This window comes from Protofrankia coriariae (genome assembly GCF_001017755.1).
Lineage (GTDB): Bacteria > Actinomycetota > Actinomycetes > Frankiales > Frankiaceae > Protofrankia > Protofrankia coriariae.
Genome location: NZ_JWIO01000042.1, coordinates 22,596 through 64,145, shown reverse-complemented (window position 1 = coordinate 64,145; position 41,550 = coordinate 22,596). Strand labels below are relative to the sequence as shown.

Annotated in this window: 32 protein-coding genes and 5 pseudogenes; 25 read left to right on the top strand and 12 right to left on the bottom strand. The window is 70.6% G+C overall.

Annotation, left to right across the window (positions count from 1 at the left end; all coding sequences use genetic code 11):
* Positions 1 to 1,969: SDR family oxidoreductase (locus FrCorBMG51_RS20160; RefSeq protein ID WP_047224607.1), on the bottom strand; the 1,969-nt coding region annotated here is incomplete at its 3' end.
* 284 nt (positions 1,970 to 2,253) lie between these two features.
* Positions 2,254 to 3,177 (bottom strand): 5'-3' exonuclease, encoded by a 924-nt coding sequence (locus FrCorBMG51_RS20155; protein ID WP_052914867.1) that lies wholly within the window; start codon positions 3,175 to 3,177, stop codon positions 2,254 to 2,256.
* A gap of 39 nt (positions 3,178 to 3,216) precedes the next feature.
* Here FrCorBMG51_RS20155 and FrCorBMG51_RS20150 point away from each other — a divergent pair, with 39 nt between their 5' ends.
* From FrCorBMG51_RS20150 to lnt, 5 genes and pseudogenes are all read left to right on the top strand, one after another.
* On the top strand, positions 3,217 to 3,768 hold the full coding sequence (locus FrCorBMG51_RS20150; protein ID WP_476742213.1) for an Lrp/AsnC family transcriptional regulator: 552 nt from the start codon (positions 3,217 to 3,219) through the stop codon (positions 3,766 to 3,768).
* 168 nt (positions 3,769 to 3,936) lie between these two features.
* Positions 3,937 to 4,515: pseudogene (locus tag FrCorBMG51_RS35065) on the top strand (amidohydrolase family protein); the annotation flags it as partial.
* A gap of 218 nt (positions 4,516 to 4,733) precedes the next feature.
* Positions 4,734 to 5,741: an amidohydrolase family protein gene (locus FrCorBMG51_RS35060; RefSeq protein ID WP_476742215.1), complete on the top strand. Its 1,008-nt coding sequence runs from the start codon at positions 4,734 to 4,736 to the stop codon at positions 5,739 to 5,741.
* Positions 5,742 to 6,701: 960 nt separating this feature from the next.
* Positions 6,702 to 7,157 carry a DMT family transporter gene (locus FrCorBMG51_RS20140; protein WP_052914866.1) on the top strand — a complete coding sequence of 152 codons (456 nt, stop codon included), beginning with the start codon at positions 6,702 to 6,704 and terminating at the stop codon, positions 7,155 to 7,157.
* Positions 7,158 to 7,439: 282 nt separating this feature from the next.
* Positions 7,440 to 10,187 (top strand): apolipoprotein N-acyltransferase, encoded by a 2,748-nt coding sequence (gene lnt, locus FrCorBMG51_RS20135; RefSeq protein WP_047224604.1) that lies wholly within the window; start codon positions 7,440 to 7,442, stop codon positions 10,185 to 10,187.
* A gap of 77 nt (positions 10,188 to 10,264) precedes the next feature.
* On the opposite strand, the gene FrCorBMG51_RS20130 is transcribed toward lnt, so the two are convergent.
* Positions 10,265 to 10,615, bottom strand: a complete 351-nt coding sequence (locus FrCorBMG51_RS20130; protein ID WP_013873689.1) for an RNA polymerase-binding protein RbpA — start codon at positions 10,613 to 10,615, stop codon at positions 10,265 to 10,267.
* Positions 10,616 to 10,735: 120 nt separating this feature from the next.
* On the opposite strand from FrCorBMG51_RS20130, the gene FrCorBMG51_RS33225 reads away from it, so the two are divergent.
* The 6 genes from FrCorBMG51_RS33225 (at position 10,736) to FrCorBMG51_RS20090 (ending at position 15,886) form a co-directional block, all read left to right on the top strand.
* Entirely contained in the window at positions 10,736 to 11,092 is a 357-nt protein-coding gene (locus tag FrCorBMG51_RS33225) for a DUF4267 domain-containing protein (protein ID WP_476742212.1), read from the top strand.
* A gap of 229 nt (positions 11,093 to 11,321) precedes the next feature.
* Positions 11,322 to 11,759, top strand: a complete 438-nt coding sequence (gene msrB, locus FrCorBMG51_RS20115) for a peptide-methionine (R)-S-oxide reductase MsrB (RefSeq protein WP_047224592.1) — start codon at positions 11,322 to 11,324, stop codon at positions 11,757 to 11,759.
* A gap of 748 nt (positions 11,760 to 12,507) precedes the next feature.
* Positions 12,508 to 13,641: an AMP-binding protein gene (locus FrCorBMG51_RS20110; protein ID WP_086055586.1), complete on the top strand. Its 1,134-nt coding sequence runs from the start codon at positions 12,508 to 12,510 to the stop codon at positions 13,639 to 13,641.
* A gap of 349 nt (positions 13,642 to 13,990) precedes the next feature.
* Positions 13,991 to 14,191 carry an AMP-binding enzyme gene (locus FrCorBMG51_RS20100; RefSeq protein WP_047224589.1) on the top strand — a complete coding sequence of 67 codons (201 nt, stop codon included), beginning with the start codon at positions 13,991 to 13,993 and terminating at the stop codon, positions 14,189 to 14,191.
* Positions 14,192 to 14,438: 247 nt separating this feature from the next.
* A complete protein-coding gene (locus FrCorBMG51_RS20095; protein WP_047224588.1) occupies positions 14,439 to 15,062 on the top strand; it encodes a cyclodeaminase/cyclohydrolase family protein in 624 nt (207 codons plus the stop codon).
* A complete protein-coding gene (locus tag FrCorBMG51_RS20090; RefSeq protein ID WP_047224587.1) occupies positions 15,059 to 15,886 on the top strand; it encodes a bifunctional 5,10-methylenetetrahydrofolate dehydrogenase/5,10-methenyltetrahydrofolate cyclohydrolase in 828 nt (275 codons plus the stop codon). Before FrCorBMG51_RS20095 ends, FrCorBMG51_RS20090 begins: the two co-directional genes overlap by 4 nt.
* A 180-nt stretch (positions 15,887 to 16,066) precedes the next feature.
* On the opposite strand, the gene FrCorBMG51_RS20085 is transcribed toward FrCorBMG51_RS20090, so the two are convergent.
* The 3 genes and pseudogenes from FrCorBMG51_RS20085 to bioA all read right to left on the bottom strand — a co-directional run.
* On the bottom strand, positions 16,067 to 17,425 hold the full coding sequence (locus tag FrCorBMG51_RS20085; protein WP_235433754.1) for a GGDEF domain-containing protein: 1,359 nt from the start codon (positions 17,423 to 17,425) through the stop codon (positions 16,067 to 16,069).
* Positions 17,426 to 17,988: 563 nt separating this feature from the next.
* Positions 17,989 to 18,192: a hypothetical protein gene (locus FrCorBMG51_RS35055; protein WP_476742214.1), complete on the bottom strand. Its 204-nt coding sequence runs from the start codon at positions 18,190 to 18,192 to the stop codon at positions 17,989 to 17,991.
* Positions 18,193 to 18,304: 112 nt separating this feature from the next.
* Positions 18,305 to 19,345 (bottom strand): annotated as a pseudogene (bioA, locus tag FrCorBMG51_RS20080) (adenosylmethionine--8-amino-7-oxononanoate transaminase); the annotation flags it as partial.
* Between the two features lie 305 nt (positions 19,346 to 19,650).
* Between bioA and FrCorBMG51_RS20075 the strand changes: the two are divergent.
* From FrCorBMG51_RS20075 to FrCorBMG51_RS20065, 3 genes are all read left to right on the top strand, one after another.
* Positions 19,651 to 19,944 (top strand): GlsB/YeaQ/YmgE family stress response membrane protein, encoded by a 294-nt coding sequence (locus FrCorBMG51_RS20075; RefSeq protein WP_047224586.1) that lies wholly within the window; start codon positions 19,651 to 19,653, stop codon positions 19,942 to 19,944.
* A gap of 64 nt (positions 19,945 to 20,008) precedes the next feature.
* Complete coding sequence (locus tag FrCorBMG51_RS20070; RefSeq protein ID WP_047224585.1) at positions 20,009 to 20,794, top strand: phytanoyl-CoA dioxygenase family protein; 786 nt, start codon at positions 20,009 to 20,011, stop codon at positions 20,792 to 20,794.
* 166 nt (positions 20,795 to 20,960) lie between these two features.
* Positions 20,961 to 21,803 (top strand): rhomboid family intramembrane serine protease, encoded by an 843-nt coding sequence (locus FrCorBMG51_RS20065; protein WP_047224584.1) that lies wholly within the window; start codon positions 20,961 to 20,963, stop codon positions 21,801 to 21,803.
* A gap of 269 nt (positions 21,804 to 22,072) precedes the next feature.
* Here the strand turns inward: FrCorBMG51_RS20065 and FrCorBMG51_RS20060 are convergent, their stop codons facing one another.
* Positions 22,073 to 22,642: a hypothetical protein gene (locus FrCorBMG51_RS20060; RefSeq protein ID WP_047224583.1), complete on the bottom strand. Its 570-nt coding sequence runs from the start codon at positions 22,640 to 22,642 to the stop codon at positions 22,073 to 22,075.
* A 344-nt stretch (positions 22,643 to 22,986) separates the two neighbouring features.
* Here FrCorBMG51_RS20060 and FrCorBMG51_RS28590 point away from each other — a divergent pair, with 344 nt between their 5' ends.
* From FrCorBMG51_RS28590 to FrCorBMG51_RS31805, 9 genes and pseudogenes are all read left to right on the top strand, one after another.
* Positions 22,987 to 23,163, top strand: coding sequence for a hypothetical protein (locus tag FrCorBMG51_RS28590; protein WP_013873700.1), 177 nt, complete (start codon positions 22,987 to 22,989; stop codon positions 23,161 to 23,163).
* 520 nt (positions 23,164 to 23,683) lie between these two features.
* Positions 23,684 to 24,321: pseudogene (locus FrCorBMG51_RS20055) on the top strand (response regulator).
* Positions 24,322 to 24,713: 392 nt separating this feature from the next.
* A pseudogene (locus tag FrCorBMG51_RS20050) lies at positions 24,714 to 28,126 on the top strand (pyruvate carboxylase).
* Positions 28,127 to 28,474: 348 nt separating this feature from the next.
* Positions 28,475 to 29,158, top strand: coding sequence for an AfsR/SARP family transcriptional regulator (locus FrCorBMG51_RS20045; RefSeq protein WP_235433753.1), 684 nt, complete (start codon positions 28,475 to 28,477; stop codon positions 29,156 to 29,158).
* A 194-nt stretch (positions 29,159 to 29,352) separates the two neighbouring features.
* Positions 29,353 to 29,508, top strand: coding sequence for a lasso RiPP family leader peptide-containing protein (locus tag FrCorBMG51_RS20040; RefSeq protein ID WP_157180597.1), 156 nt, complete (start codon positions 29,353 to 29,355; stop codon positions 29,506 to 29,508).
* Between the two features lie 394 nt (positions 29,509 to 29,902).
* Entirely contained in the window at positions 29,903 to 31,837 is a 1,935-nt protein-coding gene (locus FrCorBMG51_RS20035; protein WP_047224581.1) for a lasso peptide isopeptide bond-forming cyclase, read from the top strand.
* Positions 31,834 to 32,103 (top strand): lasso peptide biosynthesis PqqD family chaperone, encoded by a 270-nt coding sequence (locus FrCorBMG51_RS20030; protein WP_013873706.1) that lies wholly within the window; start codon positions 31,834 to 31,836, stop codon positions 32,101 to 32,103. The genes FrCorBMG51_RS20035 and FrCorBMG51_RS20030 overlap by 4 nt, the downstream gene beginning before the upstream one ends.
* 35 nt (positions 32,104 to 32,138) lie before the next feature.
* A pseudogene (locus FrCorBMG51_RS35050) lies at positions 32,139 to 32,489 on the top strand (lasso peptide biosynthesis B2 protein); the annotation flags it as partial.
* 127 nt (positions 32,490 to 32,616) lie between these two features.
* Complete coding sequence (locus FrCorBMG51_RS31805) at positions 32,617 to 34,617, top strand: ABC transporter ATP-binding protein (RefSeq protein ID WP_052914863.1); 2,001 nt, start codon at positions 32,617 to 32,619, stop codon at positions 34,615 to 34,617.
* 166 nt (positions 34,618 to 34,783) lie between these two features.
* On the opposite strand, the gene FrCorBMG51_RS20020 is transcribed toward FrCorBMG51_RS31805, so the two are convergent.
* Together FrCorBMG51_RS20020 and FrCorBMG51_RS20015 are read right to left on the bottom strand one after the other, a co-directional pair.
* Entirely contained in the window at positions 34,784 to 35,380 is a 597-nt protein-coding gene (locus tag FrCorBMG51_RS20020) for an LppP/LprE family lipoprotein (protein WP_047224580.1), read from the bottom strand.
* A 549-nt stretch (positions 35,381 to 35,929) separates the two neighbouring features.
* A complete protein-coding gene (locus FrCorBMG51_RS20015) occupies positions 35,930 to 37,315 on the bottom strand; it encodes a M20/M25/M40 family metallo-hydrolase (RefSeq protein WP_047224579.1) in 1,386 nt (461 codons plus the stop codon).
* A gap of 203 nt (positions 37,316 to 37,518) precedes the next feature.
* Between FrCorBMG51_RS20015 and FrCorBMG51_RS20010 the strand changes: the two genes are divergently transcribed.
* Entirely contained in the window at positions 37,519 to 38,373 is an 855-nt protein-coding gene (locus tag FrCorBMG51_RS20010) for a hypothetical protein (protein ID WP_047224578.1), read from the top strand.
* On the opposite strand, the gene FrCorBMG51_RS27305 is transcribed toward FrCorBMG51_RS20010, so the two are convergent.
* The 3 genes from FrCorBMG51_RS27305 to soxR all read right to left on the bottom strand — a co-directional run bounded on the left by FrCorBMG51_RS27305 (position 38,312) and on the right by soxR (position 40,784).
* On the bottom strand, positions 38,312 to 39,061 hold the full coding sequence (locus FrCorBMG51_RS27305) for an RCC1 domain-containing protein (RefSeq protein ID WP_076843394.1): 750 nt from the start codon (positions 39,059 to 39,061) through the stop codon (positions 38,312 to 38,314). The genes FrCorBMG51_RS20010 and FrCorBMG51_RS27305 overlap by 62 nt on opposite strands.
* Positions 39,062 to 39,636: 575 nt before the next feature.
* Positions 39,637 to 40,086 (bottom strand): I66 family serine proteinase inhibitor, encoded by a 450-nt coding sequence (locus FrCorBMG51_RS20000; protein ID WP_047224576.1) that lies wholly within the window; start codon positions 40,084 to 40,086, stop codon positions 39,637 to 39,639.
* Between the two features lie 242 nt (positions 40,087 to 40,328).
* Positions 40,329 to 40,784 carry a redox-sensitive transcriptional activator SoxR gene (gene soxR, locus FrCorBMG51_RS19995; RefSeq protein WP_047224575.1) on the bottom strand — a complete coding sequence of 152 codons (456 nt, stop codon included), beginning with the start codon at positions 40,782 to 40,784 and terminating at the stop codon, positions 40,329 to 40,331.
* A 129-nt stretch (positions 40,785 to 40,913) separates the two neighbouring features.
* Here soxR and FrCorBMG51_RS19990 point away from each other — a divergent pair, with 129 nt between their 5' ends.
* A complete protein-coding gene (locus FrCorBMG51_RS19990; RefSeq protein WP_047224574.1) occupies positions 40,914 to 41,486 on the top strand; it encodes an NADPH-dependent FMN reductase in 573 nt (190 codons plus the stop codon).
* The last annotated feature ends 64 nt before the right edge of the window (positions 41,487 to 41,550 follow it).

Genomic DNA, 41,550 nt, shown 5'->3' with positions numbered 1-41,550 from the left:
CGAGCGCGAGACCGGTCGCGACGATCTCGTCGAACAGCGGCGTCAGCGGACGGGTGAGCACCTCGACCGCGCCGGTGAGCAGGACCGTCCGGTGCCCGGCCTCCCGGTGCTCGCGGACCCGGCGGATCGCCGCCGGCTTGACCCGGCGCAGCAGGATGTCCCCGGCGACCTCGTCGACGAGGCGGGCGAGCTCGTCGGGGTCGGCGCCGGCGTAACGGGTGTACACCGCCCGGATGAGATGGCCCCGGTCCCGCCGTTCGGCGCGGATGTACCCGGGCAGCGCACGGGCCAACGAGGCCAGCTCCCGGCCGCGGGCCACGGCGTTCTGGTCAGCCAGCCGCAGCCACAGGTAGGACTCGATCACGGTCGAGGACACCAGCGTGCCGTCCAGGTCGAACACCGCCAGCGTGTCCGGCCCACTGGCCGAGGCCGGGGCCACCCGGCGGGCTGCCGGCGGTGACGGATCCGGCCCGCGGATCGTCGCCGTCACGCTCGGGATGTGGATGTCCTGCAGATAGGTGTGCCAGTCGTAGCAGGCCGGGTCGAAACCGAACCGCTGCGCGTCCGCGGGCTCCAGCCCCTGGTGCAGGGCCCGGGTCGCGTCGTCGACGTAGACCAGTTCGGCCCGGGTGTAGGAGCGGTACAGGTCCTGGTAGCGGCGCAGGAACGACAGCCGCTCGTCGAGCTGCTCCAGGTCGCGGGCGGCCTGGCGGACCCGGTCGGAGCGGGGCGCGTACCCCAGCGCCCGGCCGGCGAGCTCGGTGAACCGCTCCCCGCGGCGCAGCCTGCTCTCGACCGTCGCGGCCCCGGCGAACCGCCACTCGGCCGCGGCGACGGTGCCGCGGTTGCGGGCGACCAGCGGGTGGCGCTGGAAGTACTCCTGGACGTGCTCGTAGAGGTCCCGGAACAGCAGCGGGTTACGGAAGCCCGAACAGACCGTGTAGTAGGCCGGGGTGTCCGCCGGCGGGGTGGTCGCCGCCGCGGCGATGATCGCGTTGACCACCAGGTCGACCGGGATGATGTCGATGATGCCGTCGGGGGAGGCCGGGAAGTCCGGCAGCTCCCCGCGTGCGTAGGCGATGATCAGCGGCTCGGCCATCTTGAAGCCCTCGATCCACCCCGGGAACGGGCGGGCCAGCGCGCTTTCGATGATGGACGGGCGCACCACGGTCAGCGGCAGGCCGTCGCGGGAGTTCTCCAGGTAGCGCTCGGCGAGCGCCTTGGTGAAGGTGTAGCAGTCGGTCCAGCCCAGCACCCGGGCCCGTTCCCCGCCGATCTCGACGAGCCGGCGCTCCACCCACCTGCGGCGGTGGCGTTCGGCCTCCCTGGAGACCGTCTGGGCGCCGGCGCGCACGTGCTCGGCCTCGGCCCGCTCCCGGAAGCCGCGCAGCGCCTCGGGGGTACGGGAGGCGTCCTCGGCCGCCGGCCGTGCCCGCTGCGCGGCGGCCTGCTCCACCCGCCAGTCGACGGTGTGCGCCAGCCGGCCCTCGGCCACGTGCCCGGAGCGCAGACCCGCCACGTACGCCGTGGAGATGTGCACGAGGTGGGGGCGGGCACCGCTGTCCTGCACGGCCCGCAGCAGTTCCTGGACCCCGCCGAGGTTGGTGGCGAAACCCGTGTCGATCGGCGGGTCGAAGGACACCTCACCAGCGCAGTGGATCACGATGTCGAGGTCCGCCGGTAACGTCGGCATCCGCTCCAGGTCACCTTCGAGCACGGTGACCCGTTCGCGCAGCGTCCGCTCGACCTCGTCCGCGCCGACCCGCTCGCGCCAGGCCGCGAATGCCGGTTTGGTCACCAGGGCGGCGAACCGGGCCTGTCCGCTGCGGCCGGCGCGGGGGCGGACGAGGACGACCACCTCGGTGTCGGGCAGATCGGACAGCAGCCGTTCGAGCAGTGCCTCGCCCACGAAGCCGGTCACTCCCGTGACAAGGACACGCTTGCCCGCGAGCCGCTCGGGCAGCCCCACCGCCTCACCTCGTTCCGTCATCGGTTCCGTCATCGGGATTGCGTTGTCGGGACGCCGGTGGTCACACGGTGAGGGACACCGGTGCGCGGGGCCGCGACCGGCTCACGCCGGTGAGGCTGCGTCCCCTTTCGCCCAGGTCTGCCTCGTTCGGCGCCGACCGGCCATGGAGCGGGTACGGGTGGACATTACAAGCACAGCCGCGACAAGTGACACAACCGACGTGGCCGACACCGCCGCCAGGGCGTGTCCGACGGCAGCCAGCTGATCATCTGGTCGATCGTCCGTCAGACACGCCCGATGGCCGCGACGAGCCGGTCGCAGGCATTCTCCACACCCCACCGCCGGGCCAGCGCGGCCAGCCCCGCGCGGTCGGCGGGCTGGGCGGGCAGCTGGTCCGCCACCGGCGACAGGGCGACGTCGGTGACGACCCTGACCACCGGCACGGCCGCGTCCAGATAGGCTGCGGCCTCGACGATCCGCTGCCTGCTCCCGCCCGGGAAGCCTGCGATCTCCCCACGCGCGGCCGCGGCCCGGACCGCCGCCAGCGACCCGAAGGCGCGCAGCAGCGCCGCCGCGGTCTTCACGCCGATGCCCGGCACGCCCGGCAGCCCGTCGCTGGGGTCGCCGCGCAGCACCGCGAAGTCGGCGTAGGCCCGGCCGGGGATGCCGAAACGGCTGGTCACGGCAGCCTCGTCGATCACGGCGAACCGCTCGACCGCGTAGCGCACCCGCACCGGCCGGGAGTCGTCGACCAGCTGGAACAGGTCCCGGTCCCCGGTGAGCACGTCCACCTCCGCCCGGCCGCGGGCGGCCAGCGTGCCGATGACGTCGTCCGCCTCGTAGCCGGCGGCCGAGACCCGGGGGATGCCGACGGCGTCCAGGACCGCGTCGATGATCGGTAGCTGGGCGGTGAGCTCCGCCGGGACGTCCTCGATCCACCTGGCCCCGGCGGCCCCGCCGACCCCTTCGGCCCCGCCGGCGGCCACCCGGTGGGCCTTGTACGACGCCAGCAGCGCGACCCGGAACTGTGGGCGCCAGTCCGCGTCGAAGCAGGCGACCAGCCGGGTGGGGCGGATCTCGGCGATCTGCCGGGTCAGGGTGTCCAGCAGGCCGCGCACGGCGTTGACGGGCGTCCCGCCCCCGGCGCGCACCGACCGCGGCACCCCGTAGTAGGCCCGGAAATACAGCGACGGAGTATCCAACAGCATCAGCCGATCGGCGGTAGCGGATGTACGCACTCGGACAGGGTGGCATCCCCTGCCGTGCACCGACACCCGCCTCCGCGCGTATCAACCCGCGTATCAACCTCTGCCCAGCACACGACCACGGTGCGTGATCTGCGTACGCTCCGGATCGTGCTGGAAGACCTTGACCGTGAGATCGTCCGTCTGCTGTGCCGGGACGGCCGGATGAGCTACACCGACCTGGGCCGGGCCACCGGCCTGTCCGTGTCCGCGGTCCATCAGCGAGTGCGCCGCCTGGAACAGCGGGGCGTGATCACCGCGTACGCGGCCATCGTCGACGCCGCCGAGATCGGCCTCCCGCTCACCGCGTTCGTGTCGATCAAGCCGATCGACCCGAGTCAGCCGGACGACGCCCCGGAGCGGCTACGGGACCTGACCGCCATCGAGGCCTGTCACAGCGTCGCCGGCGAGGAGAGCTACCTGCTCAAGGTCCGCGTCGGCACCCCGGGCGACCTGGAAAGCCTGCTGCAGCAGATCCGGGCCGCGGCGAACGTGTCGACCCGCACCATGGTCGTCCTGTCCACCCCGTACGAGGCACGGCCACCAGCCATCTGACAACACAGACTATCCGACACCGCCCGCGGCGGACGTCACGTCGGCCGGTGTGTGATTCTCGCGACCGTGCAGCCCCGACGGCCGTGATTCCCGACGACACGGCCGGCCCGCCATGGGTCACGGCGTCCGGCCCGGCCGCGGGCAGGCACACTTTCAGGTGTGACGGACATGTCGTCGAACCCAGGAGCAGCCGGCTCAGCCGACCCGCTGAACGAACAGGACGGACAACCGGTGGGTATCAGAGCGGCGCGTGCCAGAGCAGCGTCCGCCGCCGCGGCGGCGGACACCCGGAGAGCGGCCGCCGGGACGGGGCGAGNNNCCGGGACGGGGCGAGCCGGGCGCAACGGCACCCGGCGCATCCTCTACCGCGGCGGGCGGATCCACAGCCCGGCGTCCCCGTTCGCGACGGCGATGCTGGTCGAGGACGGCCGGATCGCCTGGCTCGGCTCGGACCCGGCCGCCGACGCCCTGGCCGCCGAGGAGACCGTGAACCTCGACGACGCCCTGGTCGCCCCCGCGTTCGTGGACGCCCACGTGCACGTGACCGCCACCGGGCTTGCCCTCGACGGGCTCGACCTGTCCGGGGCGCCGTCCCTGGCCCACGCCCTTGACCAGCTCGCCGAGCACGTCCGGCGCCGCCCCTCCGACGTGGTGCTCGGCACCAACTGGGACGAGACGGCCTGGCCCGAGGGCCGCCCGCCCACGGCCGCCGAACTCGACCGGGCGGCCGGCGGCGTGGCCGTCTACCTCTCCCGCGTCGACGGCCACGGCGCGGTCGTGTCGTCCGCGCTCGCGGCCCGCTGCGGCGCCCCGGGCAGGCCGGGCTGGCTCGGGGACGGCCGTTGCCGGGGCGAGGCCCACCACGCGGCCCGCGCCGCCGCCTACGACAGCGTGTCCGCCGGCCAGCGGCGGGCNGGCAGGTCCGGGCCCACGCCGCCGCTCTCGGCATCGCCGCCCTGCACGAGATGGCCGGGCCGGAGGTCTCCAGCGCGGACGACCTCAGCGACCTGCTCGCGCTCGCCGCCGCCGAACCGGGCCCCGTCGTCCACGGCTACTGGGCCGGGGAGATCGACACCGCCGTCGCTCTCGGTGCCGGCATCGGTGGAGACCTGTTCGTCGACGGCTCGCTGGGATCGCGCACCGCCGCGTTGCGCGCCCCCTACGCGGACGCCGCCGGCGGCGACGCGGGCCTCGCCGGCGGGGGCGCCGGGGCCGGCAGCCCGGCCGCCGGCAACCGGGGCCTGCTGCACCTGGACGCCGACGCCGTGTCCGCGACGGTCGTGCAGGCCGCCGAGGCCGGTCTGCAGACCGGCTTCCACGCGATCGGGGACGCCGCCCTCGACACCGTCCTCGACGGCTTCGAACGGGCAGCCGACAAGATCGGCCTGCCGCGGATCCTGGCCGGCCGGCACCGCGTCGAGCACTGCGAGATGGCTGACGCCGCCCAGATCGCGCGGATGGCCCGCCTTGGTCTGACCGCCGTCGTCCAGCCAGCCTTCGACGCCTGCTGGGGCGGCCGGGACGGCATGTACGCCCAGCGGCTGGGCGCCGACCGGGCGGGCGCGATGAACCCGTTCGCCGCGATGGCCGCCGCGGGTGTCGTCCTCGCGTTGTCCTCGGACGCCCCGGTGACCCCGCTGGACCCGTGGGGCGGGGTACGTGCCGCGGTCGCGCACCACACACCGTCGGCGGCGCTGAGCGCCCGGGCGGCGTTCGCCGCCGCGACCAGGGGCGGGTGGCGGGCGGCCCGGGCCGACGGCGACGGCAGCGGGCTGCTCGCCCCCGGGGCCCCGGCGACGTTCGCGGTCTGGCAGGTGGCGGGGGAGCTGGTGGTCCAGGTGCCGGACTCCCGCGTCGCGGCATGGTCCACCGACCCGCGCGCCGCCGTCGCCGGCCTGCCCGATCTCGACGGGCCCACACCGACCTGCGTACGCACGGTCGTGCGCGGCACGGTCATCCACGACCTGCTGTAGGGGCCCGGGGCAGGGCCGCGAGGAGCGCTCGTGGCTGGCCTGCCCGGGACGGACGGGGCGGGCAGGCCAGNNNNGGGCAGGCCAGCCGGTGGGCAGCCCCCTGCCCGCCCCGTCCGTCCCTACTACCCGTCCATGGGCACGAACGCGCCCGTCGGCGCGGAAGCGAATACGAGAAAGGGTCCCGGACCGCCCTTCGGACCGACGCCGTGCCCGCCGGATGCGGACGCGGACACCGTTGTCTAGGGGACGATCTGGGACCCTCCGGGCTGTCTCGCAGCCCCCCTTTGCCAGCGACGGGAAACTTCCTGTCCGAACCCCGCCGCTGACCGGGCCTGGTAGCAGGCGATCAGGGACGTGTAAGCGTCCGCTGGCCGCCGGCCGGTCCAGTTGTCAGGGAAGGCACTCCCGCAGCCGTCTGATGAGTGGACAGGATGAACGGTACCGGTCGTTACTCGGTCGCTGTCAACCACACGTTCCCTCCGGGTCTTCCTCCCGTTCTCCCTGATTCCCCCCGGACGCGGCGCGGTTCGCCGCCATGCCAGCGCGCCAGCCAGGCATGACGTGTGCGTGGTCGCGCCGCGGCCGCGCATGACTGCACAGAGCAAATTGTGTGTTAATTGTTATTTCTGGGTGCCGCGGGTCGCAAATGCCGGCCTTCCTCCGGATTTTGCGAACTTCATTCTCAAGAAGAAGATCGCACGATGGATATATCAACCAACAGACAATCAGCGAACAAAAAATATCCACAGACCCCGTGGTCGCGCCGACGGTAGGGGCATACCGACATTGGGAGCATAGAGTGCTTGCTCGAGTGCGGCGTGTAGTACTGTCGGCTGCGGTTCCGAACGAGACCTGACCGCGGCCGGGGCCGCGAGCCGGCCACGCCACCGGGAAGCCGCCAGGATGCCGCCGAGAGGCCAGACCAAGAGGTCCACAGGCCAAGAGCTCCAGGAAGAAGCGATGACCGCCACCGACGCCGCCCACCGCCCTGCCGCCAGGCGCAGGCACCGGCGGCCGACCGATCTCTCCCGAAGGATCCTGATGAGCTGGCTGGTTCTGGTGGTCGCGATCGCCTGCGACGTGGCAGCCACCTACGCCCTCGCTGCCTCCCACGGCTTCCGCAACCTGGTCCCCTCGGTCCTCGCCGTCCTCGGGTTCCTCCTGACCACCTACTTCTTCGGCGTCGCCCTCACGGGACTGGGCCCGAGCGTGTCGTACGCGGCCTTCGGGGCGCTGGGGACCGCCTCGGTCGCCGTCATCGGCATCGCCCTGGGCACGGAGCACGCCAACTGGCTCAAGACAGGCTCCCTGACTCTGATCATCATCGGTGTGCTCCTGCTCCCTCTCGCCGACCACCGGGACAAGAGCACCGCACCGCCCCCCACGCACAGCTCCGAACGAACCGCCCGAAGCTGAGATGCCAACCAGGCAATGCCAACCAGGCAACACGGCCGCATCCCAGAACCCTCAGCGCCACACAGTCGCCCTCACGGGAGCGAGGGAACAAACGGTCGCTGTGGCAGCCGTTTCCGTACTCGTTCCTCTCAGGACGGGGTGCGTCAGCACGGTGCTCCGGTGACGTCTTCGATCCGAACCTGACCCACGCCGGCCGCCCGGGCCCGGCGGACGGATGTTTCGCTGACCCGGTCGTTGGCTGGCCGGCTGGTAGCCGACACTAGAAGTGTGGCAGCCCAGGACATGCTGAGCGCGGATCACGGTGCGAGCCGCGGTGCCGCGTCCGGCACGGACGACGCGTCCGAGCCGGACGGGGACGCCTCCTCGCCCCAACGGTCGTCCCAGCGGCCGGTGCGGCGGCTGGGACGCCGGCTGATCCGGCCACTGTTGGCGGCCACCGCCGGCGTGCTGCTGTACCTGGCGTTCCCGCCCGCCGGGATCTGGCCGCTGGCGCCGGTCGCAGCCGCGCTGCTGACCCTGGTCGTGCGCGGTGTGCGCCCGCGTCGGTCGTTCGCCCTCGGCCTGCTCTTCGGTCTCGGCTTCATGCTGGCGATGCTGCGTTTCGTGACGTTCGTCGGCATCGACGGCTGGGTGGTGCTCTCGGCCGGCGAGGCGGCACTGCTCGCGCTGGTCGCCCCCGCGAGCACCGCGGTGATGCGGGTACGCGGGTGGCCGTTGTGGGTGGCCGCGGTGTGGGTCGCGCAGGAGGCGGTGCGCGCACGGGTGCCCTTCGGCGGCTTCCCGTGGGGGAAGCTGGCTTTCAGTCAGGCGGACACACCGCTGACACCACTCGCGGCACTCGGCGGATCACCACTGGTGACCGCCGCGGTCGCCGGCATCGGCGCGCTGCTGGCCGCGGCCGCCATCCGCGCGGGTGTGCCGGCCACGGAGGCCACCGGATCGTCCCGCTCACCCGGCGCGCATGGCAGGGACGAGCGGACGGGCGCCGGAACGGGCGGCAGGAGCCGTTGGGTACGGACGGCCGTGGCGACAGCCCGTCCGCTGGCCGCGGCCGCCGCCGTGACGCTGGTGGGCCTCGCGATACCGCTGCCGACCGCGGCGCAGACCGGCACCACGGACATCGCCGCGGTGCAGGGCAACGTCCCGCGGGCCGGTGGGCTGGACGCGCTCGGGCGCATGTTCCAGGTCACCACCAACCACGTCACGCGGACCGAACAGCTCGCCGCGGACGTGGCCGCGGGCCGGGCCCCACAACCCGATCTGGTCCTGTGGCCGGAGAACGCCTCGGACGTCGACCCGCTCGCCGACCCCCGCGCCGCCGCCCTGCTGGACCGGGCCGCGCGGGCGGCGGGCGCTCCCGTCCTCGTCGGCGCGGTTCTCGACGGGCCGGGTCCGCGCAGGGTGCGCAACGCCGCCCTGGTGTGGGACAACACCGGCTGGACGGGGCAGATGTACGTCAAGCAGCACCCGGTGCCGTTCGCCGAGTACCTGCCGGGCCGGGCCGTCCTGGAGAAGCTGATCGGCCGGTTCGCCACCGAGATGCCCAACGACTTCGTCCACGGCACCGCAACCGGGGTCCTGACCATCCGTGACATCACCATCGGTGATGTCATCTGCTTCGAGGTGGCCTACGACGGCCTCGTGCGTGCCGCTGTCGACGCCGGCGCGCAGTTGCTGGTCGTGCAGACCAACAACGCCTCGTTCGGACGCCGGGGCGAAAGCGAGCAGCAACTGGCCATGACCCGGCTGCGCGCGGTCGAACACGGGCGGGCAGCGGTGCAGGTGTCCACCAGCGGTCAGAGCGCGATGGTCATGCCCGACGGCCGGATCATCGCACAGTCCGGGCTGTACCAGGCGGCCATCCTGACCGCCGCGCTGCCGTTGCGTACGGGGCGTACGGTCGCGGACCGGCTCGGTGGCCTCCCGGAGACGCTCCTGGTGATGATCGGAGTGGTCGCTGTAGCGTTCGGCCTGCGGGCTGGGCGGACATCGGCCCGACGGACCGCCGGGCCGGGTGGGATCGCCGGCCAGCGGCGAGAGCAGGACGGGCAGGCGGGCAGCGGCCCCGCCGACGACAGCGCTGGCGACACCGAAGACACCGAAAGGAGCCGCGTGGACGGCGAGCGCGTTCTCGTGTGTGTTCCCACCTACAACGAGCGGGAGAACCTTCAGGACACGGTCAACCGGCTCCGGACGGCCAATCCGGACGTGGACGTGCTGGTCGTCGACGACGCGAGCCCGGACGGCACCGGCGAACTCGCCGACGAGCTCGCCGCCGCCGACCCGCACGTCCACGTCCTGCACCGGCAGACCAAGGAGGGGCTGGGCGCGGCCTACGTGGCCGGTTTCACCTGGGGGCTGGGCCGCGGCTACGGCGTCCTGGTCGAAATGGACGCCGACGGCTCGCACCAGCCGGAGGAGCTGCCCCGCCTGCTCACCGCCCTGCGCACGGCCGACCTGGTCATTGGTTCACGCTGGGTGCCCGGGGGAGAGGTGCGCAACTGGCCGCGGGCCCGGCTGCTGCTCTCCCGCGGCGCCAACGTGTACGTGCGGACCGCCCTCGGCATGCCGCTGGCCGACGCGACCGCGGGGTTCCGGGCCTACCGGGCCGAGGTCCTGCGCAGCCGCGATCTCGACCGGGTCGCGTCGCAGGGGTACTGCTTCCAGGTCGACCTGGCCTGGCAGGCGTGGCGGTCGGGATTCCGGGTCGGCGAGGTCCCGATCACCTTCGTCCAGCGTGAGCGCGGACGGTCGAAGATGAGCCGGGCCATCGTGGGGGAGGCGCTGTGGCGGGTGACCTGGTGGGCGGTGCGGTCCCTGCGCGACCGGCCGGCCGCGGGCGGCAGCCATGGCGCCCGGCGGCAGGCAGCAGGCAGGAGCGCGGCCGTGGTGGGCCGGGACGAGACAGGCCCGGGCACGCGCTCCGGTGGGGACGGCGGGCCGCTACCACTGCCTGCGGCCCGGGGAAGCGCCGAGGAACAGCAGGCCGAGGAACAGCGGGAACGGTCGACGACGGGTGTCTCGGCATGAGACCGGTTCGACACGCGTGTGGCCCGTCCGGATCGTCCGGACGGGCCACACGCGTGGGTGTCGCTACGGCAGACGTGTCAGGCGGAGCGCCGGTCCTGCCCGGTGCCCCGCAGGACCGCGAGCCGCTCAGCCAGTACCTCTTCAAGGTCGTCGGTGGTACGCCGCTCCATCAGCATGTCCCAGTGCGTGCGCGGGGGCTTGCTCTTCTTCGGCTCCGGGACCTCGCCGTCGACGATGACCGATCCGGCACCACAGACACGGCACTCCCAGACTGCCGGGACCTCGGCCTCGGCAGCGAAAGGCATGGTGAACTGGTGGCCGTTCGGGCAGTCGTAGGACGCGGTCTGGCGGGGCGCGAGTTCGGTGCTGCGGTCCGTCTCGTAGGAGACTGCACCTAGACGGCTGCCTCGCAGGATGCGCTCGCCCATGAAAACCCTCCCGAGCGTCGATACCAGTGAGGAACTCAGACTCATCAACGCTCGGGATCTGTGGGACGTTCCCCTGGGGACAAGGCCGTTAACGAGATCGTGCTCACACAAGGTATAAAAATGATCATGATTAAGCCTCCATCTATTACGTACGGTCAGCAAGTGGCTCTTCTCGGGGCAGCCCGTTGTGCGTTTGGTGTCGGATTGCTGACACGTCCCGCCAGATTCGCGCGCCTCGTCGGAGTGGACCGGGTCACCGCCGAACGGACGGCGTGGCTCACACAGCTCGCCGCCGCCCGTGACATCGCCGTCGGCGCCGGCCTGCTCGCGACCCTGCTGCGGCGCGACGGCTCACCGGCGCGGGGGTGGCTGCGGGCGGGCGCGTTGATCGACACGGCCGACGCGGCCGTACTGCTCAGCGCCGGTATCCGCCGGGACATCGCCTGGGCGCCGGCCGTGGCGGCGNGGCGGCGCTGACCGCCGCCGGCGGCGCCGTCCAGGCAGGCCTGCTCACCACCCGTCCGCCCGCCAACACGGACCCGGCGGACCGCCGGACGGCAGCCGCTCGGCGGCCTGCCGCGCGGGCTGGCGCCGCCGGGCCGCCGAGCAGCGGCCCACCGAGCGGCCCGGCCCGGCGGAACGCCCTCGGGGAACGAATCCGCCGCGTGAAACGTCCCACACCAGCAGAAGAGGGGAGTGGTGTGGCATGAGCGACGACAAGGAGGTCACCGTGGCAACGCACCAGGTCGTCAAGACCGAAGAGGAGTGGCGTAAGGAACTCCCTGCGGAGCGTTACGCCATCCTGCGTAACGCCGCCACCGAACCGCCCTTCAGCGGCTCCTACACGTACAGCAAGGAAACCGGCATCTACCGTTGCGGAGCGTGCGGGAACGCATTGTTCGACTCATCCACCAAGTACGACTCCGGATCGGGCTGGCCGAGTTTCTGTGAGCCCAAGGTGGCGGACGCCGTGGAACTGGTCGAGGACCACTCCCACGGCATGACCCGCACCGAGGTCCGGTGTCGTCGCTGCGGGTCACATCTTGGACACGTTTTCGACGACGGTCCGGCACCGACCGGCCAGCGCTACTGCATGAACTCGCTCGCGCTCGACCTCGACCCGACACCGGAGAACCCCGCCTGACCCGGAGAGTTCGACACACGTAGGCGTCGGCGCGGCAGACGCGCATCCGGCACGACTCTGCCCGCCGTCGCCCCTCCCCCGCACGGCACCGTCACGCCGATAATCGACATTATGTCAAGTAGATTGGTCGGGACCCCACCCCGACCGTCCGTCCGCGGTCCCCGTCGTCCCGCCCGCATCCCTGCCGCATCCGTCATTCGCCCCGCCGCGCATCCACGGCGGGGACCGAGGCCGGCGCACGGGCCGGTCGGCCAGCTCCGAACGGCCCGTGCCGTTCGGGCCCTGTGGACCTGTTTCACGCGGACACGTCCGCGGAACAATGCCTCGGAAACGCCCGCCCGGCCGGCCCGGGCCGGGCGACCCGAAGTCGGCTATTCGACACCGGAGCGACAGCCAGGACGACATTTGACGGCAGGACGCGGCATTGTTCGTCCGCTGTCATCCGTCATGTGTCATCCACATCATGCCGGGTGGGCCGCACGCCGGACGACAGACGACAACCAGACAGCCGACGGGTGTGCGCAGCGGCCACGGTGGCACGGTCCCGGCGGGATATGCTCATCCCCCACAGGGCCCGGACCACCGTTGCGTCGGGCGGGAACACCTGTAAGGACGGGGGCGTTCGGTTCAGGGGCTTATTACCGGGTGACGCGCGGAAGCCGCCGTTTCTCCCATCGGTCCATATGTGACCAGTAACACCCCGGATGACGTCACATCGACCCGCTGAAAACTGATATAGCGGTCTGGGGTGTTTTGTGGAGAGAGGTATCGGGAGCGTGGCCAGAAATCTTCCGGCGATGGTCGGGGTGTATTTACGCGGAAGCCGGCGAAGGTGGTGGTGAAAGTGACATCCGTGACCGGCTGGCTGGGCGTGCATGGCAGGGAACAGCCAGACCAGGTGTACCTCAGGGAAGCTCGCGGCAACCGTTCGGTCACCTACGGCACGATGGCCGCCCTCGTCCAGCGCTGGCAGCGCGATCTGGACGCGCACGGCCCGCGGCCACAGGGACGAATCGCGATCCTCGTGTCGGATCCCCTGGACTTCGCCGTGGTCTTCCTCGCCATCCTGGTGAGCGGCAGGCACGCGGCCCCCCTGGATCCCGACGCCCCGCCCGCGGAGCTGGAACGGGCGCTGGCCCGGATCCGCCCCGCTCTCGTGGTCACCGACCGACCGCTGCCCCCCGCGTGTGGCGTCCGCCAGCTCAACCCGCGAATGACCACCAGGCACACCGTCACGTCGCCCGTGTCGTCGCCCGTGTCGTCGTCGGGGCACGTCGCCAGCGACGGCCCTACCGCTGGCGGCACCGCGGCTGACAGCGCGACCGACGGCAGCGGCGCACACCACCGGACGTCCGGTGGCGTCCTGCTGACGGGCGCGACGGATACCGCGGCGGCCGCGGCGACCAGAGAGATCTTCCTCGACGGCGGGCAGCTCGCGCACGTGGCCGCCGCCGCCGCGCGCCACCACCAGCTGACCCGGGCGGACATCGGTTACAACCCGCTGCCGCTGGTCCACGTCAACGCGCAGGTGGCCGGGCTGCTCGCCACTCTGTACAGCGGGGGCACCCTTGTCCTCGACCGGCGGTTTCGCCGTCGCGGATTCTGGACGATGATCAAAAATCATCGGGTAACCTGGATAAACGGGATTCCGTCGATCGTGGCCCTGCTGGCCATGGATCCGCACGCCGCCCAGGCCCGCGACTGCCGGCTCCGGTTCGTCCGGTCTGCCTCCGCTCCCCTGCCCGTCCCCGTGTTACAGGCGTTCGAGGAGGCCACCGGCGTCCCGGTGCTGGAAACCTACGGCATGGCCGAGGCCGGCAGCATGATCACGGCAAATTCCCCGCGGGGAGCCCGCAGGCCNGCTCGGTGGGCCTGCCGGTAGGCAGCGAGGTACGTGTCGTCGACGACGAGGCGAGGCCGTGCCCGCCGCGGCAGGCCGGGCGGGTACAGATCCGCGGCCCCGGGGTCATCCGCGCCTACGCCGGCCCGGCCGGCGCCGACAGCTTCACCCCGGACGGCTGGCTGGACACCGGCGACATCGGCTTCACGGACGCCGACGGCTACCTCTACCTCACCGGCCGCGGCGACGACGTGATCAACCGTGGTGGTGAGAAGGTCTCCCCCCGCGAGATCGAGGAGGTTCTGCTCGCCGACCCGCGGGTGCGCCGCGCGGNNACCCGCGGGTGCGCCGCGCGGTGGTGGTGGGCCGGCCGGACGCCGTCCTCGGTGAGGTGCCCGTCGCGCTGGTCGTCCCGGTGAACGGTCCTGATCCCCTGCTCGTGGCCGAGCTCGTGGAGCGTTGCGAGGCCGGCCTCGCCAGGTTCAAACGGCCAACCAGCATAGAGATCGTCACCGACCTCCCCGGTGGCCGTAGCGGCCCGCTCCGGCGACCGGCCGTACAGGCCGGAATCTCCGGATCGGCGGCCGCGTGACGACCTTCCTCCCGTCATCCCCCGCCCTTCCCCGTCTTCCCCCTGCCTTCTGTCTTGTGCCCCGGTCTGGGCCAGGGGCACAAGACAGCCCAGGGGCCCGGTTTTCCGGCTTTCCGAGCCGCTGAGCCAACCGCCTGTGGGCTTGCTACGGTGCAGTGCGGTCAGCCGTGGGAAGTTCACAGACATGCGGCGCTGTGGTGACACGCGGCCGGCCGGCAGGCAGAGTCAGCAGGTGGGAGAGGGTGCCGTGGACGACAAGACGATGGCGGGGTTTCTCGCCGAGCTGGCTTCCCCCGCGCCCGCGCCGGGCGGTGGCGCGGCCGCGGCGCTGCAGGCCGCCCTCGGCGCGGCGCTGGTGAGCATGGTCTGCAATCTCACGATTGGCAGGCCCCGGTACGCCGAGCACGAGGCGACGATGCTCTCCGCCCGAAGCGAGGCCGACAAGGCCCGCGCCGAGGCGCTGGCGCTGGCCGCCGCCGACGCCCGCGCGTTCGCCGCGGTCAGCGACGCCTACAAACTGCCGAAGGGCACCGACGAGGAACGGGCCGCTCGCAGCCGGGCGATCCAGACCGCGCTGGTCACCGCGGCCGAGGTGCCGCTGCACACCGCGGCGGTCGCGGCGGCCGTGGTGGGGCTGTGCGCGAGGATCATCGACGGCGCGAACGTCAACGTCCTCAGCGATGTCGGGGTGGCCGCCGCCAGCGCACGCGCCGCGCTGGACAGCGCCGCGATCAACGTACGTGTGAACACGGCGGTGATGACGGACGCGGACGCGCGGGAGCGTGCCACGGCCGCCCTCGCCGACCATCTGACCTCTGTGGCTACGGCGGACAGCATCGTGCGCGCCGTCGGGGAACGGATCGGATCATGAAGTTGCTGGACGGGCGGGCCATGGCCGCGGAGATCGGCCGGGGTGTCGTCGACGATGTGGAGCGGCTGCGCGAGGCCGGCCGGGTGCCGACACTGGCCGTGGTCCTGCCGGATACCGACCCGGCGGCCCGGTCCTACGTCAGGGTGATCGAACGTGGCGCGGCGAAGGTGGGGGTCCGCTGCGTCATCCACGAGCTGTCCGGGGACGCCGCCGACCTCGTCGCCACGGTCGACCGGCTGGCCGCCGACGACGAGGTGCACGGCCTGATGGTGCAGACCCCGCTGCCTCCGGGCCTGTCCGCGGACGACGTCGGCAGCCGCATCCCCCCGCACAAGGACGTCGACGGGATGAACCCGCTGAGCCTGGGCCGGCTGGCCCTGGGCCTGCCGTGCTTCGCGCCGGCCACCGCCGCCGCGGTGCTGGAGATCCTGCACCGCGGTGACGTCAAGCTCGCCGGCGTCCACGCGGTGGTCATCGGGCGCAGCCCGGTGGTCGGCAAGCCCGCGTCCCTGCTGCTGCTGGCCGAGGACGCCACGGTGACGATCTGCCATTCCCGCACGACCGACCTGCTCTCGGTCGTGCACGAGGCCGATGTCGTGGTGGCCGCCGTCGGCCGTCCCAAGATGATCGGCAAGGGGTTCATCCGGCCGGGTGCCGTCGTCATCGACGTGGGGACGAACGTCACCGAGGCCGGTCTGGTCGGCGACGTGGACGCCGACGCGGTCGCGTCCGTGGCGGGCGCTCTCACACCGGTCCCGGGCGGGGTGGGTCCGGTGACCACGATGCTGCTGCTGCGCAACACCACCAGCGCCGCCGCCCGGTGACCAACCGGTCAAAACGCATCAGAAGGAAAGGAACGGCAGACGACGCGGGCGGCCCGTGAATGATCCCGTGAGCGATGTCGTTGTGAGTACGGCGTCGTAGTGAATGTTGTAGTGAATGCGGTGCCGCTGTGAATACGGTGTCGCTGTGGATGTGGCGTTCGTGGTGAACGGTGCGGGGTGTCAGGCGGTCGTCGGGGCGTGGGAGGCGTGGGAAGTCAGACCGGCCGCCAGGCGGACGCGGTTGCGGCCGTCGGCCTTGGCCCGGTAGAGCGCCGCGTCCGCCGTCTCCAGCAGGGCGGCCAGTTCCACGTCCGTGCCGGCCGCGGTGGCCACCCCGACCGAGACGGTCACGGACACGCAGACCACGCCGGCGGCGTGGCTGTCCGCCCGGCAGCGCATCCCGGCCACCTGCCGGCGGATCCGGTCGGCGGCCCGGGCGGCGGCGTCGAGATCGGTGTCACAGAGCATGATCACGAATTCTTCGCCGCCGAACCGGCCGACGAGATCACGCGGCCGGGTGGCGGCGCGCAGCGCGTCCGCGACACACATGAGAACGGCGTCGCCGGCCAGATGGCCGAACTGGTCGTTGACCTTCTTGAAATGGTCGATGTCCACGATGAGCACGGACATCGGACGGCCCGAGCGCCGGATGCGCAGCACCTCCTTCTCCGCCGTCTCCCGCCAGTAGGCGGGGTTGGCCAGCCGGGTCTTGGCGTCGGTGCGGGCCGCCTGGAGCAGTTCGGCGTGTAGCAGGCTGCGCTGGAGCAGGAGGGCGGGCGGCGTCGCGGTGAGCATGAGCAGGGGGTGCGCGGTCCACAGCACGGCCAGCCCGATGGCGGAACACATCTCGGCGGCGTCGACGGCGAGTATCTCCCGCCGACCGCCGGCGAACGGCCGGCGGGCCGGCTGTGCCGATCTCGGATGCGCGCACCACAGCATGCCGCGCAGCAGAACACGGTTGAGCACTGTGTAGGTGAACACCGCCACGACCAACGCGCCGATACGCCCGGACGAACCCACCAGGGTGTCGATCCGGTACGGCCCCTGGGGCGGGGCGAGCGCCCGGTGCACGCTGGCCGCGCAGAAGCCCGACACGCCCAGTGCCGCCGCGTTGAAGACCTGCCGGTACCGGGGCTGCGCGGCATCCTGGCCGTGGGAACGGAAAAGGCAGTGCAGGGGTATGTGCAGGACTGCGGCGTACAGCGGTGGGAGAAGAAGCGTGACCGGCAGGGTCCAGTTCGACAGCAGGTCCCGGTGCGGCTCGTCCTTCCGAAGACCGGGCACACCGAGATGCCGGGACGTTTTCATGGCCAGCCGGCCGAGCAGAACGAACGCCCCGAAGGTGAACAGGTCGGCAAACCTGAAGGAAAGCCCGAACAGGCCGACAAGGACAACTACCAGACACAGTACGTCGACGGCGACAAGATAGCGGACAAGCCGTGGCGGAAGGCTCCACAGCGCAAAATGTGACACCTGTTCGGCCAGCCGTTCACCGGCCTGCCGGGCAGCCTTTCCCCCGCGCTGCCAGGACTGCCGCACGAGTCGCCGGAGCCGCCGCGACCGGGATGGGGGGGACGGCCGAGGCGACCGGGACGGCCGCTGTGACGGCTGGGACGGTCCGGGTGCCAGCGGCTGGGACGGCTGAAGCGGCTGGGACGAGCGAGCTGGCCGGGGCAACGGTGGCCGGGATGACGGCTGGGACGGTGACTGGGATGGTGAACGAACTGGCGAGCAGGGTGGCGGACGCACGTCGGTCTCGCCGGCGGTGGAGTCCGCCGCCGCGGCCGCGTCATGCGTCGTTGTTCCAGCGGGATGCGCGGTTTTCCCCGGATTCACCGCTCCCCGGAGAGGAGGTAACAAAATGTGGGACATCATGCCGGGTCGACCTTCCTCCCCGTTCGCCTCGTTTCGGTTTGATGTGCACCGACTCGTTACTCAGAGTCATCAACAGAAACAAAGAGTACGGACGGTGGCCCGGCGACCGCAACCACTTCGATGTTGTCCCGATGTCAGAAACCGTCGGGCGATGCCCGAGGAGATGACCCCGACGCGGCACACAACCGTTCCGACAAGCCCATTGCCGCAGGTCAGCGGTTAGATCATCAGGTGGTGCGGGCGACCGCCTCCACCATGGCGGCGGTCAGCGCGGCGACATCTGGGCGTGTCATGACGTATGGGGGCATCGCGTACACCAGCCGGCCAAACGGACGCACCCAGACCCCCAGCTCCACCAGCAGCGGCTGGATCACCCGCATGTCGACCGGCTCCCGGGTCTCGATCACCCCGATCGCGCCCAGCGTCCGCACGTCGGCGACACCGGGCAGTGCGCGGGCGGGCGCGAGCCCCTCGGCCAGCCAGGNNGAGCCCCTCGGCCAGCCAGGTCCGCAGATCGCCGACCTGGCGCCGCCACGGCCCGGACAGCAGCAGGCCGATGCTGGCGTTCGCCACCGCCGCGGCGAGCGGGTTGCCCATGAACGTCGGCCCGTGCATGAACACGCCCGCCTCGGACGCGCACACCCCGGCCGCCACCTCGTCCGTGCACAGGGTCGCGGCCATCGTCAGGTATCCCCCGGTCATGGCCTTGCCGACGCACATGATGTCCGGGCTGATCCCGGCATGGTCGCAGCCGAACAGCTCCCCCGACCGTCCGAACCCGGTCGCGATCTCGTCGGCGATAAGCAGGATGCCGTGGGCGTCGCACAGCTCACGCAGCCGGGCCAGCCAGCCCGGGGCGTAGAAGCGCATCGCCCCGGCGCCCTGCACCACCGGCTCGCAGATCACCGCGGCGATCTCGTGCTGGTGCTCGTCGAGCAGCCGGGCGATGCCGGCGACATGCTCGTCCTCGCAGGGCTCGTCAAAGCCCGGCCGCGGCGCCTCGGCGAAGAGGTGACGCGGCAGCAGACCGGTGAACAGATGGTGCATGCCGGTGTCCGGGTCGCACACGGCCATGGCGCCGGAGGTGTCACCGTGATACCCCCGGCGGATGGTGAGCAGCTTCGTCCGGCCGGGACGCCCCCGTCCCCGCGCGTACTGCAACGCCATCTTGATCGCGACCTCGACGGAGACCGACCCGGAGTCGCAGAAGAACACCCTGGTCAGCGGCGGCGGGGTGATCTCGACCAGGGTGCGGGCCAACGTCACCGCGGGCGCGTGGGTCAGCCCGCCGAACATGACGTGGGCCATGTCGTCGAGCTGGGCGCGCACCGCCGCGTCCAGGACCGGGTGGGCGTAGCCGTGGATGGCGGCCCACCACGACGACATGCCGTCGATCAGCTCCCGCCCGTCGGCCAGCCGCAGCCGCACCCCGGACGCGGACGCCACCGGGAACACCGGCAGCGGGTCGGTCGCCGACGCGTACGGATGCCAGACATGCGCCCGGTCGTCGGCGAGCAGCTCCCCCACATCGGCGTACCGAGCCGACGTGTCTCCCTCCGGACGATGCCGCGGACGATGCCCCATACGCCATGTCTACCGTGCCCCGTCCATCACACGTCATACGGCGTACGCCGTCCCGCCCACGGCCCACCGCCGATCTCGGCGCGCTCCTGGCCGTCTGACCATCCGCGGCGGATGTGACGGCTGGGTGGACGGCATGTCCCGCGGTGGTCACGGCGGCCGGCCANNNCGGCCGGCCGCCGCGGTATGGACAGGCGGCAACGGACCATCGGCGTTTGCGAGGAAGCCGCGTGGAGATAATCCCACCGTTGGTGACAACGGCTGGTGACAGTTACTGGTGACAACGACTCCCACCGGGGAAGGCCACCATGTTTCAACTGATCTGGATCATCCTTGCCGGCCTCGTGATCGGCCTGTTGGCACGACTGGCCGTCCGGGGGCCGCAGCGGATCCCGCTGTGGCTCACGATCGTCGTCGGCATCGTCGGCGCGCTGGTGGGCAACATCATCGCCAGTGTGCTCGGTGTCCGCCACACCGGCGGTTTCGACTGGATACGCCATATCCTGCAGGTCGGTGTGGCCGCCGGCCTCGTCGTCCTCCTCACGCCCCTGTGGCTCAACCGCAACACCCACCGTCCCGACGAGCACCGCCAGTATCGGTAGGCCCTGGCTCTCCGACGCCCGCCGCGAGAGGCCCCGACCCATACCCGCACTGCATGATGGCCGTATGACGAACGGTGTCGACACGTTGCCGGAGACGTCCGAGACATCGGAGACGATCGCGGGGCTGGCCGCGGACTTCGACCGCGACGGTTTCGTGATCGTCCGCGGGCTGTTCACCGAGGCGGAGACGGCCGCGCTCGGTGCCGCGCTCGCCGACCTCCAGCGCCGGATCGGCACCGGCGATCTCGACCGCTCCTGGGCCGGGGACGATCTCGGCGGCGACTTCAACGGCAATCATCCGCCGTATGTGCACTACGTCGTCGGGGTCACGCACCTCTCCCCCGTCGCCGCGGCGGCGATCCGCCACCCCGTCCTGCTCGCGCTCGTCCAGCGCATCCTCGGCAACGACCACTGGCTGTACGACGTGGACGACCACGGTGTCATCTACCAGGACGCCCGCCCCGGCGCCGGGATGACCTACACGCGGATCGGCTGGCACAGCGACCACCAGTCCCGGCCGACGTCGGAGATCTGGCCCGGGGTGGCGCTGACCTTCCACATCGACGCGACATCGCCGGCCAACGGTTTCCTGCGGGCGGTGCCCGGCAGCCACCGCGGGGACTGGGACGCCGTCCCCGGCGGCTTCGGCAAGCTCCCCGGTGAGGTGGCGGTCTACTGCGACCGCGGTGACGTGCTGTTGCACCACAGCGACCTGTGGCACGCCGCCGCCCGCGCCACCGAGGATCCGCCCGGTGGCGTACGCCGGCACATGCGCGGCAGCTACATGGGCGGCCGCCCCCTCGCCCCCGGCGAACACCTCGAGCCCTTCAACAAGAACGCCCTGCGCTGACCACTCGACCAGCCTCGAACTTCATGCAGCCTCGAACTGCATGATCGTTGTGATTCTGGTGCTGCTGGAACAGCAGCAGAATCACAACGATCACCGTGTTAGCTGGGCCAGCCCTCATCGGGTGGGTGGTTGTCGGTGACGCGGACGGCGCGGGCAGGATGGGTGCGTGGTCCTACCGATTCACGACATCAACCCGCTGCGCCGCCGGCCGGTCGTCACCTGGCTGCTGATAGCGGTCAACGTCGCCGTCTTCGTGCTCTTCGAGCCGATCGTGACCTCGGTCGCCGGAACCGCCACGGCGACTCCGCAGAGCGTCTGCGAGCAGGAACGGTTCTTCGACCACTGGGGCGCGGTCCCCACCGAGATACTGGACAACAAGCCCGCCCCTCAGGCGCCCAGCGGCCGGTCCGCGGGCGTGAACCCGCAGGGCCAGGTGCTGTGCGAGGTGGAGTCCCCGCCGTCGTTCAACAAGTCCCCGGTCCTGTCGGTACTGACCGCGATGTTCCTGCACGGGAGCTGGCTGCACCTGCTCGGGAACATGCTTTTCCTCGGCGTGTTCGGCAACAACGTGGAAGACCGGATGGGACGCTTCCTCTATCTGATCTTCTACCTGGCATGCGGATACGTGGCAACCTACGGGTTCGCGCTGTTCGAGTCGGACTCGACCACGACGCTCATCGGCGCCTCCGGAGCGGTGGCCGGCGTGCTCGGCGCCTACCTGGTCGTCTTCCCGCGGGCGCGGGTCATCGGCCTTGTCACGTTCCTGTTCTTCCTGCCGTTCTGGCTGCCGGCCTGGATAGTGCTCGGATTCTGGTTCCTGCTCCAGTACATCTATTTCATCGGTATGGGTGTCGCCGAGGGCGGCAGCGTCGCCTACGGCGCCCACGTGGTCGGATTCGTTTTCGGCGCGTTGGCAGTCCTGCCGTTCGTCCGCGAACTGCGGGCCGCGGGGCCGGCCCGATACCAGCCGCCCGACCAGCGGTGGGTCCGCCGGATGCCCTGGCCCTGACCGGCCGACGCTGACGGGCCGACGGCGCCGGCCCGTCAGCCGCATCCAGGAAGGCGGCCGGAACCGGCCGGTCGAGTCGGCCGGTCCACGGAACACTCTCGCCGTGTTTTCACACTATGTGCCGGTGGACGGGCTGCCGCGCTCGTCCACCCACCCGTCGCGGTCATCGCGTGCAGGCAGATACGGGCGAGCCGGCCCGGCCCGGGCCGATCAAGCCGGGGGGCCTGGCAGCCCGGCCCGGGCTGGTCACCCGCCGGCAGCTGACATGTTCAGACGGTGACCGTCGTCGACCGCCACAGGCGCCGCTTCTTCCCCGCCTTCTTCTCGGCCGGGTCGCTTCCGACCTGATCCTTCCCGACCGGGGCCGCAACCGGCACGGCCGACGCGGGTAGATCGATGGCGACCGTCCGCCAGCCCTCGTAGACCTCCTCGGACGGGAACCCCCGCGCGGCCAGGGCCTGCGCGGCGCCGACGAGCTGCTCGTACGTCCGCTGGTCGTCGACCTCGTCGGCGCGGTCAGCGTGGTCGTCCTGTGCGGCGTACCGGCGCACGACGGTGCCACCAACACGCAACGGCGCGCCACCCGGCGCCAGGGCACCAGCTGACAGCGGGGTGGCTGACGGTGCGTCAGCTGACGGTGTGCCGTCCGCGGGCGCGCTGGCGGCTGACGGGGTGGCCTCGCCCAGAGTGCGTGTCAGTGTCCAGGTGCGCACGAAAGCGACGGTGTGTGGCTCGTCCGGATCGGTGGTGGGCAGACCGCCCACATACTCCTCCAGAATCCTGACCACCTGTTCGACGGCCGCGGGACCCGGTTCCGCGTCGTCCTTACCCAAGCCCATCTACAACATCCTCTCCGGATATGTGGATAACTCCGGACCGTGACCGCCGGAGCGTGACAGCCGATGACAACCGAACCGTGACGACCGCGAACCGCCGCACGCGGAACCGATAGCGCATCATCCCGGATGATGCGGTTGCTTCCGGCACCGGGGTGCTCACGAGACATTGCCGACACATACGCCCACAAGGTGTTTGAACGCCCGACCGGGAGTAAAGATCGACCAATCCGCTGATCGGGAATGGGGCGTCCGGGTGGGACGCCGGGCACGACGTCGTGCGGGCCGCCGCCCGGACACGCTCCTCACGAGCTCCCGCGGGCCCCTCGGCCCGGGAAAGGACCATCATGCGTACCCGGGTACAGGTCCCCGTCATCGCCCTGATCTGGTTCGCCGTCGGCATCGTCGTCGCAATCAACAGGGACTACCAGGTGCACACCGGTTCCCAGCTCGCCACCTTCGTGCTGGCCGTGACCATCTGGCCGGTCCTGCTCCTTGGCGGCAGCGTGAACATCCAGCTCTGACCGGTACCCGCCCGGCTCACCTCCCACCGCACCGGTCCAGCGCCCCGAAGCGCCCCGAAGCCGACCGGGTATCCCGCCGAGCCTGGTCCCGCCCCCCGTCGGCACCCGCCCGGGCGGGGCCGCGACGGCAACGGCGGTGGCACCCGCGGCACCATCAGCACCGGCACCGTGTCGGTCGGGATTCGGGATTCGGGATCCGGCCCGTGCGGCCGGCCGGCGGCGGTACCGGTGTCCCGCCACCGGGTGTGTCGAAGTATGCGCCGGCCGCGGCAAAGGAGGCATCCGGCGATTACCTGGGACCTGCGGGTCGAACCGTTCCAGTCCGGGCTAGAATCTGTTTGCAGAATATGACGTGCGGTGACAGACAACCCGGCTAGACGACCCGGCCAGCCGGCCAGACAGCCCAATCAGACAACATGGCCAGACACCCCGGTCAGGCAGCCCAGTCGGACAACCCGGTCAGGCGGAGAAAACCGTGTCAGAAGAATCTGCGAACGCGGCCGGGCCCACCGATGTCACGGTGGGTGCCACGCCCATCCGGGTCTTTCTCCTTGACGATCATGAGCTGGTTCGCCGCGGGCTGCGCGATCTTCTTTCCGAGGAGCCCGACATCGAGGTGATCGGCGAGGCCGATCATGCCGACGGGACGGACCGGGCGATCCTCGCCGCCCGGCCCGACGTCGCGGTGCTGGACGCACGCCTGCCGGACGGCAGCGGCATCGAGGTGTGCCGGCAGGTCCGTTCCCGCAACCCCGCTGTCGCCTGTCTGATCCTCACCTCGTTCGATGACGAGGAGGCCCTGTTCACCGCGATCATGGCAGGTGCCGCCGGGTATGTCCTCAAGCGGGCCCGCGGTACCGCTCTGGTGGACGCCGTACGGCNGCGGCGGGCCGTTCCCTCCTCGATTCCGCGGTGACCCCCCGGGTACTGCGCCGCGCGGGGCAGGAACCCGTCCACGACGAGCGGCTCGCCACCCTGACCGAGCAGGAACGCCGCATCCTCGCGCTCATCGCCGAGGGGCTGACCAACCGGCAGATCGCCAACCGCCTGTTCCTGGCGGAGAAGACCGTGAAGAACTACGTCTCCAGCCTGCTGGCCAAACTCGGGCTGGAAAGCCGGACCCAGGCCGCCGTCTTCGCCACCAAGCTCGCCCACTGACGGACGCCCTCCCACGGACGATCGCTGGACGATTGCTGGACGATTGCTGGACGATCATTGTGTGCCGGCACACGCTGGCCAACGAGCATATAATTACTCTCAGTAGCTATCGATCGGACCGCGACATCGGACCGCGTCAGGCGCCCACCCGGCTGCCATTGCCTGCCGAAGCTGCCCACTGATCCCACTGGCCGCTGAGGTTGTTGGCCGCTGGGCCGCCTGCCACTGAGGCCGATGTGCCGTGGCGTGTGCTATGGCGTGTGCCGTGGCGCCGTCGCGCAGCCGCCCAGATACATCAACAGAAGCACATGGATAAAAATGCTGCGACAATTCGCCGAGTCGGCGGCCGCTTCGGGGTCGACCTGGTCCGCGTCGTGGAGGGTGACACCTTGATCAATAAGGTCCTGGTCGCGAATCGCAGTGAGATAGCCATCCGCGTCTTCCGTGCCGCGCACGAGCTGGGCCTGCGCACGGTTGCTGTCTACACGCCCGAGGACGTGGGCTCACAGCACCGGACAAAGGCTGACGAGTCCTACGAGATCGGCAAGCCCGGCCACCCCGTCCGCGGCTATCTGGACATCGACGCCCTGCTGGCGGTGGCGAAAAGGGTCGGCGCGGACGCCCTGCACCCGGGATACGGCTTCCTGTCCGAGAGCGAGGCGCTGGCGCACGCGTGCGAGCTGGCCGGGGTCACCTTCGTCGGCCCCCCGCCGCCGGTGCTGCGGCTGACCGGGGACAAGGTGGCCGCCCGCGAGGCCGCGGTGGCCGCGGGCCTGCCGGTGCTGCGGGCCTCGGCGCCGGTGACCGAACCGGCCGCCGCGCTGGCCGCCGCCGAGGCCGTGGGCTTCCCGCTGTTCGTGAAGGCGTCGGCGGGCGGCGGCGGCCGTGGCCTGCGCCGGGTGAACCATCCAGAAGATCTTGAAGACGCGGTGACGAGCGCGATCCGGGAGGCGGCGGCGGCCTTCGGGGACGGCACGATCTTCCTCGAGCAGGCCCTCGACCGGCCCCGGCACATCGAGGTGCAGGTCCTCGGCGACGCCACCGGCGAGGTAGTCCACCTCTACGAGCGGGACTGCTCGGTGCAGCGACGTCACCAGAAGGTCGTCGAGGTCGCGCCCGCTCCCCTGCTCGACGCCGCCGTGCGGGACCGGCTGTGCGCGGACGCGCTGGCGTTCGCCCGGCACGTCGGCTACGTGAACGCCGGCACGGTGGAGTTCCTGGTCGCCGCCGACGGGTCGCACACCTTCATGGAGATGAACCCGCGTATCCAGGTCGAGCACACCGTCACCGAGGAGGTCACCGGCGTCGACCTGGTCGTGGCACAGCTGCGGATCGCCGGCGGCGCCACCCTGGCCGACCTGGGCCTGTCCCAGGAGTCGATCAGTATCCGCGGGGCCGCGGTGCAGTGCCGGGTGACCACCGAGGACCCGGCGGACGGGTTCCGCCCGGACACCGGAAAGATCACCAGATACGAGTCCCCGGGCGGCTCGGGCGTCCGGCTGGACGGGGCGATCTACCAGGGCGTGGAGATCACCCCGTACTTCGACTCGCTGCTGGTCAAGGTGACCGCCCGCGGCGCCGATCTGGCGCAGGCCACCGCGCGGGCCGGCCGGGCGCTGGCGGAGTTCCGGGTCCGCGGCGTGCGCACGAACGTGAAGTTCCTGCAGCGGCTGCTCGCCGAGGAGGACTTCCTCGCCGGCCGGGTGACCACGTCGTTCCTGGACGACCGGCCAGGGCTGTTCCTCGGGGACGGCGGCACCGACCGCACCAGCCGGCTGCTCGACCGGCTGGCCACCAGCACCGTCAACGGCCACCGGCGGCCGGCCACCACNNCCGGCGGCCGGCCACCACTCTGATCGACCCGCTGGGCCTGCTGCCGGCCATCCCGGCCGGGGCGGCGCCGGCCGGCTCCCGGCAGCTGCTCGCCGAGGTCGGCCCGCGTCAGTGGGCGGCGCGGCTGCGGGCCGAGACCCGGCTCGCGGTCACCGACACCACTCTGCGTGACGCCCATCAGTCGCTGCTGGCGACCAGGCTGCGCACCACCGACATTCTCGCGATCGCCCCCGCCTACTCCCGGCTCGTCCCCGACCTGCTGAGCCTTGAGTGCTGGGGCGGGGCCACCTACGACGTGGCGCTGCGCTTCCTCGCGGAGGACCCGTGGGAACGCCTCGCCGCCATCCGCGAACGGGTTCCCAACATCTGCCTGCAGATGCTGCTGCGCGGACGCAACGCCGTCGGCTACACCCCCTACCCGGACGACGTGGTCCAGGCGTTCGTCGCCGAGGCGGCGGCGACCGGCGTCGACATCTTCCGGGTGTTCGACGCGCTGAACGACATCGAGCAGATGCGGCCGGCGATCGACGCGGTCCTTGAGGCAGGCGCGGTCGCCGAGGGAACTCTGTGTTACACCGGCGATCTGGTGGACCCCGCGGAGCGGATCTACACCCTCGACTACTACCTGCGCCTGGCCGAACAGCTCGTGGCCGCCGGCGCGCACGTACTGGCGATCAAGGACATGGCCGGGCTGCTGCGGCCGACCGCCGCACGCGTCCTGGTGGCGGCGCTGCGGAAGAACTTCGACGCGCCCGTGCACGTACACACCCACGACACCGCCGGTGGCCAGCTGGCCACCCTGATCGCGGCGGCCGAGGCCGGCGCGGACGCCGTCGACGCCGCGTCCGCGCCGCTGTCGGGCGGCACCAGCCAGCCGAACCTGTCCGCGCTCGTCGCCGCTACCGACCACACCCCACGGGCAACCGGGATCAGCCTGGCCGCGCTGTCGGCGATGGAGCCGTACTGGGAGGCGGTCCGCGACCTCTACGCGCCGTTCGAGGCCGGGCTGCGGGCGCCGACGGGCGCCGTCTACCGGCACGAGATCCCCGGCGGTCAGCTGACGAACCTGCGCCAGCAGGCGATCGCCCTCGGGCTGGGCGCCAAATGGTCCCAGGTGCAGGAGTGCTACGCCCTGGCCAACGACCTGCTCGGCAAACCCATCAAGGTCACGCCCACCAGCAAGGTCGTCGGGGATCTGGCGCTGTTCATCGCCGGCGGTGACATCGACGTCGCCGTGCTGCGCGAGCATCCCGAACGCTACGACCTGCCGGCCAGCGTCCTGGGCTACCTTGCCGGCGATCTCGGCACGCCACCGGCCGGCTTCGCCGAGCCCTTCCGCGAACGCGCGCTCGCCGGCCGGCAGCCGTCCGCGCCCGTGACCGACCTGGACCCGCATGACGCGGCCGCCCTGCGGGTGGACGGACCGGGGCGGCGCGAGACGCTGTCCCGGCTGCTGTTCCCCGGGCCGTGGAACGACTACACCGCCGCCGTGGCGGCCTACGGCAACTCCGCCACGGTCCCCACCGAGGAGTTCTTCTACGGCCTCACCCCGGGACAGCCGGTGACCATCACCGTGGAGCCCGGGGTGGAGGTCATCGTCGAGCTCAACGACGTCGGCGAACCCGACGACGCGGGCATGCGCACCCTGTACCTGCGGGTCAACGGCCAGCCACGGCCGGTGTCGGTGCGGGACACCTCGATCGCGACGGTGTCCAAGGAGGCCCGGCGCGCCGACCCCGGCGACCCGGCACAGATTCCCGCGGGGCTGCCCGGGCTGGTCACCTATACGGTCGCTGTCGGTGACGAGGTGCGCAAGGGTGACCGGTTGGCCACCATCGAGGCGATGAAGATGGAGGCCGCCGTCACCAGCCCGCACGCGGGGACCGTCACCGAACTGCTCCACTCCTCCGGCGTTTCCGTCGAGGTCGGCGATCTCCTTCTTGTGGTGACCCCCGTGCCGGTCCCCAGCTGAGCGGCTTCTTCAAGATCATCCTGATTGGTGCGACTCCAGACAGGGTACCGCTAGCACGTGGCCGTACTCACGGCATGTGCCGCATTCGCACAGCGCCCCGGTCAGCGATCCCGGAAACGGATGTCGCCGACCGGGGGAAGGAGTATGCGCCTTATCCGGTGAGTTTCTTTTGTCGAGCCGGCTGTAGCCAGGTACGGGAGTACCCGCGGAATGGAGTCATACGCCAGTCAGATGAGCACGGAAGTACGCGGACTCCGGGGCGAGAGAACGCGGTTCCGCGTACTGGGGCCATTGGAGGTGTACGGATCTGACGACACACTGATCGATATTCACCAGCACAAGCCGCGCATGCTGCTCTCGCTACTGCTCCTCAATGCCGGGACCTGGGTGAGCATCGACCGGATCTGCGCCGTCCTCTGGGAGGACGAGCCGCCCAGATCCTCGTTCGGAAACATCAAGACCTATGTGTCGCAGTTGCGGCGGACGCTCCCCCCGGCTCCTCCCACGGATAACAGGATAGAAAGCAGGGCAGGCGCCTACCGCATCAACCTGGCGCCTGGTGAACTTGACGTGTCGGTTTTTGACAAAATGGCGTACCGTGGCCAGGAGGCGTTGCGCGAAGGCGCCGGCGAGATTGCCGTCGAGTATTTTCAGAAAGCGTTGGAACTGTGGCGTGGACAGCCTTTCGACGAACTGCCCGAGAGCATCACCCTGGCCGAGGCGGCACGGTTGGAGGAGCAGCACTGGGCGGTCCTGGAAGATCTGATCGACGTCCGTCTCTCCCGCGGCCACCAGGACGCCGTCCTGCCCACGCTGCGTGCGCTGACCATCGAATATCCCCTGCGGGAACGGCTGTGGGGCCAGCTCCTCCTCGCGTTGCACCAGTCGGGCCGGCGGGCGGAGGCGCTGTCGGCGTACCAGACCGTGTACCGCCTGCTGGCCGAGGAGCTCGGCGTCGAGCCGGGAGCGGGGCTGCGTAGGCTGCACCAGCGAATACTGGACGCCGATCTCAGTGTGGAGACCGAGCGGTGACCGGCGGCAGACGGTACGGAAACGCACCTTTTTCGCTACGGATGTACGCGGGTTGAACCTTCACTGAACCTCATGGTCGCAACATGGAGGAAGGGTTGGTTCCCAATGGGCCAGCCCGGAGAGATCGGATGGAAGAGGCCGTCCGACCAACGATGGTCGGGCCGATCATCCGAGAGGACTCCACAGGAGGCACCATGAAAGCTCCGTACCAGCCGCCCGCGCTCCAGGAGGTCGGCACCTTCCCCGTCGTCACCGAAGGCTACTACGGCGGCCATCGGCGGGACTACTACGGCGGATACCACAAGTTCCGCAGGTTCCGTAGGTTCCGCGGATTCCGTCACGGCTACTAGAACACCACGGACTGGAACGCCGCTGAACACCAACGGTTCACCCGCGAGCGGGTGCTCCCGCACCCCGGCTGATCGCCCCTGCGGCGTCGACCTGGAGGGAACATTGCTGCCCGGGTCAACACGCCCGTGCTGTCCGGGCGCAGCTACCCCGCCCGCTGGTCGGACTACGACCGCTGTTCAGCGGCCCCGTGGACAAGCCACATAGCCCGGTGGCTCCCTGCCGTCGTGCACGGTGGCAGTGAGTAACTCTTACTGCCACCAGCGGCGTGCGGGGACGCGGGGAGCGGACATTTTCCTCGACAGCGACTGCCGACGGTGGCCCCGGCCGCAGCCTGTCATCCTGATCTCCGGTGCGAAGAAACAGGCGGACAGTGCATGAACAGGTGGACAGCGCATGACAGGACTTCCCTCTCCCGGAACACCGTGGTTTCTCACTCTGCCCGATGCCGGTCACCTGGCCGGGGCCGTCAGCCCGGTCGCCGAGCGCGCCCCGCGAACGCTGCGCTACCGTTCCGGCCGGCCGTGGCTGCTTGGTGACTGGTCCGACGACGCGGTCGGCTCCGACGGCCACGGCAACGATGCTGTCGGCGACACTGTCGTGGTCGCCGAGGCCGGGACCTCCCGACTGGCGCTGATCGGATGTTGCCCGGTCAGCGCCGCCCACCTCACTCGCGCTCTGACGCGGATACGGGAGGTCACCGCGCTCGACATCCTGATCTCGTCGCTGCCCGGCAGTTTCCACGTCGTGGCCGACATCGACGGCCGCCGCCGTGTTCAGGGCACCGCTTCGGGCCTGCGGCGGGTGTTCCACACGGTGTTGGACGGGCAGGTCATCGCCTCCGACCGCGCCGACGTGCTGGCCGCCTGCGTCCGCGGCGAGCTGGATCCCACCGCTGTCGCGCTGTCCCTGCTCGACCCGTCGGCGCCCTACCCCCTGGACGACCGGCCGATGTGGCGCGGTGTGGAGGTACTCGCGCCCGACCATTTCCTCCTGGCCGACGGCGACGGACGGGCGCGCACCGTCCGCTGGTGGCGCCGACCCGAACCGGTGCTGTCGCTGGAGACGGGAGCACCGCTGCTGCGCGGCGCCCTCACCGAGGCGGTGGCCGCCCGGGCCGGTGCCGTCGGTGGCAGCGGTAGCAGCACCGGTGGCAGCAGCGGTGGCACGGTGAGCTGCGACCTGTCCGGCGGACTCGACTCGACAGCGGTGTGCTTTCTGGCCGCGAGAAACCCGGTGACGCTCGTCGCCTACACCGGTATCGGCCGGGATCCGGGCGATGACGATCCGGAATGGGTGGACCTGGCCGTGGCTGGTCTGCCGGACAATCTGCCGAACATGGTGCACGAGGTCCTGCCGCGCGACGAGCTTCCCCTCGTCTACGACGGGATCATGACCGCTGACGAAGCGCTGGACAGGCCCTTCCCCGGCATCACCGACCGGGCGAAGATACTCACCGGCCTGCGCCGCGTGGCCCTTTACCGCCCACGTGTCCACCTGACCGGCCTCGGCGGTGACGAGGTCGTGCAGGGAACATCGAACTACCTGCCCGCGCTGCTGCGCAGGCGTCCGTGGGCCGCCGTCGACCGGTTCCGCGGCTTCCGGATCCAGCACCGGTGGCCGTTGTGGGCGGGCCTGTGGATGCTTCAGCCGCGCGGCTACCACACCTACCTGGCGCAGCTGGCCGCCCAGGTCACCGGCTCCCGCCCGATGCCCGGCCTCGCCGACCTGGACTGGGCCGACGCCCCCCGACTGCCCAGGTGGCTGACGCCGCACGCCGTCACGCTGGTGCGCGAGGCGCTGGAGGCGCTGGTGGACTCCGCGGCGCCACCGCTGGCCGGGACCCGTGACGGGCATCATGACCTGCTGTCCATCCGAACGGCCGCGGGAGCCACCCGGCTGTTCTGCCAGCTCGCCGCGCCGACCACCGTGACCCCGGCCGCCCCGTTCCTCGACGATCGGGTGATCGAGGCCGCCCTCGCGGTTCGCCCGGAGGAACGCACCACCCCCTGGGAGTACAAGCCGCTGCTCAAGGAGGCCATGCGCGGGATCGTGCCGGACCGCTCCCTGCGACGCGTCACAAAAGCGGAGGGTTCGGCGGAGGAGGCGGCGGGGCTGGACGCCCACCACGACCAGCTGCTGGCGTTGTGCGAGAACTCCCGGCTCGCCGATCTCGGGCTGGTGGATCCGGAGAAACTGCGGGCGTGCTGCCGGTATTCACACGCGCCCGAGCGGGAACACGAATCTCTCCACCAGACCTTCGCCTGTGAAACATGGCTTCGGGTGCTCACCGGCGACCGGGCGGCCGGACATCCGCTGGGGGCAGCATGACGAGGTTGCGGCAGGCGGTCGCCCACACCGAAACCGACTATGGTGCCGCGCTCCTGGACGAGCGCAGCGGTCGATACTGGTCGCTCAATCCGACCGGGGCGCTCGTGTTACGCGTGCTGCTCGGCGGCGGCAGCCCCGCCGACGCCGCCGCCGCCGTCACCGACACCTGTGACGTGGACGCAACCACCGCGGACCGTGACGTGCGGGCCCTGCTGACCGAGCTTCGCGCGGCGGGGCTCCTCGCGACCGGCGCCGCCGACCGGTAATGCCGACGCACGTTCACCCCGGGAGGTGACGGGCAATGACCACACCCATGTCGGTGAGCCGCCGGGGAGACAGCCTTGCGCTACGGCGACGGCCCCTGGCCCTGGCCGCGGTCGCGGCCGCACGACTGCTCGCCACCCAGCCTCCCAGCCGGATCCGTGCCGTCCTGACCTGCCTGCGCCGGGGTGCCGTGCCAGCCGACTACCAGCAGACGCTGGCCGCACGCAACGCCGTGACGGCGGTGAGCATGGTGTGTCGCAGCGGCCACGGCTGCATCCCCCGATCCATCGCCACCGCGCTGCTCTGCCGGGCATCAGGGGTCTGGCCCACCTGGTGCGTGGGCGTCCGCGCCGTCAGCCCGTTCGCCGCCCATGCCTGGGTGGAGGCGGACGGGGCGATGGTGGGCGAACGGGAACCAGCGGGCTACTTCCGGCCGCTTCTCACCGTCCCCCCGCCAGCGGCGGGNTCCCCCCGCCAGCGGCGGGGATGGCCACGGCGGCAGGTGTCGGAGCGTCATGAGGATCATCGGCCTGCCGGGCGGCCCGGCGGAGCGGACGACCACGGCCAGGCCACGGCCGACCGACTCGGACGGCGACGCGGCGCACACCGACGGTGTGCCCGGGGAACGCCTTCAGGGCGACGGACCGTCCGGCGACGGAGCATACGAGGACGGGTCGCAGGCCGGGGAACTGCGGCTGCGCGGACTGTGGCGTCTGCTGCGCGGACACGGCTCGCTGGTGGGGATCGCCACCGCGCTGACGGTGGTCGGCACCGTCCTCGGCGTCGCCCAGCCGCTGCTGGTGAAGGACGTCATCGACCTTGCGCAGGCCGGCGGCGTCCCCGGATCGCTCATCCTGCTGCTGTTCGCGCTCTTCGTCGGCCAGGCGCTGACCGACACCCTCGGTAACTACCTGCTGGAACGTGCCGGCCAGGGAATCCTGCTCGATCTGCGGATCCGGCTGGTCGATCACCTGCTGCGGCTGCGGATCGGGGTCTACGACCGGCGGCGCATAGGCGACCTGATCTCCCGGGCCAACACCGACACCACCCTCGTCCGTGAGGCGGTCGCCTACAGCTTCTCCACGGTCGTCACAAGCGTGATCGGCGTCATCGGCGCGGTCGTGATGATGGTGTGGCTGGACGCGCTGCTCTTCCTGCTGGTCCTGCTCGCGGCCGTGGTGGCCGGGGTGATGGTGCTGGGCGTGATGGTGCGCATCCGGATCACCTCGGAACGCGGCCAGGCCAGCATCGGGAGCATGACCGCCGACCTCGAACGGGCACTCACCACGATCCGCACCGTGCGGGCCAGCCGGGCCGAACGGCGTGAGAGCGCGCGCATCGCCGGCCACGCGCGGGACGCCTACCGGGCCGGGGTGCGGATGGCCGCGTTGGACTCGGTCGTCGCTCCGGCCATCCAACTGGCCGTGCAGGGATCGGTTCTGGTGGTGCTGCTGGTCGGTGGAGTGCTCGTCGCACGGGGTTCGACGTCCCTGGGTGATCTCGTCGCCTTCCTGCTCTACGCCACCTATCTCGTCATACCGCTGTCCGATCTGTTCGAGGTCGCGGGGACGATCCAACGCGGCATGGGAGGGCTGCGGCGTGTCGACGCGGTCTTCGCGCTACCCCGCGAACCGGACACCGCCGGTGCCGCCGAGCGGCGTCCCGACCCCGGCCGGGACGGCCCCGGACCGCGGGCGCTCCGGCCCGCCGGCCGGCACGGGAGACAACTCGGGGACGGGCAGGCGGTCGAACAGGCCGGGGACACTCCGGCGGTCGAGTTCCGTAACGTCTGGTTCGGCTACTCCGGCGAACCGGTGCTTCGGGACGTGTCGTTCACGGTGCCGCCCCGCGGCCACATCGCGCTGGTCGGCAGGTCCGGTGCGGGCAAGTCCACCGTGTTCCAGCTCATCGAGCGGTTCTACGAACCGGACCGCGGGACGATCCTGTTCGGCGGGCGGGACGTGGACATCCTCGACCGTGCCACCGCCCGCACCTGGGTGAACCTGGTCGAACAGCAGACCCCGGTGCTGCAGGGAACGCTGCGTGACAACATCGTCTATGCCGCGCCCGACGCCACCGAGGACGAGCTGCGCTGGGCGATCAGTACCGCCGGCCTGGCCGACCTGGTCGCGCGGATACCCGACCGGTTGGACACCGAGGTCGGCGACCACGGGGTTCTGCTCTCGGGCGGGGAACGCCAACGGGTCGCCATCGCCCGCGCGTTGCTGGCCCGGCCCGCCGTCCTCCTCATGGACGAGCCCACCTCCCAGATGGACTCGCTCACCGAGCGGGCGCTCACCCGGGCGATGCGTCAGGTCTCGGCATCGCATGCGCTCCTGGTCATCGCACACCGGATCTCCACGGTTCGCGCAGCCGATCGGATCATCGTCCTCGACGAGGGAAAGGTGGCGGCCACCGGACACCACGAGCATCTGATGCGGGTGAGCCCGCTCTACCAGGAGCTCGCGTCCAGCCGGCTGGACGCTGACCCGGACCTTGGCCGGGGGCGCCCATGAGGGGGCCGGCCGTAAAGGGGCCGGAGCAGGGTTCTGGGGAAGGCCGTGCGGGCCTGGTGGTCGTCCAGCTCCGGCAGTCCGGATGCGTTTGACCGTATCGCCGGTGGCTGCGGGGCTGGCCGGTCCGCGTCGCGGACCGGCCAGCCCCGGTTGGCCCGCCTCGTCCTCAGCTCGCGGTGCTCGTCGAGCCCGTGCTGCTCACCGCCCGTCGGCTTGCCGACGCCGACCAGTCGGCGGGCGGGACGGGGTCGAGAGGAACAGCCGTCGTACCGTTCCACTGGTAACGCACAGTCGCCGCGCCAGCGGTGGGGCAGCACAGCGGGTCATCGGGCCGGTAAAGCTGGTAGGACAGCGCGACGACGTCGTCGGTGGACCACAGCCACTCGACGGTCGCGCTCGGTAGCTGGGTGTCAGTGCCGACCAGACGGCCGTGGTGGAAGAGGAACGCCTGCTGGGGATGGCCGTCCACGGCGGCGGTCCAGCGTCCGACGATCACGCTGAGGTCGTTGTCCGGGTGGTAGCCGGCCGTCCCGGTGGGGGTGTAGCCGTGCTCCCGGACGACCGCCGTGGCCGTTTCGGTCCCGTCAGTTCCGGAAGCGGACCCGGAAGACGGCGCGGACACGGGCGCGGCGGACAGCGGCGTCCCCGGCCCGGGTGGCCGCGGCTGTGGTGCCGACGCGGCGAGAACACGCCCGTCGCCCCACCCGCTCAGCGCGACCGTGACGGCCACCAGGGTGGCCACCAGACAACGACGAAAGGCCATGACATCCCCTCTCCCCTGCCCGCTCTCTGCCTTGTCCGCTGCCCGTACGTCAGGGCTGACTCCCCGCCGTGGCCGGGCTCCCGCTGGCGGAGATACCCGTTTCACACCCGCCTACTCGGCCATTCGTCCCTCACACCGTCTCCGGTCGACCCAGAGCCGGGACAGCCGGTAAATCGATGAAAAGGTAAAACGAATGTCCGGTATTATGACCAGACGCCGGAAGACCAGCCATCAGAATACAGACAACCACCGGAGCGCAGACGAAAGAATACGGACACCTACAACGACGCGGGCAGCCGGGCGAAAAAGGAAACAAATCGGTACGGTACGACACCCGGGCGCATCACATGTTATCCGGACTGCCCGGCCGACTGGTGGGCCACACGCGGTACACGCACGTTTCCGCTGTCTTCTGCCGGACATGGCCGGTACGGCCCGGCCCGCCTGGGCCAGGCCGTACCGCGCGCGGTGCCCCGAGGCGGCCCCACGCGAAGCGCTACAAGAGCGGCAGTGCGCGAAGCCGCTACCAGGGCGGCACCGCGCGAAGCGCTAGGAGGCGGCCAGGAAGCGGTCGAGGACGCGGACGCCGAACCGCAGCGACTCGACCGGCACCCGCTCGTCCACACCGTGGAACATGCCAGCGAAGTCCAGGTCCGGTGGCAGCAGCAGGGGCGAGAAACCAAAGCAGCGGATACCGAGCCGGGAGAACGACTTGGCGTCGGTACCCCCCGAAAGCATGTAGGGGACCGGGCGGGCGGCCGGGTCCTCGGCTTTCAACGCACCCGCCATCGCGTCCACGAGCGGACCGTCGAAACCGGTCTCCAACGCCTGGTCGAACACGACCCAGTCACGCCGGACGGCCGGGCCGATCAGCTCGTCGAGCTGACGGAGGAACTCCTCCTCCTGGCCGGGCAGGAAACGGCCGTCCACATGCGCGGTGGCCTCCCCCGGAATGACGTTGACCTTTTCTCCCGCGTTGAGCTGTGTCGGGTTCGCGGTGTTGCGGATGGTCGCTCCGATCATCCGGGCGATCGGGCCGAGCTTGGCGATCGTGGTCTCCAGGTCGTCGGTGTCGATCTCGATACCGAGCGCGTCCCCGATGGAGTCCAGGAACGTCCGGACGGTCGGGGTCAGCACGATCGGGAAGCGGTGCCGGCCGAGCCGCACGACCGCCTCGCACAGCGCCGTGACCGCATTGTCGTCGCTGACCATCGAGCCGTGCCCGGCCCGGCCGGCGACGGTGAGCTTCATCCAGGCGATGCCCTTCTGAGCCGTCTCGATGAGGTAGAGGCGCAGGTCGTCGGAGACCGTGTAGGAGAAACCACCCACCTCGCTGATCGCCTCGCTGCAGTCGGCGAACAGGTGCGGGTGGTTGTCGACCAGCCAGCGGGCTCCGAGCCTGCCGCCGGCCTCCTCGTCCGCGACAAAGGCAAGCACCAGGTCACGCGGTGGCCGCCGACCGGAACGCAGCAGGTCACGGACGACCGCGAGCGTCATCGCGTCCATGTCCTTCATGTCGACCGCGCCGCGTCCCCACAGACTGCCGTCGACGATCTCGCCGCTGAACGGGTGGACCCGCCAGTCCGCCGGGTCCGCGGGCACCACGTCAAGATGACCATGGATGAGCAGCGGCGGGCGGTGCGGATCGACACCCTCGACCCGGGTGATGACGCTGGTACGGCCGGGTTCGGACTCCAGGATGGTGGTCTGAAGGCCGACCTCGGCGAGCTTGGCCGCCACGTATTCGGCGGCGGCCCGTTCGTTGCCGTCGCCGTTGCCCCGGTTCACCGAGTCGATGCGCACCAGGTCACGACAGATCTCGACGGCTTCGTCCTGCGCGGCCGTGCTCACCGCCGCCGGGCTTGCGGCTACCGGGCCCGCGGTCTGCCGCCGGGCCGGGGAGATGTCGTCGGACGCGGGGATGTCGCTCGCCATCACACCAGTCTGCCAGCCCGGCCGGCTCGGCCGACGGCAACCACGCCGGATCGCAACACAGCCGTATCCCACAACACCCGTATTGATTGATTCCGCTGCCGGAGGAGGGAAGTCCACACCCGGGGGGATGCCCCCGATCCGGGACAACCGTACGGTCATCAGGGCATAGAGGTGTGCTCTAGCTTACATTCCGGGAGTCGATCATGCCGCTTGCCCCGCCGCCGCCTCAGCCGCCCGCGCCTCCGTACGGGCTCGAGCTCAACACCACGATGCAGACCGTGGCCACCATTGTGCTGTGGGTCGGCACGGCCACCCTGCTCGTGTACGCCGGGAAAATGGCCCGCGAGGAACGCTCGATCTTCCCGGTGGCGCTCGTTGTCGCGGTCGCGGTCGGCAGCATCATCGAGCCGCTGTACGACATCGCCTACCACCTGCACTGGCTCGACAACGGCGAGCAGTGGACGTTGTTCACCAGCTTCGGCCTGCCGCAGCCGGTCTGGGTGATGCCGGCGTACGTCATGGTGTTCGGTCTGCCGGCGCTGCTGCTGTACCGCTCGCTGAGCAGGGGCGCGACGCTGCGGCAGATCTTCACGCTCGGCGCCCTCACCGCCGTCACGACCGCGGTGTTCGAGATCACCGCGATCAACCTCGACCTGTACGTCTACTACGGCGAGTCGCCGTGGCGCGTGCTGGACTACCCGCTGTTCATCGCGTTCATGGAAGCCGCGCAGATCACGGGCTTCGCCGTCCTGGCCGCCGTGCTCAAACTGCGGGCGACCAAGGAGGTCCACAACCTGGCGCTCTTCGCGATCTTCCCGTGCAACTTCGCCTTCGACGTCCTGGGCGCCGGCTTCCCCACCCTCATCCTGCAGAACTCCAGCCCCGACCCGAACGGCTTCGCTCTGTTCCTGAGCGCCATCGCCAGCGTCGCGCTCACGGCGACCGCCCTGTGGTGGTCCGCGCAGCTGCTGCTCACCCTGCAACGCAGGGACGGGATCACACCGACTGGGACGCGGACCCCGCCCGAGAAACCGGTACACGAGGCCTCCCTCGTCTGAAAGACGTTTCCCCCAAGGGCCCTATCCCCCAGAAGACCGCCCCGAGCCGTACCACCCGCCGGAACGGTACGCCCGGGACGGTCCGGGAGGGTTGGCCGCGCCGACGTCGCCGCGGCCAACCCTCCCGGACACGGCGCTGGCTGGTCAGAGAAGCTTCCCTGCGCTCTGACCAGCCAGTAGCAGTTTCCAGCCAGTAGGAGTTTCCCCGGGCCGCTTTCCGCCCGCGTCCTTCGGGGCGGCCGGGTCGTCGCGCTCGGAGCCGGCGGAAGGTCAGAGCGCGCGGGAAGCAGGACGACGCGATCGCGTATGCGACGTCCAGACCGGCGCTGATGGCGGTGGCTCCGGCCAGGCCGCGGACCCGCACCGGCAGCACACTGTCGGTGGTGGTGCCGTTCCCCAACTGGCCGTAGGTGTTCCTGCCCCAGGCCCACACGGTGCCGTCCCGGCGCAACACGTACTTGGTGTCTCTGGAGCTGCCGGCGATGGCGGTGGCCCCGGTCAGCGTGGGAATCCGCACCGGTACCGAGCTGTCGGTGGTGGCGCCGTCGCCGAACAGGCCGGCATTGTTCCAGCCCCAGGCGTACAGCGTGCCGGCCCGCGGCCGGGCGTCCGCTCCCAGCGTTCCCGCGCCGGGCGTGGACGCCACCGCGGCCGCCGGCAGGAGCGTCGTCCCGACCACGGCCAGCATCGCCGACCGGACATCGTCGTTTCTCCGCTCCGTGGGACCAGCGGGTGTCACCCCACACGCCGACATCACGAAGAATAGCAAGATCGATACTTTCTGTAACTAGATTACCGCGTGTCCACCAGTGGGCCCGAAAGCCCGGGAGAACCCCGCCGCCTACGCCGACAAGGGGCGCCACCGGGATACGCCAGGAACGAGCAATGGCCGGTGACACCCCGTTGCCCTGATCGACAGGCTGGCCGACGCCAACGACGATCATGGTGGCCGGGGTACGGTGCGGCCCATCCACGTCAGGGGCGGACACGATGTGGTGACCGGTCACCGCCGGGCAGAGCCCGAAGACCCCTATGGTTCAGTATCGTGCCCGGATCGCCAGGACTAGAGCGCCGGTCATGTAACCATACGTATCCTCGCTAACGGCGGCACACGTCGATGGACACCGGCCATCGGAGAAGATCGGCGCAAGTTTGTCGTTGTGTACGCTGACGCGGCCAAAAAGCGTACACAACGACAAACTCTTTTGGATCATGTCCTGTGCGGGTGGTTGTGGATGGGATTCGCACTACTTGACCAGCGCTCTAGCGCACCTCGATGACGAGGGGCTCCTCCTCGCCCTCACCCGCGGGCAGTAGCACGACCCGCTTGGGCAGGAGACTGCGGTCCTCCACGATGCTGCGCCCGAGGTAGCGGCCCGTGCCCGCCAGCTCCAGGGTGTAGAACCCGGACACGATCTGGTCAACCTTTTCGATCTTCGCGGCGGCGTCGTCCTCATCGAACTTCCGGATGGTCCAGCGTGCCCGCTCCGCCCCGGCCACAGCCACGGCGACCTGGGCCCCAGGGTCCGTGCTCGGTGCGGCCAGCACTTTCCCAGAGGCAAGCTCGGTGAACTGGAACCCCCCGTCGACCGCGGCGACCACCCACTCGCTCGCCTCTTCCTGGCCGATCAGCAGAGCCCACACCAGGTCTTTCTGGACTCCCGTCGGCGCACCCCTGACTATGATCCTGGCGATCTTTCCTTCGTCCCCCACAGTGCCTCCCCAACGGTTTTGATGACTGATGCAACAGGATCGCTTACTCAGAAGAACAGTGCAACTGTTTGAGTAACTGTCCCAACGTGATGGGTGAGTCAGGTCGCACAGGGCGGGGCACCGTTATGCGTCTTGGCGTTGGTTTGCTGGTTGTTTTTGAAGATCAAAAATATGAGAAGACTCGTCAACAGTGTTGACTACAGTGTGGCTTCACATGTCGTGCGGCAGGATTCCCGCTGTGGCTATGGCTCGAGGTGGCAGCGGGGGCCCGCACCCTGCTCGCCGAGGGTGTCGTACGGGTTGACCAGGGCGCAGCGGTCGATCGACAGGCAGCCACAGCCGATGCAGTCGGTGAGGTGGTCGCGCAGCTGCTCCAGCCGCCGGATGCGGGCGTCGAGCTCCTCGCGCCAACGGGTGGACGCCCGCGCCCAGTCCTCCCGGGTGGGAGTGCGCTCGTCCGGCAGCACGGTGAGGACGTCCCGGATCGTCGCAAGCGGGATGCCGACGCGTTGCGAGGCACGGACGAAGGCGACCCTGCGCAGGATGTCCCTGCCGTAGCGGCGCTGGTTGCCGGGGGTGCGCCGGCTGCGGATGAGCCCCTGCCGCTCGTAGAAACGCAGCGCCGAGGGGGACACGCCACTGCGCTCGGCCAGCTCACCGACGGTGAGCTCCTTGGTCTTCCAGGACAGCTGTGCCATGTGGACCACGGTAGCTTGACTTGAACCTTTGTTTAGCTTCCAGGGTGGTACCCAGGATGAGATCAACGAGATCGTCAGCCATGGCGTCACCAGGAGCCACGGGAACCGAGAACCGGGAAAGGGACCATCATGTCCGAGCATGCGTTGCAACTGGCCGTGATCGTGGGCAGCACGCGGGAAGGCCGGTTCGCGCCGGTGGTGGCGAACTGGTTCGTCAGCCAGGTCGAACAGCGCGACGACCTGGCGCTCGACGTCGTCGACCTGGCCGAGGCGCGGCTGCCCGCCGTGCTTACCAGGCAGCCGCCGCCCGAGGTGGCGGCGCTGACCCCGCGGCTGGACGCGGCCGACGCGTTCGTCGTGGTGACGCCGGAGTACAACCACTCCTATCCCGCGCCCCTGAAGAACGCCATCGACTGGTACTACACGCAGTGGCAGGCCAAACCGATCGGATTCGTCTCCTACGGGGGCCTGGCCGGCGGGCTGCGCGCTGTGGAACAGCTTCGACTGGTGTTCGCAGAACTACATGCGGTAACTATTCGTGAGACGGTCAGTTTCCACAACGCGCGGGAGAAGTTCGACTCCGCCGGCCAGCCGAAGGACGCCACCGGCCCGGGCGCCGCGGCAAAGACGATGCTCGACCAGCTCGCGTGGTGGGCCCGGGCGCTACGCGACGCCCGGACGGCCCACCCCTACGGCACCTGATCTCGCTCGGATCCCACCCAGCTCAGTCCCGCCCGGGCGGCCTCGCCCGCCGTACCGGCAGGCC

Excerpts from the sequence above, each read along its gene's own strand:
- FrCorBMG51_RS20155 (WP_052914867.1), bottom strand. The coding sequence starts at position 3,177 with ATGCTGTTGGATACTCCGTCGCTGTATTTCCGGGCCTACTACGGGGTG.
- FrCorBMG51_RS19990 (WP_047224574.1), top strand. The coding sequence starts at position 40,914 with ATGTCCGAGCATGCGTTGCAACTGGCCGTGATCGTGGGCAGCACGCGG.
- lnt (WP_047224604.1), top strand. The coding sequence starts at position 7,440 with ATGCTGAGCGCGGATCACGGTGCGAGCCGCGGTGCCGCGTCCGGCACG.
- FrCorBMG51_RS20090 (WP_047224587.1), top strand. The coding sequence starts at position 15,059 with ATGAAGTTGCTGGACGGGCGGGCCATGGCCGCGGAGATCGGCCGGGGT.
- FrCorBMG51_RS20140 (WP_052914866.1), top strand. The coding sequence starts at position 6,702 with ATGACCGCCACCGACGCCGCCCACCGCCCTGCCGCCAGGCGCAGGCAC.
- FrCorBMG51_RS20010 (WP_047224578.1), top strand. The coding sequence starts at position 37,519 with ATGCCGCTTGCCCCGCCGCCGCCTCAGCCGCCCGCGCCTCCGTACGGG.
- FrCorBMG51_RS27305 (WP_076843394.1), bottom strand. The coding sequence starts at position 39,061 with ATGCTGGCCGTGGTCGGGACGACGCTCCTGCCGGCGGCCGCGGTGGCG.
- soxR (WP_047224575.1), bottom strand. The coding sequence starts at position 40,784 with ATGGCACAGCTGTCCTGGAAGACCAAGGAGCTCACCGTCGGTGAGCTG.
- msrB (WP_047224592.1), top strand. The coding sequence starts at position 11,322 with ATGAGCGACGACAAGGAGGTCACCGTGGCAACGCACCAGGTCGTCAAG.
- FrCorBMG51_RS20030 (WP_013873706.1), top strand. The coding sequence starts at position 31,834 with ATGACGAGGTTGCGGCAGGCGGTCGCCCACACCGAAACCGACTATGGT.
- FrCorBMG51_RS20015 (WP_047224579.1), bottom strand. The coding sequence starts at position 37,315 with ATGGCGAGCGACATCCCCGCGTCCGACGACATCTCCCCGGCCCGGCGG.
- FrCorBMG51_RS20035 (WP_047224581.1), top strand. The coding sequence starts at position 29,903 with ATGACAGGACTTCCCTCTCCCGGAACACCGTGGTTTCTCACTCTGCCC.
- FrCorBMG51_RS20130 (WP_013873689.1), bottom strand. The coding sequence starts at position 10,615 with ATGGGCGAGCGCATCCTGCGAGGCAGCCGTCTAGGTGCAGTCTCCTAC.
- FrCorBMG51_RS28590 (WP_013873700.1), top strand. The coding sequence starts at position 22,987 with ATGCGTACCCGGGTACAGGTCCCCGTCATCGCCCTGATCTGGTTCGCC.
- FrCorBMG51_RS20020 (WP_047224580.1), bottom strand. The coding sequence starts at position 35,380 with ATGGCCTTTCGTCGTTGTCTGGTGGCCACCCTGGTGGCCGTCACGGTC.
- FrCorBMG51_RS20040 (WP_157180597.1), top strand. The coding sequence starts at position 29,353 with ATGAAAGCTCCGTACCAGCCGCCCGCGCTCCAGGAGGTCGGCACCTTC.
- FrCorBMG51_RS35060 (WP_476742215.1), top strand. The coding sequence starts at position 4,734 with ATGGCCGGGCCGGAGGTCTCCAGCGCGGACGACCTCAGCGACCTGCTC.
- FrCorBMG51_RS20070 (WP_047224585.1), top strand. The coding sequence starts at position 20,009 with ATGACGAACGGTGTCGACACGTTGCCGGAGACGTCCGAGACATCGGAG.
- FrCorBMG51_RS20045 (WP_235433753.1), top strand. The coding sequence starts at position 28,475 with ATGCTGCTCTCGCTACTGCTCCTCAATGCCGGGACCTGGGTGAGCATC.
- FrCorBMG51_RS31805 (WP_052914863.1), top strand. The coding sequence starts at position 32,617 with ATGAGGATCATCGGCCTGCCGGGCGGCCCGGCGGAGCGGACGACCACG.
- FrCorBMG51_RS20075 (WP_047224586.1), top strand. The coding sequence starts at position 19,651 with ATGTTTCAACTGATCTGGATCATCCTTGCCGGCCTCGTGATCGGCCTG.
- FrCorBMG51_RS20060 (WP_047224583.1), bottom strand. The coding sequence starts at position 22,642 with ATGGGCTTGGGTAAGGACGACGCGGAACCGGGTCCCGCGGCCGTCGAA.